General features: G+C 42.9%; 52 protein-coding genes and 2 pseudogenes (2 of these 54 running past the window's edge). 18 read left to right on the plus strand and 36 right to left on the minus strand.

Annotated elements, in window-relative coordinates; translation table 11 throughout:
* The 5 genes from BDD26_RS06240 to BDD26_RS19475 form a co-directional block, all read left to right on the plus strand.
* Positions 1-1,618: the 3' portion of an IgaA/UmoB family intracellular growth attenuator gene (locus BDD26_RS06240; RefSeq protein ID WP_244922673.1), read on the plus strand. Its footprint begins 452 nt before the window's first position; the window shows 1,618 of its 2,070 coding nt (coding positions 453-2,070); the start codon falls outside the window, past its left edge; the stop codon is at positions 1,616-1,618.
* A gap of 124 nt (positions 1,619-1,742) precedes the next feature.
* Positions 1,743-2,156: a ribosome-associated heat shock protein Hsp15 gene (gene hslR / locus BDD26_RS06245; RefSeq protein ID WP_038260041.1), complete on the plus strand. Its 414-nt coding sequence runs from the start codon at positions 1,743-1,745 to the stop codon at positions 2,154-2,156.
* A gap of 26 nt (positions 2,157-2,182) precedes the next feature.
* Entirely contained in the window at positions 2,183-3,055 is an 873-nt protein-coding gene (hslO, locus tag BDD26_RS06250) for an Hsp33 family molecular chaperone HslO (protein ID WP_115825858.1), read from the plus strand.
* Between the two features lie 208 nt (positions 3,056-3,263).
* The gene (pckA, locus tag BDD26_RS06255; RefSeq protein WP_115825859.1) at positions 3,264-4,883 is read left to right on the plus strand and encodes a phosphoenolpyruvate carboxykinase (ATP); all 1,620 of its coding nucleotides are present in this window, start codon (positions 3,264-3,266) and stop codon (positions 4,881-4,883) included.
* Between the two features lie 191 nt (positions 4,884-5,074).
* Positions 5,075-5,221 (plus strand): hypothetical protein, encoded by a 147-nt coding sequence (locus BDD26_RS19475; protein WP_170140380.1) that lies wholly within the window; start codon positions 5,075-5,077, stop codon positions 5,219-5,221.
* A 99-nt stretch (positions 5,222-5,320) separates the two neighbouring features.
* Here BDD26_RS19475 and BDD26_RS06260 read toward each other — a convergent pair.
* Positions 5,321-5,650 (minus strand): annotated as a pseudogene (locus tag BDD26_RS06260) (pirin family protein); the annotation flags it as partial.
* Between the two features lie 282 nt (positions 5,651-5,932).
* Between BDD26_RS06260 and BDD26_RS06265 the strand changes: the two are divergent.
* Complete coding sequence (locus BDD26_RS06265; RefSeq protein ID WP_115825860.1) at positions 5,933-6,709, plus strand: APH(3') family aminoglycoside O-phosphotransferase; 777 nt, start codon at positions 5,933-5,935, stop codon at positions 6,707-6,709.
* Here the strand turns inward: BDD26_RS06265 and BDD26_RS06270 are convergent.
* Genes BDD26_RS06270 through BDD26_RS06285 form a run of 4 tightly spaced genes read right to left on the minus strand, consistent with a single transcriptional unit; the run spans position 6,706 to position 12,535 of the window.
* A complete protein-coding gene (locus tag BDD26_RS06270; RefSeq protein WP_115825861.1) occupies positions 6,706-7,695 on the minus strand; it encodes a GNAT family N-acetyltransferase in 990 nt (329 codons plus the stop codon). The two genes, BDD26_RS06265 and BDD26_RS06270, sit on opposite strands and share 4 nt — an antisense overlap.
* A 12-nt stretch (positions 7,696-7,707) precedes the next feature.
* On the minus strand, positions 7,708-8,949 hold the full coding sequence (locus BDD26_RS06275; protein ID WP_244922674.1) for a phenylacetate--CoA ligase family protein: 1,242 nt from the start codon (positions 8,947-8,949) through the stop codon (positions 7,708-7,710).
* Between the two features lie 18 nt (positions 8,950-8,967).
* On the minus strand, positions 8,968-11,403 hold the full coding sequence (locus BDD26_RS06280) for an acyl-CoA reductase (protein ID WP_115825863.1): 2,436 nt from the start codon (positions 11,401-11,403) through the stop codon (positions 8,968-8,970).
* A gap of 1 nt (position 11,404) precedes the next feature.
* Positions 11,405-12,535, minus strand: a complete 1,131-nt coding sequence (locus tag BDD26_RS06285; protein ID WP_115825864.1) for a LuxE/PaaK family acyltransferase — start codon at positions 12,533-12,535, stop codon at positions 11,405-11,407.
* A 978-nt stretch (positions 12,536-13,513) separates the two neighbouring features.
* On the opposite strand from BDD26_RS06285, the gene BDD26_RS06290 reads away from it, so the two are divergent.
* Entirely contained in the window at positions 13,514-14,152 is a 639-nt protein-coding gene (locus BDD26_RS06290; protein WP_115825865.1) for a CatB-related O-acetyltransferase, read from the plus strand.
* Between the two features lie 128 nt (positions 14,153-14,280).
* Here BDD26_RS06290 and BDD26_RS06295 read toward each other — a convergent pair whose 3' ends face one another.
* Positions 14,281-15,531, minus strand: a complete 1,251-nt coding sequence (locus BDD26_RS06295) for a BaiN/RdsA family NAD(P)/FAD-dependent oxidoreductase (RefSeq protein WP_051502218.1) — start codon at positions 15,529-15,531, stop codon at positions 14,281-14,283.
* A 320-nt stretch (positions 15,532-15,851) separates the two neighbouring features.
* On the opposite strand from BDD26_RS06295, the gene pitA reads away from it, so the two are divergent.
* Positions 15,852-17,342 (plus strand): inorganic phosphate transporter PitA, encoded by a 1,491-nt coding sequence (gene pitA / locus BDD26_RS06300; RefSeq protein WP_038260049.1) that lies wholly within the window; start codon positions 15,852-15,854, stop codon positions 17,340-17,342.
* Between the two features lie 92 nt (positions 17,343-17,434).
* On the opposite strand, the gene uspB is transcribed toward pitA, so the two are convergent.
* Complete coding sequence (gene uspB / locus BDD26_RS06305; protein WP_038260052.1) at positions 17,435-17,761, minus strand: universal stress protein UspB; 327 nt, start codon at positions 17,759-17,761, stop codon at positions 17,435-17,437.
* Between the two features lie 343 nt (positions 17,762-18,104).
* Between uspB and uspA the strand changes: the two genes are divergently transcribed.
* On the plus strand, positions 18,105-18,536 hold the full coding sequence (gene uspA, locus BDD26_RS06310) for a universal stress protein UspA (RefSeq protein ID WP_038260054.1): 432 nt from the start codon (positions 18,105-18,107) through the stop codon (positions 18,534-18,536).
* 269 nt (positions 18,537-18,805) lie between these two features.
* Positions 18,806-20,149, plus strand: coding sequence for an NADP-specific glutamate dehydrogenase (gdhA, locus tag BDD26_RS06315; RefSeq protein ID WP_115825866.1), 1,344 nt, complete (start codon positions 18,806-18,808; stop codon positions 20,147-20,149).
* A 394-nt stretch (positions 20,150-20,543) separates the two neighbouring features.
* Here the strand turns inward: gdhA and rsmJ are convergent, their stop codons facing one another.
* Together rsmJ and prlC (BDD26_RS06325) are read right to left on the minus strand one after the other, a co-directional pair.
* The gene (rsmJ, locus tag BDD26_RS06320; protein ID WP_038265357.1) at positions 20,544-21,287 is read right to left on the minus strand and encodes a 16S rRNA (guanine(1516)-N(2))-methyltransferase RsmJ; all 744 of its coding nucleotides are present in this window, start codon (positions 21,285-21,287) and stop codon (positions 20,544-20,546) included.
* A gap of 17 nt (positions 21,288-21,304) precedes the next feature.
* Positions 21,305-23,347 carry an oligopeptidase A gene (prlC, locus tag BDD26_RS06325; protein ID WP_038265351.1) on the minus strand — a complete coding sequence of 681 codons (2,043 nt, stop codon included), beginning with the start codon at positions 23,345-23,347 and terminating at the stop codon, positions 21,305-21,307.
* Positions 23,348-23,718: 371 nt separating this feature from the next.
* Between prlC (BDD26_RS06325) and BDD26_RS20795 the strand changes: the two are divergent.
* Positions 23,719-23,987: pseudogene (locus BDD26_RS20795) on the plus strand (Fic family protein); the annotation flags it as partial.
* 11 nt (positions 23,988-23,998) lie between these two features.
* Complete coding sequence (locus BDD26_RS20800) at positions 23,999-24,187, plus strand: hypothetical protein (protein ID WP_425330449.1); 189 nt, start codon at positions 23,999-24,001, stop codon at positions 24,185-24,187.
* 133 nt (positions 24,188-24,320) lie between these two features.
* Here BDD26_RS20800 and prlC (BDD26_RS06335) read toward each other — a convergent pair whose 3' ends face one another.
* The 8 genes from prlC (BDD26_RS06335) to treB form a co-directional block, all read right to left on the minus strand.
* Complete coding sequence (gene prlC / locus BDD26_RS06335) at positions 24,321-26,363, minus strand: oligopeptidase A (protein WP_115825867.1); 2,043 nt, start codon at positions 26,361-26,363, stop codon at positions 24,321-24,323.
* Between the two features lie 328 nt (positions 26,364-26,691).
* Complete coding sequence (locus BDD26_RS06340) at positions 26,692-27,018, minus strand: lysozyme inhibitor LprI family protein (protein ID WP_115825868.1); 327 nt, start codon at positions 27,016-27,018, stop codon at positions 26,692-26,694.
* Positions 27,018-27,305 carry a hypothetical protein gene (locus BDD26_RS06345; protein ID WP_147299003.1) on the minus strand — a complete coding sequence of 96 codons (288 nt, stop codon included), beginning with the start codon at positions 27,303-27,305 and terminating at the stop codon, positions 27,018-27,020. Before BDD26_RS06345 ends, BDD26_RS06340 begins: the two co-directional genes overlap by 1 nt.
* A gap of 90 nt (positions 27,306-27,395) precedes the next feature.
* Positions 27,396-27,956, minus strand: coding sequence for a hypothetical protein (locus tag BDD26_RS06350; RefSeq protein WP_038265341.1), 561 nt, complete (start codon positions 27,954-27,956; stop codon positions 27,396-27,398).
* 539 nt (positions 27,957-28,495) lie between these two features.
* Entirely contained in the window at positions 28,496-28,972 is a 477-nt protein-coding gene (locus tag BDD26_RS06355; RefSeq protein WP_115825870.1) for a hypothetical protein, read from the minus strand.
* Between the two features lie 138 nt (positions 28,973-29,110).
* Entirely contained in the window at positions 29,111-30,427 is a 1,317-nt protein-coding gene (locus tag BDD26_RS06360) for a PI-PLC domain-containing protein (RefSeq protein ID WP_038262637.1), read from the minus strand.
* Between the two features lie 320 nt (positions 30,428-30,747).
* A complete protein-coding gene (gene treC / locus BDD26_RS06365; RefSeq protein WP_115825871.1) occupies positions 30,748-32,412 on the minus strand; it encodes an alpha,alpha-phosphotrehalase in 1,665 nt (554 codons plus the stop codon).
* 26 nt (positions 32,413-32,438) lie between these two features.
* Complete coding sequence (gene treB, locus BDD26_RS06370; protein WP_115825872.1) at positions 32,439-33,872, minus strand: PTS trehalose transporter subunit IIBC; 1,434 nt, start codon at positions 33,870-33,872, stop codon at positions 32,439-32,441.
* 996 nt (positions 33,873-34,868) lie between these two features.
* Here treB and BDD26_RS06375 point away from each other — a divergent pair.
* Together BDD26_RS06375 and BDD26_RS06380 are read left to right on the plus strand one after the other, a co-directional pair.
* Positions 34,869-36,158, plus strand: coding sequence for an alpha-xenorhabdolysin family binary toxin subunit A (locus BDD26_RS06375; RefSeq protein ID WP_280524511.1), 1,290 nt, complete (start codon positions 34,869-34,871; stop codon positions 36,156-36,158).
* 42 nt (positions 36,159-36,200) lie between these two features.
* On the plus strand, positions 36,201-37,253 hold the full coding sequence (locus tag BDD26_RS06380; protein ID WP_115825874.1) for an alpha-xenorhabdolysin family binary toxin subunit B: 1,053 nt from the start codon (positions 36,201-36,203) through the stop codon (positions 37,251-37,253).
* Between the two features lie 83 nt (positions 37,254-37,336).
* Here BDD26_RS06380 and BDD26_RS19480 read toward each other — a convergent pair whose 3' ends face one another.
* The 11 genes from BDD26_RS19480 to BDD26_RS06430 all read right to left on the minus strand — a co-directional run bounded on the left by BDD26_RS19480 (position 37,337) and on the right by BDD26_RS06430 (position 46,572).
* Complete coding sequence (locus BDD26_RS19480; RefSeq protein WP_170140381.1) at positions 37,337-37,513, minus strand: hypothetical protein; 177 nt, start codon at positions 37,511-37,513, stop codon at positions 37,337-37,339.
* Complete coding sequence (locus BDD26_RS06385) at positions 37,500-38,681, minus strand: M20 metallopeptidase family protein (protein WP_176551337.1); 1,182 nt, start codon at positions 38,679-38,681, stop codon at positions 37,500-37,502. Before BDD26_RS06385 ends, BDD26_RS19480 begins: the two co-directional genes overlap by 14 nt.
* A gap of 278 nt (positions 38,682-38,959) precedes the next feature.
* Positions 38,960-40,084 (minus strand): DgaE family pyridoxal phosphate-dependent ammonia lyase, encoded by a 1,125-nt coding sequence (locus BDD26_RS06390; RefSeq protein ID WP_038264753.1) that lies wholly within the window; start codon positions 40,082-40,084, stop codon positions 38,960-38,962.
* Positions 40,068-41,222: an amidohydrolase/deacetylase family metallohydrolase gene (locus BDD26_RS06395; RefSeq protein WP_115825875.1), complete on the minus strand. Its 1,155-nt coding sequence runs from the start codon at positions 41,220-41,222 to the stop codon at positions 40,068-40,070. Before BDD26_RS06395 ends, BDD26_RS06390 begins: the two co-directional genes overlap by 17 nt.
* A gap of 57 nt (positions 41,223-41,279) precedes the next feature.
* On the minus strand, positions 41,280-41,930 hold the full coding sequence (locus BDD26_RS06400; protein WP_115825876.1) for a DUF4310 family protein: 651 nt from the start codon (positions 41,928-41,930) through the stop codon (positions 41,280-41,282).
* Positions 41,931-41,932: 2 nt separating this feature from the next.
* Positions 41,933-42,724 (minus strand): DUF4311 domain-containing protein, encoded by a 792-nt coding sequence (locus BDD26_RS06405; protein ID WP_115825877.1) that lies wholly within the window; start codon positions 42,722-42,724, stop codon positions 41,933-41,935.
* 26 nt (positions 42,725-42,750) lie between these two features.
* Entirely contained in the window at positions 42,751-43,050 is a 300-nt protein-coding gene (locus tag BDD26_RS06410) for a DUF4312 family protein (protein WP_115825878.1), read from the minus strand.
* 2 nt (positions 43,051-43,052) lie between these two features.
* Positions 43,053-43,433 carry an SFCGS family glycine-rich protein gene (locus tag BDD26_RS06415; RefSeq protein ID WP_038264743.1) on the minus strand — a complete coding sequence of 127 codons (381 nt, stop codon included), beginning with the start codon at positions 43,431-43,433 and terminating at the stop codon, positions 43,053-43,055.
* A gap of 60 nt (positions 43,434-43,493) precedes the next feature.
* On the minus strand, positions 43,494-43,832 hold the full coding sequence (locus BDD26_RS06420) for a transcriptional antiterminator (RefSeq protein ID WP_038264740.1): 339 nt from the start codon (positions 43,830-43,832) through the stop codon (positions 43,494-43,496).
* Positions 43,833-44,087: 255 nt separating this feature from the next.
* A complete protein-coding gene (locus BDD26_RS06425) occupies positions 44,088-46,025 on the minus strand; it encodes a BglG family transcription antiterminator (RefSeq protein WP_232217469.1) in 1,938 nt (645 codons plus the stop codon).
* A gap of 4 nt (positions 46,026-46,029) precedes the next feature.
* Entirely contained in the window at positions 46,030-46,572 is a 543-nt protein-coding gene (locus BDD26_RS06430; RefSeq protein ID WP_115825879.1) for a dihydrofolate reductase family protein, read from the minus strand.
* A gap of 359 nt (positions 46,573-46,931) precedes the next feature.
* Between BDD26_RS06430 and BDD26_RS06435 the strand changes: the two genes are divergently transcribed.
* The 4 genes from BDD26_RS06435 to BDD26_RS06450 all read left to right on the plus strand — a co-directional run bounded on the left by BDD26_RS06435 (position 46,932) and on the right by BDD26_RS06450 (position 49,171).
* Positions 46,932-47,207: a PAAR domain-containing protein gene (locus tag BDD26_RS06435; RefSeq protein ID WP_038264734.1), complete on the plus strand. Its 276-nt coding sequence runs from the start codon at positions 46,932-46,934 to the stop codon at positions 47,205-47,207.
* A 421-nt stretch (positions 47,208-47,628) separates the two neighbouring features.
* Positions 47,629-47,772, plus strand: a complete 144-nt coding sequence (locus BDD26_RS19485) for a hypothetical protein (protein ID WP_156933333.1) — start codon at positions 47,629-47,631, stop codon at positions 47,770-47,772.
* Positions 47,773-48,395: 623 nt separating this feature from the next.
* Positions 48,396-48,674, plus strand: a complete 279-nt coding sequence (locus tag BDD26_RS06445) for a type II toxin-antitoxin system TacA family antitoxin (RefSeq protein WP_115825881.1) — start codon at positions 48,396-48,398, stop codon at positions 48,672-48,674.
* Positions 48,671-49,171 carry a GNAT family N-acetyltransferase gene (locus BDD26_RS06450; RefSeq protein ID WP_115825882.1) on the plus strand — a complete coding sequence of 167 codons (501 nt, stop codon included), beginning with the start codon at positions 48,671-48,673 and terminating at the stop codon, positions 49,169-49,171. Before BDD26_RS06445 ends, BDD26_RS06450 begins: the two co-directional genes overlap by 4 nt.
* Positions 49,172-49,309: 138 nt before the next feature.
* On the opposite strand, the gene paaX is transcribed toward BDD26_RS06450, so the two are convergent.
* The 8 genes from paaX to paaE all read right to left on the minus strand — a co-directional run.
* Positions 49,310-50,242, minus strand: coding sequence for a phenylacetic acid degradation operon negative regulatory protein PaaX (gene paaX / locus BDD26_RS06455; RefSeq protein ID WP_038264731.1), 933 nt, complete (start codon positions 50,240-50,242; stop codon positions 49,310-49,312).
* Positions 50,243-50,355: 113 nt separating this feature from the next.
* Entirely contained in the window at positions 50,356-51,699 is a 1,344-nt protein-coding gene (gene paaK / locus BDD26_RS06460; protein ID WP_038264729.1) for a phenylacetate--CoA ligase PaaK, read from the minus strand.
* A gap of 67 nt (positions 51,700-51,766) precedes the next feature.
* Positions 51,767-52,996, minus strand: coding sequence for a 3-oxoadipyl-CoA thiolase (gene pcaF / locus BDD26_RS06465; protein ID WP_115825883.1), 1,230 nt, complete (start codon positions 52,994-52,996; stop codon positions 51,767-51,769).
* Positions 52,993-53,496 carry a hydroxyphenylacetyl-CoA thioesterase PaaI gene (gene paaI, locus BDD26_RS06470; protein ID WP_115825884.1) on the minus strand — a complete coding sequence of 168 codons (504 nt, stop codon included), beginning with the start codon at positions 53,494-53,496 and terminating at the stop codon, positions 52,993-52,995. Before paaI ends, pcaF begins: the two co-directional genes overlap by 4 nt.
* A complete protein-coding gene (locus BDD26_RS06475; protein WP_115825885.1) occupies positions 53,489-55,183 on the minus strand; it encodes a 3-hydroxyacyl-CoA dehydrogenase in 1,695 nt (564 codons plus the stop codon). The genes paaI and BDD26_RS06475 overlap by 8 nt, the downstream gene beginning before the upstream one ends.
* A 2-nt stretch (positions 55,184-55,185) precedes the next feature.
* Entirely contained in the window at positions 55,186-55,989 is an 804-nt protein-coding gene (paaG, locus tag BDD26_RS06480; RefSeq protein ID WP_115825886.1) for a 2-(1,2-epoxy-1,2-dihydrophenyl)acetyl-CoA isomerase PaaG, read from the minus strand.
* A 4-nt stretch (positions 55,990-55,993) separates the two neighbouring features.
* The gene (gene paaF / locus BDD26_RS06485; protein WP_115825887.1) at positions 55,994-56,767 is read right to left on the minus strand and encodes a 2,3-dehydroadipyl-CoA hydratase PaaF; all 774 of its coding nucleotides are present in this window, start codon (positions 56,765-56,767) and stop codon (positions 55,994-55,996) included.
* Between the two features lie 56 nt (positions 56,768-56,823).
* Positions 56,824-57,671 carry the 3' portion of a 1,2-phenylacetyl-CoA epoxidase subunit PaaE gene (paaE, locus tag BDD26_RS06490; RefSeq protein ID WP_084766475.1) on the minus strand. The gene runs 313 nt beyond the window's last position, so only the last 848 of its 1,161 coding nucleotides appear in the window; the start codon falls outside the window, past its right edge; the stop codon is at positions 56,824-56,826.

Consider the following 57,671-nt stretch of genomic DNA (forward strand, 5'->3'; position numbering starts at 1 on the left):
TTATCAGCAGAATCTGAACACCCCAAATTTTAAGAAAACGGAACACGCTTCAATTCAGAAGAACGGTAATTCGAATGCCAATTTGCTGTATGTGCGTAAGGAAACGCCGGAAGAGTATCGTCTGCGTCGCTCAACAGGTATTCAGGAAGGGGTTCTGATGTGCATGGGGCTTTCCTTATGGTTTCTGGCTCTTTTTGTGCCTGTACCTCTATTGCCGTGGATAATGTTGATTTCTGCTCTGCTTATACTTGTCAGTTTTTGGCCACTTTTCAGGTGGCCATCTTCACGTAATTTATTGAATATAAATTGCTTTACCGGGATACTGAAACGCTGGGGTGTTTTCAGTGAGTTTGAGGCGGAACACAAAAAAAATATCTCATTGGGCGGAATTGACCTGATTTATCCCGCTCACTGGGAGCCGTATCTTGCTCATGAGCTTGATCAAAATACTGAAGTGGATATGTACCCCAGTTGCCATGTTGTACGACAGGGACGTTATCTCTCGTTGCATGAGGAGGAGAAATACTATCCTTACCAGCGTTATCGAAAGAACCAGATGTTGGTGGTATTTTCTGTTTTAGCTATGTTATTACTGTACTTTTATCAACCCGCCAGTTTATCTATGCGGCTGAGTTTCGCATGGCTGCATGGTAGTAATACCAAGGTTATTACCAACGTCAATGAACTGCTGAATATGCCACTCCAGGAAGGGGATGTACTGAGAGTTAAAGGCACAGGAATGTGTTACATGCCACCTATGTTGGATACTTTTCCCGGTCAGAATGGGTTCTCTTTTGCTCCATTTAACTGTTTTGGTGTCTATTGGAATAATGGCAGCTCATTACCCAGGCCGGAATCAGAAATTATTAATAAAGCATCAGCATTGCTCACAACGGTTAATGAGCAATTACGTCCACTGGAAAATAGCCGGAAATCTAATTCCAATCTGAATGAGGTGATTGCTAAATCGGGAATGATATTACTCGATAATTTTTCTCAAATCATTTTGAATACTCAGGCACTTTGTCAGAAGGACATGGACTGCAATCGTCTGAAAAATGCTCTGGTTAATCTGGGTAATGGCAAAGATTGGGATGATCTTTTGTATCGGGCAGAAAAAGGGAAATTGAAGGGGACCAAAGTATTATTACGCTCTGTGAGTGCTGATGCATTGGGAAAACTTGTTGATGTCACCACTGCCTCATTTATTTACCGGGAAATTGATAAAGTGAGTATTCTCCTGAACAGCCCTCCGCCGGGAGGCGTTTTGCTGATTAGTGATGAAGACCGTCCACTGGTTGAATATCCGCTTGCGCCGATCATTTTTTATGAATACACCGCATTGCAACAATGGAGTGAATTGCTACGGCTGGCGAATGTATTGACGCATATACCATTTGAAACCGAAGGTATTGTGACGGGTTTGTCTGAAGATGCAAACGGTACTCGTCATATCATGTTACACAGTGAACCTGATTCAATAACGCTGATTCGTTATCTGGGAAGTTGCCTCTTTTTGGCAGTAATTATGGCGACATTAATTGTTAATAGCATTTTAGTTATTAAGAAAAAACAAAAAAAACAGTCAGCGTCTTGTGCGGATCAAACAGTACTATGACAATTGTTTCAAACTGAAACAATTGCCGATGAATTAGTGATAATCACGCGGGCTATGTTACCCTGAATCTGTTTTTAGCCAGCTGCTTCTTATTATCAGAGAAAGACATCAGAGAGAAACAACCATGCCTCATTCAGACAATGATCAAGCTGTTCGCCTTGATAAGTGGCTGTGGGCTGCCCGTTTTTACAAGACCCGTTCCATCGCACGTGAAATGATTGATGGAGGAAAAGTCCATTATAATGGGCAGCGGAGTAAGCCGAGTAAACTGGTTGAGTTGAACGCAGTAATTAAATTGCGTCAGGGCAATGATGAGAAAACAGTGACAGTTTTGGCATTGAGCGGCCAAAGGCGCAGTGCCACAGAAGCCCAACAACTTTATCAGGAAACGGAAGAAAGCATCATTAACCGGGAAAAGACCGCTTTGGCCCGTAAAATGAACGCGTTGACAATGCCACATCCTGATCGCCGTCCAGACAAGAAAGAACGGCGTACCCTGATTAAATTTAAGAACACAAAATTTAATGAGTCGGAATAACCGTCTCAGTGAAATGAGAGAGATTTATGATTAAGCATGACCAATTACACCGCTTTTTATTTGAAAGCCATTCTGTCAGGGGAGAACTTGTTTCCGTAAGTGAGACTTACCAGCGAATGCTGGAAAATCACTATCTTCCTCAACCTGTACAGCAATTGTTGGGTGAGTTGTTGGTCGCCACCAGTCTGTTGACTGCCACATTGAAATTCAACGGGGATATCACAGTACAAATTCAAGGTGATGGGCCTGTTAAGCTGGCGGTCATTAACGGAAATAACCGACAGCAAATGCGTGGTACTGCGCGCATTGATGGTGATGTCAGTGCTGCAAGTCGTCTGCGTGATATGGTTGGTAATGGTTATATGGTCATTACGGTTACACCAACAGAAGGTGAGCGTTATCAAGGTGTAGTCGCACTGGAAGGAGAGACTCTGGCTGAATGTTTGGACGCTTACTTCAAACAGTCAGAACAGTTGCCGACCCGTCTGTTCATCCGAACTGGTATGCAGGATGGCAAAATGGCGGCTGGTGGCATGTTATTGCAGATCCTGCCCGGCGCGCAGGCAGGCAGTGATGACATGCTTGACCATCTGGTTCAACTGACTGCGACCATCAAAGGCGAAGAGTTGTTTACGCTGGATGTGAAAGAAATTCTGCATCGTCTTTACCATGAAGAAGATGTCACACTGTATGAACCTCAACAGGTAGAGTTCCGTTGTACCTGCTCTCACCAACGTTGTGCTGATACTCTGGTAACATTACCGGAAACGGATCTGCAAGATATTCTGCATCAAGATGGCAAAATTGACATGGAATGTGAATTCTGTGGTATGCACTATATTTTTGATGAGATAGCACTTAGCGAAATTAAAATAGCGAAAAAAGAACAGTTACATTAACTGTATTTATGATCTATTTTTAAAGGGCGTATAAATGCGCCCTTTTTATTATTTAAAAATTTTTATTTCGTGTTCTATTTCTCATATAAGCCTAAAAAAATAATATAATTTCAATTTTTTGATAACAATCGCTGTTAATTAGTCATATTTATTTATTATTTCTGGCAGAGATAGAGATGAAATCTAACTGATCAGGAGCAATAAATAAATGAGCGTTACAGGCATTACTGCGCAGGAACTTATGGTTTATGGTATTCGTGATGTTAGCGAAGTTATTTATAACCCAAGTTATGAATTGTTATTCTCTGAAGAAACGAAATCCTCTTTACAAGGATATGAGAAAGGAACATTGACCAATCTTGGTGCTGTCGCAGTAGATACCGGGATCTTCACAGGGCGTTCTCCGAAAGACAAATATATTGTGCGCGATGATGTGACTCGCGATACGGTATGGTGGGCAGATCAGGGAAAAGGTAAGAACGATAATAAACCGCTCAGTCAGGAAACTTGGTCTCATCTTAAAGGATTAGTCACTCAGCAGCTTTCAGGCAAACGTTTGTTTGTGGTTGATGCCTTCTGTGGGGCAAATGCGGATACTCGTCTGAAAGTGCGTTTTATTACAGAAGTGGCATGGCAGGCGCATTTTGTCAAAAACATGTTTATTCGCCCATCTGATGAAGAACTCATTAATTTTATTCCTGACTTTATTGTGATGAACGGTGCAAAATGTACCAACCCACAGTGGAAAGAGCAGGGACTGAATTCTGAGAACTTTGTTGCTTTTAACCTGACAGAACGGATGCAGCTGATCGGCGGTACTTGGTACGGTGGTGAAATGAAAAAAGGGATGTTCTCAATGATGAACTACCTGTTGCCACTGAAAGGTATTGCTTCCATGCACTGTTCTGCCAATGTGGGTGAAGATGGTGATGTTGCTGTTTTCTTCGGTCTTTCCGGCACGGGAAAAACCACGCTTTCTACTGATCCGAAACGTAAATTGATCGGTGATGATGAACATGGTTGGGATGACGACGGCGTGTTTAACTTTGAAGGTGGCTGTTATGCAAAAACCATCAACCTGTCGAAAGAAGCTGAGCCTGATATTTATCACGCCATTCGCCGTGATGCTCTACTGGAAAATGTCACCGTACTGGCAGATGGCACTGTTGATTTCAATGATGGTTCAAAAACAGAAAACACTCGCGTTTCTTATCCTATCTATCATATTGAAAATATTGTTAAATCTGTATCAAAAGCAGGTCATGCAACTAAAGTCATTTTCCTGACTGCTGATGCTTTCGGGGTATTGCCTCCTGTTTCCTGCCTGACACCGGAGCAGACTCAATATCATTTCCTGTCTGGATTTACCGCAAAACTGGCGGGAACAGAGCGTGGTGTAACAGAACCAACGCCGACTTTCTCTGCATGTTTTGGTGCGGCATTCCTGTCACTACACCCGACTCAGTATGCAGAAGTGCTGGTCAAGCGTATGCAGGCATCCGATGCGAGAGCCTATTTGGTTAACACTGGTTGGAATGGCACTGGCAAACGAATCTCTATCAAAGATACCCGTGCGATTATCGATGCGATCTTAAATGGCGATATTGAAGATGTGGATACCATTGAATTGCCAATTTTTGATTTGGCTGTACCAACAACATTGCCGGGTGTTGATACGGGGATCCTCGATCCTCGTAATACGTATGCAGATAAATCTGAGTGGGATGCCAAAGCCAAAGATTTGGCACAGCGTTTTATTGATAACTTCGACAAATATACAGATACCGCTGCTGGTGCAGCATTGGTAAAAGCAGGGCCGAAGTTGTAAGGGATTCAGATTATCTGAATTAAACAAGGTGGAATTATGGTTCCACCTTATATTATAGAGCCACTAAGCCAATAGAATTCCCTCGTTTTTCTGTGCTGTATTACCTGATATAAGTACTAAGATATACCCTGGGTATGTGAAGCGCTTTGTTAAAGAATATGCTCTGGAATATATAAATGATGGAGGCAGTTATGCGATACGAATGCAAGAACAAGCATGAAAAAGATAAAATCGATTTCGAAGCTATCCGTCAGAGTAACATTCAGATGATTCAAAAGTTTACTGCTGCTAAGAAAGAGGCCGAGGATAAAGGTAAAATCGTATTTAAGCCACTTTAAATCAATAGCCAGTTGAGTAAGACTTAGACTGCTGATAAACCCCGTTGAAAAAATAACGGGGTTTTTCGTTAGGGAGTCTTTTAATACTTGAAATTGCCATCAATTTGGTGGCAGATCGAACAATAAAATTTCACTCTGTTGGTTAGCGGTTATCTGAATGTCGGATTCATCCCAGATAGCGATACCATCGCTGGTAGTTGCTTGTGTACCGTTGATAGCGACTTCACTATGAACCACTTGAATCCATATTTTTCGTGATTTTTCTATGTGATATTCGTATTTTTCACCACTTTTCAGTACCCGTCGCCATAACGTCATATCCTGAAAGTTCTTCAATGAACCGTCACGGGCATCGGGCGAAAGCACTAACTGATGATTTTCTTCCGTATCAAAGCGGCGTTGTTCATAGCGTGGAGGCCGGCCATTTTCAGTGTTTTTTTGTAGTCTAGTTGAAGGAATTAAATATGAGAGATTTGATCTGAAGAATCAAATTTTTTGAATAATTAAAGCAGGATACTAAGAATAAAAAAAAGCCAGCATGAAGTTGCTGGCTATAAAAGTAAACACTGGAAGCAATGTGAGCAATGTCGTACTTTCACATGACCCTGAAGGTGGTGCACTGAAAGTAATAATAATGATAATCGTTCTCAATATCATTTGTAAAGCGTTTTTTTAATCAAACTTCGTTTTCCAATCTCAAAAGGAAGATACATGTTACCCAAGTTACCACAAGATATTGATTGCTTTATCGGCAATGCTACCTTAACCCCTGATGAAATCGGTGAATCCCCTGGCAGTGTCTATAGTTTTATTCGGGGTAACGACCGCTTTTTTCTCAAGTATTCTCCCGTCGTTTATGCAAATACGACTTATAGTGTCATGCGGGAGGTTTCAGTGCTGAATTGGCTTAATGGCCGCCTGAATGTGCCGGAAGTTGTGTGTGTTACGGAGAATTCAGAAGGCGAGTTTATGATCACACGTTGTATACCCGGAGAGCCGTTGTACACACGGATAAATGCTCAGCAACCTGTACTGGAACTGTTTCGTGAAGCTGTTTGTCAGATGCAGGCTGTACCCATAATCGATTGCCCGTTTGACTCCGGGGTTAATTTTCGTCTTCAGGAACTGGAATATTTGCTGAATAACGATTTGTGTGCTGACGAATATGACCTTGGGCAGTGGCCGGGAATAGAGACTCCACAAGATTTACTGGCACATCTTCGTGCTACGTTACCGAGTGAGGAAAGGGTATTTTCCCATGGAGATCTTTGTGACTGTAATATTTTCGTTGATGCACATGACGAACTGTACTTCCTTGATCTTGGCCGAGGCGGAATTGCAGATCGCTGTCTGGATATTGCTTTTGTTCATCGCAACTTACGTGAGGAGGTTTCGATAAGTGCAGCTACCGAATTTCTAGATACGCTTGGCGGTCTTGATAATTCAGCCAAGCGTGTGTTCTTCGAGCAATTAGATGAACTATTCTAACCTGGTATGCACTCACTTAGCTGATGTAAGAGAGAATGCTCCGTAGTTTTCCCCAATTCCATTTGGTAGAGGTTTTGTGTACTGATGTCAGAAAATTGATACGGTGCTGATTGATAACCTCGTAACCAGAGCAGAAACCACCCTGTATGTACATCAGGACATAGCCCGGCGAAGCGAAATCCACCTTTTTTTAGCTGTGGATAGAACTTCAATGCCTCTTCACACGCAGGAAGTCTCAAATAAATTAACTGGTTGGCAGGGTAATCTATGATTTCCGGTAAGAAGTCAGAATCAACTTCATACAATGTGATCTCCAAACGTCGTCCACTGATTTTAGAGCTAATGAGCCTGGAGGTAACTACATTAGAATTAAAAGGAGAGTGATCTCCTTGTTGTTCATCGGATGATGATTCACCAACGTATTGACCTATTTGATCGGCCCAGTCTCGCAAGGGATGCGGCCAGTTCAGTTTAGGCAATGGAAATGCTTTAAGTGGCAAAATACCTTGTACAATACTTTCAGGCTCTGGTAACCCGAATGGCGAATCAACATAGTCCAGCATCAGTGCTGTCGAACAAAAGCCCAGATTTTGTGCTAAATACTGGCTTTTCAGATGCGAACAGACTTGTTTTATCGTTAACAAACTATATTGCTGCTCTTTTGCATAGCGACACAAATAGCGACCCAAAGATTTAGCAATACCTTTGCCTTGAAAGCCCGGATACACAGCAATCAACGCTAATTCAGCCTGATCTTGCTGTATAACATTTTTAACAAGCGATGCATGACCAACCAGTTGTCCCTGATAAAAAGCCAGGGCTGAATGCCATTTTCCTGTTGTTTGATAATCGTCTATCAATCTGGGCAGATAGATATCAGGATAAACGTATGAATCACCGTAAACTTCACGGAATAATTTGCTGATATGTTTTCCGTCACCGGATTGATAGTTGCGGATCTGAATAGCAGAAGGAAAAATAGTCATAGATTTCAACCTTCAATTATAATTACGCAGATCCACAACTCGCTGCAATTTACCCGAACGTGGGTGGGTATACATTGCATCGATATCCGTTTGAACAATCTCCAGCATATTTTGGTGGAAGTGAGTGGTGCTCAGCCCGGGGAATGCTGTAAGTACGTTATGGAGTATTTTTTCAATATCGATTGGTTGCGGGCCAGCTACCAACAATTTGATTTTGTCTTTTGACGCCTCCTGAGACAGTACCAGTTGCCAGGCAAGTAACTCTGTTTGTGGTGATAGCTGGGTAGCTAAATCGTCAGGAAATAGTGAAAGATCACCAAACCTGATCCGATAACCTTGGTTCGCGCGTCCTTGTAGCACAAATTTACGATATGCCTGTTCTGTTTCACACCAGCAAGCCAAATCACCCGTAGGATAGCGGATCACCGGCATCAGTTGTCTTTGTAAGTTAGTCACAACTAACATACCACGGCGTCCCGGCTCCGTGATGGGTTTATGGGTGATCTCATCGATAATTTCTATAATGGTATCTTCGTCGAAAACCCGGTGTTCTCCCGGCTTACACTCTGGATCGGCAAAGCCGATTAAGCCTCCGTCAACACTGGCACAACCAACTGAGCCAAAACGTGCCTGAGGGAAAACCTGACGCATTGCCGTTATCTGTCCTTCAAACAGGCTTTCTCCGCCATACAGAATAGTTTCTACCATCGGTAATGTCTGGCCGTTGTCTTTCAGGTACTGGGCAAAGCGAATGAGCTGGACGGGTACTCCGGCCAGCACATTGATATTGTGGAGCTGAATGTTATGTGCCAGCAGCCCATCGTCAACCTTGCAAGTGAAAGGAAATTCCACGACAGGGAATGATGAGTTAGACAGAGCACCATGAATGAATAGTAAACTGGTGTAAAGGTCGCCGGCAAAAAATAGGTTGGCTACCCGATCACCCGGAGTCAATTGGCGGGCAACTGCCTTCCCAAAGGAATGAATAAATGCTTTCCACTCTTGTTGACCGAAAACTGATAGCCGACCATCACTGGTTGAACCACCAGTTTTAAACACATGTCCGCCTTCTAACGGAGCAGTAAGTACCGGCCAGGTTTGTAAATTATCTGAATGGGCCCAGTAACTACCTGGCTCGACCAGTGGCAAATCTTGCAGCGTCCAATTATCCGGGACGGATTCGTAAAGATTCCGGTAATAAACAGAATGCTCACGTACATGATTAAACAGATCAATTAACGTTATGCTTTTCATTATATTCGCTCCACCTAATCAGAATTTACGCAAGTCAATGAACAATGGCGCTTTTCCGCTATTGATATTCCGACGAAACTCTGTTGCCGGGGAAAATATAACTTCCAGATTCAGCATCCCTCCTTCAACCACTTCCGTTATTTTTATATTCTCTTCCAGACCCAGTAAGTGCTCGCGAACCGCGTCAACATCGGGGTTCTCAATCAAGAGCTGAATGCTGCTGATCCCTTCATCGTTATGATCGATGAGCCATTGTACCGGGGCCTCCAGTTGTTCAGATAATTCAGTCAGATTGATAAAAATACTGCCGATACGTATCAGGGAACCATGGCGTCCAACAAGCCGGAAACGCGGTGTTAACTGACCACAAGCACAAGGTTCAGCGATCCAATATCCGAGATCGCCCAAATCGTAGCGCTGAACAGATTGTGCCTCACGGTGTCGGGAAGTGAATATCAGACGACCAGTTTCCCCCTCAGATACTGGGTTATCATCATGAATATTAAGTATTTCTAACCACTGGTTATCAGCCATTAAATGAAAAATACCGTCTTCGCTGGCTGCACATCCATGACCTAATGGGCCTGCATCTACTGAGCCGTAGACCGCGGAACGTATCAGGGTAATTCCGAACTCATTCAGGAAAGCCCGCTGGTTGACATTCAGGTGTTCTCCACCTAAAAACAGCTTGCGTACACCACCGTATTCACGCAGCTTGTCGGCTTCACTCAGAAACAATCGATGTATTGTACTTGGCATGCCTACCAGAGTATTAATGCGTTGCTGCACAATTAAATCGGCTATTTCACTGAAATCATCGTCAGTCGGGCCACCCATCGGATATTGAGCTACACCCAGTTTCTCCAGGACAGTGAAGAAGCTCATCATTCCACCGTACAGTTTTCCGCCATACAATAGGCTCATGACCCGGTCTGTAGCAGGTTCAAGGCCACAGGCGAACAGTCCGTCGGCCGCTGATTGCATTTGTTTGTGATAATCAGAGTAACTGTAAGCGGCCAGTTTAGGTACTCCGCTGCTGCCTCCGCTGCGGAAGAATAGGCGGCCTTTTTCATTTGGGGTTGATGCCTGAAAATCTGCCTTATTCATAACTGGCAGGTTATCCAGCCCGTACGGGCGGGGTGGCGTCATATCAAGGTGGGCGGAACCAGCCAGTATATCTTCAGGCAGGCTGACAGAAACCCGCTTGGCAAGGCGTGCCAGTGCATAAACGCCATCGTGTGGTTCACCGCTATAACCCCTGTGCATCTGACCCACAGGGGCAATGCGGCTAACTCCGGCAGCAAACAGGGTATGGCTCATTTCTGCAATATGTTCCTGACGGGCAACCAGAGCACAGCTCTGAAGATGGTTACGCCAGGGATGCAGAATGGAACATAGCTGCTGACGAGGTGCCGGACGTAACTGCAATGTGCGGAACAGAGGAGAAGCTGCCAGTTCCTGCTCGTGCCGCCAGATTACCCGCCATCCATCAGCTTGCCAGAGCTTGCCACGTACTTGGGTGAATGCGAAATCGAGGCGCTGAAAAGCTACCTGAGTTGTAATTTCAGCCGATTCCTGAACGTCAGTCTGTAATACTGGATGTAATCCAGAACGACGTTCAAGAGCTGCTGCCATACGTTGTCCGATATCCTGCAAAACTGCCGGATCATCACTATCGACCAGCAAACATTGCGGGCTGGAACAGGCTTGTTGGTCATAACAGCAAATATCATCTGCCAGTGCATCTAATTGGGCATTATTCACGGCATCAGGGTTCAGCCAGGCAAAACTGATGCGATGTCCCCAATCAATCCAGCGGCAACCTGCCGGCAATTGGGTACGAATGGCTGATAGAGCAGAATCTCCACCCCAAGCGGAAACAGCATCGGCCTGACTCAGCAGTTCTCCCAATTGTGTAACAGGTAATGACAAAACCGCGACCCGGTCTGCCAGATTGCCGGAAATATCGTGAGCCAGAAATGCATCCAGAAGCTGTGTACTAAATCCGTTATCACTGCTACTGGGACGTAACCAGTTGATATTGCCGACTAACAAACTTTCCAGCACTGCCATAAAAGGAAGAAGTTGCGCATTGGAAGGTGTGATATGAACGATTAACCCCAGAGGTTTCCAGGCTTCGTAGCGATTCTGGTTATAATCGAATCTGCGCAGGGAAAAAGCATCCTGCCCCAGTTCTCGCTCCAGTTTAGTTTGTAAGGCTTCACGTTGACAGAAAGCGATAAGTGCCTCACGCGTTTTAGCATCAAAAAGGGGATGATCATCCATTGTGGCAAGATGATTGGCAAAGCGTTGGGCGCACTCAAGTACCTGTTCGGCAGTATGAGGTTGTGCGAGCAACGTTGGTAAACGTGCACGTAATTTTGCGATTTTTTGTTTTGCCAACGGGTTATGTTCAACAGCAAGTTGATCATTAATTATTTCAATGGAAGACATTTCAGGATCCCTTAATCAATTCAGAAGCGGCAATAGCGCAGCTACGACTTTTGCCAGTACCTGCACGGCCAAGCAGCTCAAACCAATCCGTGTTCAGTTCACAACCACAACTATCACCGGGATGAAGTACCGCCAGATCACTCATGACAATGCTGTGAGCCGGGCTGGAAGTGATATAAGGTGAGACGAAATGTAGAAAACCGGGTTCTCCATAAGGCTGCCGTGATATGTTGGCTGTATGGCGTATATAAACCCGCGAGTAGACTGGAACGTGAAAACGATGGTGAGAACATTCCATATAAGGCACAGGATGTTCAACTGAACCGTAACCATCGCGACAACGTATATCAGGGATACCCAGCTGTTCTACCAGGCGTTGATACAACTCCAGTTTAGGAATCGCTTTGTCAGCGTGTGTTTTCCAGCCGCCGCCGAGGGAGACCAGAGAATCTGGATGTAATTTCAGAGCGGGTAATCCCATCTCTTCCATTCTTTGCAGAGTAAACCACAGGAAAGCAGGAAAGCCAAAAATACGCACGGGCAGCCCTTCTTCGGCGAATTCCTGAAGAGCTCTGATTGTCCCGAAAGGATCGAATTCATTACTCTTACCGTTATGGCGCAAAGCGTAATAAGCCCGGTTTACAGGTGCATACTTACACAGAAACTGGTCGGTATAAGTTGTTCCTAGCGTAATGGAGCCGGCAGGTTCATAGCTGAGCAGCAGGTAGTTACACGGTTGTCTGGGGGTATTCCAATCATAATAATTGAAAATGCGATCCACCATGTCCTGAGCTGCTGTGATGCTCCTGTTATCGTAGTGCATACGGCTTTTTTGCCCGGTTGTACCTGAGGATGTCAATTCCAGCGCATCCTTTGCGCTATTGCTGACTATTAAGTTACGTTTAAAATAATTGGCAAATAGCGGTGGCAGACTTGACCAGTCTTCCAGCTCCGTTACAGCTTGTTTATCCAAACCATTATTTGTCAGCCACTGCTCATAACCCGGAGTATGTTCACAATGGTATAGCGTCAATTCACACATAGCATTATTAAATAATGCATCATACCCGTCACAAGCATGATAAGGGTGTGCTAAGGCACATAGTGCTTTAACATGGGTTAAATTTTGCATATTTAAGACTCATTCTTTTTGAACAAAACAATTTTGGGATTCATTTCCCAATAAAAATTATTAATTTTTATTGTTCATATTCTGGATGTAATAATTTTTAATAGGTTTATTTCATTATTTAATATCTCTAATATCAATAAACCATTCGATTTAATAATTAATCCCTGAGCCTTGGTTGCAGAGTGATGTTATATTGGAAGGCGCTGACAGCTGTAAAAATTATTTTAAAAACTATATTAAGTGGATAATTGACTAGGAAAATGTACTTTTCCCAGTTTTATAGTTTGCCGTTAGTCCTAAGTTGGCGCGCATTATTCCAAACTGAAATATAATAATCAATCGATTTTTCTAATGTTTTTCGTGTATTGAAGGATAATGTTATATCATTATTTAAGATACCTCTTTCATTAACTATTTATTTTTGTATCATCCAATAATTTAAATTAAATAAGATGTTCTTTTTCTGGATGGATATTAATTTAAATTTTGGTATTTATTCATAACCTAAATTAGCTATTAATATCCCCTTAATAATTATTTTTACTTCAGAAGTAACAATTTTCCAGCACCGTAAGCTTGGTATTAATATATTCGGCAATAACTAAACATCGTCATAACATACATAGAAATTCTCATTGATATATTATTTATTTAGTATCCCCGTCGTCTTTCAAGTTACAGTCAACAAAGAGGAAACTTGAAAGACGACGGGGATAAGTCCAGTTAACTTTCAACTTCCAGTCTTGTCAGGGCAGCTTAGGTGTAGGAAGATATGGCTACAAATACAGAGTTTCGTTATATGCTGCAACAAGAATTCATACTGAACAGGCAGTTAAATCAGCACTAAAAGATATTTGACAATGAATACTCCATTACTGAAACAACCTCGAATCACACAGAGTGATGTATTTTGAACGCGGATACATCACCATAGGCAGCGTTCTATGGTAATAATCAATTTTTAAGATGAGATTTACCATGCAGAAAAAACATTGGTCAACATATCAACTTTTACATGATGTTATAAGAAATCCAAATATACATATTAAAGGTACTCATAGTTATTACAGCGATTGCTGGGACAATGGTTTTGAAGAATCTGTTGTCCGTTATTTGCAAGGAGATGAAGGTAGCCGACATTGGATCTCCAAATGGGATATAGACAAGTTATACATTGGTGACTATGTGTGTATTGGTGCCGAAGTAGTTATTTTAATGGGAGGAAACCATACACATCGTTCTGATTGGTTTTGCCTTTATCCTTTTTTAGAATTTATTGATGAAGCCTATATTGGCAAAGGTGATACCTGTATTCATGATGGTGTGTGGATAGGAATGCGGGCAATGATCATGCCAGGAGTCACAATTGGTGAAGGAGCTATCATTGCAGCAAACAGCGTTGTCACTTGTGATATTCCACCCTATAGCATTGTGGCAGGAAGCCCTGCTAAACATATTAGATATCGTTTTGCGGAAGATGTTATTAATGAGCTTCTTGCTATAAAAGTTTATGATTGGCCACCAGCCAAATTTGAAGCTATGAAACGCTTTTTATGTGCTTCAGATATTGATGCGTTGAAAAAGGCGGCTATGTTATATGATATGTTGAACTCGTGACCTCAAATAATCGTATTATTTAGTTTAGGCAGTTGCCCATTGGCAACTGCCTTTATGTTTTCCTTCCCGGTGAAGCTGGCAAACCCGTCAGACTGAAAGAAGTCTAAGTTTCCCTACGACAATTTAGTTCATGTTATTACACTTGTTTTATATAAATTTTTACTGGAGTTAAACTTTATTGTCTCTGCACACATGATTAAAGCCTGCGCACAAGCCCATGCAGAACTCCATGCCCATTGGAAGTTATATCCGCCAAGCCAGCCGGTAACATCAACAACTTCACCAATAAAATACAATCCTTTGACTTTATGGGATTCCATTGTTTTCGATGACAGCTCATTGGTGTTCACACCGCCAAGAGTAACTTCCGCTGTACGATATCCTTCCGTGCCATTTGGTTGTACCTGCCAGCATTGCAGGGTTGTGATCAGCGCTTTTTTCTGTGTCAGGTTAAGTTGTTTCAGAGAGAGTTCCGGTAATTGATCAAGAGACTGCAAACATTCCACCAGACGTTTGGGCAGCAGTTTGGCAAGAGTATTTTTCAAACTTTGGTTAGGATGTGATTCTCGCTCATTGTTCAGGAAGGTATCCAGGTCTGTATCAGGAAGTAAGTTAATACTCACGTACTCACCGGGCTGCCAATAACTGGAGATCTGTAAAATCGCGGGGCCGGAGAGTCCGCGATGGGTAAACAGGACATTTTCTCTGAACACGGTGCCATCTTTTGCGGTGACAACCGAAGGAACTGCAACACCAGAGAGGGTTTGCAGCTGTTCCAGCAATGGTTTATGCAAGGTAAAAGGCACTAATGCCGCACGGGTGGGCAGGATATTAAGACCGAACTGTTCCGCGATGCGATAACCTAAAGGGGACGCTCCCAATCCGGGCATGGATAATCCACCAGATGCCACAACAAGTGAGTGTGTACTTACTTTCTTTCCCGATGCGATAACCTCAAATCCCTGTTCATATTTCTCGATTTGTGTCACTTCGCTGCGTAGCCGGATAGTCACCTGACCTGCTTCACACTCTTGCAAAAGCAGATCGACAATTTGTTGGGCAGAATCGTCACAAAAAAGCTGTCCCAACGTTTTTTCGTGATAGGCAATCCCATGACGTTGAACCAAATCAATAAAATCCCACTGTGTATAGCGAGCAAGTGCTGACTTACAAAAATGGGGATTGGCAGAAAGATAAGCCGCAGGTTCAGTATACATATTGGTGAAGTTACAGCGCCCGCCGCCGGACATCAAAATTTTGCGACCTGCTTTTTTACCGTTATCCAATACCAGAACGTTCAATCCTGCTTGCCCCGCTTGTGCAGCACAAAACAAGCCAGCCGCGCCGGCACCAACAATCACTACATCAAATTTTTCCATTCGTTTGTTGTCTCTATCTTGCCGAATTACTTTCTTGCCGGATCACTTTGCAGGAAATAAACTTCATTATGGAGGGACTATCTGCAAAATGCAGAGAAAAATCAGCATTTGTTTGAACTTGTATCGTGACAAGTCATTTTTCATCAAAAAAATATCAAAACATAGAAATTATGTAATGTGTTGATATATATTATGAAAATGATTTATTTGTTGTCGGTTTATTGTCATTAAATCAAAAAAAGGTCATATTTCTCTTTTCCCGCCAGCGTTTGTCACTGATAATGCGCCGCGTTCATGTCCTACTAACTGGCTTAACGTTTATGCTACATCTGTTTACTGGCCTGGATTTTTATACCGGCCTTATGTTAGTACTTGCTCTGTTGTTTGTGCTTTTCTATGAAGCCATCAATGGGTTTCATGATACCGCAAATGCAGTAGCAACTGTTATTTATACCCGCGCTATGCGTTCGCAATTTGCCGTTGTCATGGCAGGGGTTTTTAACTTTTTTGGTGTCCTCCTTGGTGGATTAAGTGTCGCTTACGCGATTGTGCATCTATTACCTACAGATCTTCTGCTGAATGTCAGCTCAAGCCACGGCTTGGCGATGGTTTTCTCCATGTTGCTGGCGGCAATCATCTGGAATCTGGGCACATGGTATTTCGGCATTCCGGCATCCAGCTCTCATACGTTGATTGGTTCCATTATCGGTATTGGCCTGACCAATGCGATAGTGACCAGCTCTTCTGTCGTTGAGGCGCTTAATATTCCGAAGATGATACAGATTTTCATGTCGTTGATTCTGTCTCCTCTGGTTGGTTTGGTGATTGCAGGAGCGATGGTCTTTTTACTGCGCCGATACTGGAGCGGAACTAAAAAGCGTCGTCGTATCCACATGACTCCGGCTGAACGTGAAAAACAGGATGGTAAACGTAAACCACCATTCTGGACACGGACTGCACTGATCCTTTCTGCTGTTGGTGTGAGTTTTTCTCATGGCGCAAATGATGGACAGAAGGGTATCGGTCTGATCATGCTGGTCTTGATTGGTGTCGCGCCTGCTGGCTTTGTTGTCAATATGAACTCAACAAGCTATGACATTGCCCGCACCCATGATGCAGTTGTTCATTTACACCAGTATTATGAACAACATGCTCTTGCGCTTTCTCATGCGATTGAGCTGACTCCGGCTGTATCTGCGGTTGAAGAACAACTGGACATGACTTTCCACTGTGATAGTTCACGTGCGTTGGTTGTGCTGAATAACACGGAAACGATGTTGGGAAGTATCCAGAACTTCAATCAGCTGACCCCAGACCAACGTAACAACATGCGTCGTATGCTGATGTGTATTGCTGATACTGCGGGAGCGGTAGCCAAACTGCCTGAAACCAGTATGGAAGATGCACGTTTCCTGCATAAGTTGCGTAAAGATCTGCTGGATACCGTTGAATATGCACCAATGTGGATCATTATCGCTGTGGCTTTTGCCCTGTCTCTGGGGACAATGGTTGGTTGGAAACGGGTTGCTGTCACTATTGGTGAGAAAATCGGTAAAAAAGGCATGACATATGCCCAGGGAGTTTCAGCTCAGGTTACAGCAGCAGTGTCGATTGGGGTTGCCAGTTATACGGGGATGCCAGTATCGACAACACAGGTTCTCTCTTCTGCGGTAGCAGGTACAATGCTGGTTGATGGTGGTGGTGTTCAAAGTAAGACTATCAAAAATATCATGCTGGCGTGGGTACTGACATTGCCTATTTCAATTGCACTGTCAGGCTGCCTGTATTGGATTGCTCTGCAACTGATCTAATCGTTTTTTAAAAAAAGGTTGAGTCACATAAGCGGCTCAACCCTTTTTATTGCACTTTTCATTTTCACATTCGTTTGCCTTTGCCATCACTATCAGACAATGACGATCAGACACAGTAAAACAATCCCACATAACACTCTCGTCAATATAAATTGTTTCCGCAGCCTTTCGCAGAAAAAGATAACATCAGTACTGTGATGGTTGAGGTAGCTTTGCGAATTGATGTAGTGTACCAGTCGAATATGTTTACCAAACTGACCATTAGCAGTAAAAAAGCCATTACCATCAATAGATTGGTATAGCATCGGATCTGCCTGGCGTAAAATAGATAATAATACGCGGAGCGAAGAGAGATAGCGTAATATATTGATCATGCAGATAATGCAAATTGCCCAAAAGAATGCAACCATACTGAACATATTTCCCCCTCCTTAGAGCGGCAATGAAATGCCAGATTAAGAATTCATCTCAAAAGATAGCAACATGAATAATCACTGTATTAAATTTTAGGAGGAAATAGAGTATTAGAAAAGTCGAACGACAGTGAAAAATGGGTTCAGAACAGGGAATGTAATGCTGATAAGGTATTTAATATTACTGTAGCTTTGTAAGCTGATATATGTATTTTCAAACAGTTAAAAAAATAAAGTAACAAGTTGTGATCACAACAACACTCAAAAGAGACCTCAAGCAGTTATAGTATAAATATAGAATCATGGCGTTTAATGCCGCCAATCCATTTTATGGAAGGAGTTCACTTATATGGCTTACAAACATATCCTTGTTGCAGTTGATCTATCTCCAGAAAGCAGGATTTTGGTGGATAAAGCGGTTTCATTAGCAAAACCATACAATGCCAAAGTTTCCTTGATCCATGTTGATGTCAACTACTCTGATCTTTATACCGGTCTAATTGACGTGAATCTTGGTGATATGCAAGAGCGTATTGCTGATGAAACCCGTAATTCTCTGAAAGAGTTATCTGCCAATTCAAGCTATGAAATTCAGGAAACGCTGAGTGGCAGCGGTGATTTAGGGCAAGTCCTTGTTGATGCTATCAAGCAATATGATATGGATTTAGTTGTGTGCGGTCATCATCAGGATTTTTGGAGCAAGCTAATGTCTTCCGCACGTCAGCTTATTAACACAGTTCATGTTGATATGCTGATTGTTCCATTACGTGATGAAGATTAATCTTCGGTTAAAATTGGATTCTGTGAAATCGTCCGCTTGTGCAGGCGATTTTTTTGCTTAAGAAAAGATGATGACTCGTTTAATGACACTTTTTTAGAAATTCAATGAATTATTTTTAACAAAACTTATAAAAATAGTTATTGAAATTCAATCATGAAATGGTGGTATATTCAGAAAGCAAACGGTAGTTACCTCACATTTTCGACAAAAAATAAAAAGGAAAATGGCTGAGGGAGCATCACATCTGAATGATATAAAGGAAACTATAAATGAATGTTTCATCATCTTTAGTCTCATTTCTCGAATCAATCCAGTGTCACAATCCACATCAACCAGAATATTTACAAGCAGTCAGGGAAGTGATGACATCACTTTGGCCTTTTCTTGAAAGATATCCGCAATATCGTGAGCAAGGTTTGCTGGAGCGTCTGGTTGAACCGGAAAGAGTTATTCAATTCCGCGTTAGTTGGGTTGATGATCAGGGAAGAGTTCAGGTGAATCGTGCATGGCGAGTGCAGTTTAACTCTGCCATTGGGCCATTTAAAGGAGGGATGCGTTTTCATCCTTCCGTTAATCTTTCAATCCTTAAATTTTTGGGTTTTGAGCAGACGTTGAAAAACGCTCTGACAACGTTGCCAATGGGGGGCGGAAAAGGAGGTTCTGATTTCGATCCGAAAGGAAAAAGTCAGGGTGAAATCATGCGGTTTTGTCAGGCATTGATGACAGAATTGTACCGCCATCTGGGGCCTGATACTGATGTACCTGCTGGTGATATTGGTGTTGGTGGTCGGGAAGTTGCCTTTATGGCAGGGATGATGAAGAAATTATCCAACAATACAGCTTGCGTTTTCACGGGTAAGGAACTTTCTTTTGGTGGCAGTTTAATCCGCCCTGAAGCAACGGGTTATGGCCTGGTTTATTTCACTCATGCCATGCTTAAACGTCATGGTATGGAGCTGGATGGGATGCGGGTATCTGTTTCTGGCGCAGGAAATGTTGCTCAATACACTATCGAAAAATGTATGGAGCAGGGTGCTAAAGTGGTTACGGTATCCGATTCTGGCGGTTCTGTACTGGATGAAGAAGGTTTCACTCCAGAGAAGCTGGCTCATCTCGAAGAGATTAAAAATAAGCGTTATGGTCGTGTCGAAGATTATGCCAAAGAGCGTGGTTTGACTTTCCTTAAAGGTCAAAATCCGTGGTCGGTGCCTGTCGATATTGCTCTGCCTTGCGCTACCCAGAATGAACTGGATCTGGAAGATGCGAAGTTACTGATTAAGAATGGTGTAAAAGCGGTTGCAGAAGGGGCAAACATGCCAGCAACTATTGCAGCGACGGATGCTTTCCTTGAGGCGGGCGTTTTGTTTGCACCGGGTAAAGCGGCCAATGCGGGAGGTGTGGCAACTTCTGGTCTGGAAATGGCGCAGAACGCAGCACGTCTGAGCTGGAAAGCAGAGAAAGTGGATGTCCGCTTATATCACATTATGCTCGATATTCACCAGGCCTGCGTAGAATATGGTGGAGAAAGCAAGCAAACCAATTACGTACAGGGAGCGAATATAGCTGGCTTTGTTAAAGTCGCTGATGCAATGCTGGCGCAGGGTGTATTGTAATCCAGTGAGCTTTTCAGCGAACAATAAGTGATTTTTTTGATGAATAAACCCCATATTGTCATGGGGCTTATTTTTTTAAGTTAATGCCTGAAGTAAAAATACGGTAGCACTGGCAAACCAATATCCATTAAAAATAGAATAATAGCCGCTGATACTGATGACTTGGATTCGCCTAAGTAAGTGCAACTTCTCAGAAAGGCGGTCAGTTGCTATAGCAGGCATCTTGCTCGCCAAAGGAAAATGCACTATGACCTATTTAGTAAATCGATTAGATATTCACTGAGTTGGTTACTGACAAAGTGCTGTTTTTTATTCAGCACTTTGTTTTAACCTACTGTTTTTCAAATATCTGTTTGGGGACTATTGCATGATATTTCGTGTTGGCATTACATAATCAACAAGGATAAATATCAAAACGGTGATTTTTAGTAGTAATCGCCGCGGATGCGTTAACCCCGGCCAACGGCTCTGCGTAATCCGGTCGTTTCACCACAACACGGCGTTTTGCCAGTGCACGGGCAGGTGCCAATAATGCATCGGCATCTTCATCTGCACCTACCAGAGACTGGAATACACGCATCTCTTTTTTGACCAGTGCGCTTTTTTGTCGGTGTGGATACATCGGATCAAGATAAACCACATCAGGCTGTGGAGTGATATCCGTCAATGCGGTAATGCTTGAGGTGTGGATCAGTGTCATGCGCTCTTTCAGCCAGCCACCAATCTCTTCATCCTGATATCCACGCTGTAGCCCGTCCTCTAATAAAGCCGCGACGACAGGATGGCGTTCCAGCATTCTGACATGACAACCAATTGCCGCCAGTACAAAGGCATCACGCCCTAATCCTGCTGTTGCATCGACTACTGTGGGTAAATAGTCTTTCTTGATACCAACTGCCTTGGCGACAGCTTCACCACGACCACCACCAAACCGGCGGCGATGAGCCATCGTACCGGCAACGAAATCTACATAAATCCCGCCCAATTTAGGTTCATCGCGCTTACGCAGTTCCAGCCGTTCCGGGGTCAGTACCAACGCCATAGTGGAATCTTCATCGTGTATCAGACCCCAACGTTCAGCTAATTGAGATAAGGCGCTGTTATCAGCGCCCTGTTCGCAAATCAAACAAATATTCACGCGAATTCCCACACAAATTATCCAGTGATACCGGCACTTTTCAGCATTGCATCCAGTTTTGGTTCGCGACCACGGAAGCGAACAAACAGCGTCATTGGATCTTCTGAACCGCCACGGGACAGGATATTGTCAAGGAACGACTGACCTGTTGTACGATTGAAAATCCCTTCTTCAGAGAAGCGGGAATAAGCATCTGCTGCGAGCACATCAGCCCATAGATAGCTGTAATAACCTGCTGCATAACCACCATTGAAAATATGGCTGAAAGAGTTAGGAAAACGGTTCCACTCTGGTGACGGAACGACAGAGACCTGTTTCTTAACGGATTGTAAGGTTGGCAGGATTTGCGCCCCTTTTGCCGGGTCATATTCAGAGTACAGGCGAAAATCAAACAGACCAAACTCCAACTGTCGCAGGAGAAACATTGCGGCCTGATAGTTCTTCGCTGCCAGCATATTATCCAGCATCTCTTTTGGCAGAGGCTCTTTAGTCTCATAGTGACCGGAGATAAACGCCAGTGCTTCCGGTTCCCAGCACCAGTTTTCCATAAACTGACTTGGCTGCTCAACCGCATCCCACGGCACACCATTGATACCAGAAACATCCAGCGTTTCAATTTCTGTCAGCATATGGTGCAAGCCATGACCAAACTCATGGAACAGGGTTATCACTTCATCGTGAGTAAACAGAGCAGGTTTATCACCAACCGGTTTATTGAAATTACAGGTCAGATAAGCAACAGGTTTCTGTATTTCACCGGTAGCGTGGCGCATTCTGCCAGCACAGTCGTCCATCCATGCGCCGCCACGTTTATGCTCACGGGCGTAGAGATCCAGATAGAAACTGCCACGCAATGTCTGCTTTTCATCATACAGTTCGAAGAAGCGAACATCAGGATGCCAGGTTTCTACATCGTGTCGCTCTTTGGCTGTGATGCCATAAATGCGATGGACAATTTCAAACAACCCTTCAATTACCTGTTGTTCAGGGAAATAAGGACGCAGTTGTTCATCGTCAATGGAGAATTCGTGTTGTTTCTGTTTTTCGCTGTAATACGTCAGATCCCATGCTTCCAGCTTATCAACACCGTAATGTGAACGGGCAAAGTTAGTCAGCTCTTCCAGTTCCTTTTTGCCTTGACCATGAGCACGATGAGCCAGGCCATTCAGGAAATCGAGTACTTGCTGAGGTGTTTTAGCCATTTTGGTGGCAAGGGAGTGTTCGGTGTAGTTTTTGAAACCTAGCAATTGGGCGAGTTCATGACGTAATGCCAACATTTCCGCCATAATGGCATTATTGTCCCATTTCCCGGCATCAGGCCCTTGATCGGATGCGCGGGTAGTGTAGGCGTAATACATTTCCTGACGCAGCTCACGGTTATCAGCATAAGTTATGACAGGAAGATAGCTTGGAATATCCAGCGTCAGCAGCCAGCCTTCCTGATTTTTGGCTTCTGCGGCGGCTTTGGCAGCAGCTTTGGCGCTTTCAGGTAAACCAGCCAGATCATTTTCATCGGTAATGAGCTTCGTCCATCCCATTGTGGCATCCAGCACATTATTGCCGAATTGGGAGCCGAGTTCTGATAGACGGGCGGTGATTTCACCGTAGCGTTTTTGTTTCTCTTCCGGCAGACCAATGCCTGTTAACTCAAAATCACGCAATGTATCTTCAATAGATTTGCGCTGTGGTTGAGACAGAGATTCAAAAGAATGGCTTTCTTTGAGTGACTTATAAGCCTGATATAGTCCTTTATGCTGCCCAAGCCAGGTACTGAATTCGGAAAGCAGGGGCAGGCTTTGCTCATAGGCTTCGCGAAGCTCCGGGCTATTTTTGACGGAGTTGAGATGTCCGACAGGTGACCACATACGGGAAAGCTTGTCTGATGCTTCAGAGAGTGGTTGGCACAGGTTATCCCAGGTGAAAATTGAATTCTCGGTTAAAATCTTCTCAATTACCTGACGGTAGTTCGCCAGCGTTTCTTTTACAGCAGGAACGACATGTTTAGGTTCAATCTCAGCGAACTTAGGCAATACCGAAGATGTCAGTAACGGATTAGTCATAATGAGAGCCTTTCTTGTATGTGGATATAAGCTGTGATCAGCCTTTATCCCATTATGGATTATTGACGATAGATGGGGATAAAATAGCGTGAGTTCAATGCTGACGCTGTATTTTAAGTCTGGCCCTTTTGGTGTATACGAAGATAATCTGTAGTTTTAAAGCTCTTTTATATTATTAGCACGTTTTAATTAACACTTTTATTGTTTAAATTTCCATCAAATTTTATTGCTTTCTACTTCCAGTTGAGATATCAATACTGATGTTTTGAGATATCTGTCAGATATTTTATTTTTAATTGGTTGATATAAAATTAATTTTTGTTTTATTTTTGAGATGTTGTCACTTAACTAGTTGAGATAGGTTAAACCACATGGCTCAATTTAGTCATTTTGAACTAGAGTTACTTAACCCAAATTTTGACTCACCTCTCGTTGATATAATCACAGAACTAGAATTACTCAGACATCTGCGGTTAGAAACAAATGTGCACCCAATATATTTGTACAGTTGAAAGCGGTTTTCCACATGCTGGAAAGTCTGGGATCTGCAAGAATTGAGGGAAACCACACAACTTTAGCAGACTATGTTGAAAACAAAGTTGAAGGTACTCAAAGCTCGACAGATCAATTGGCACAATTAAAGCAGGAGACTTGCGCCCCGTTTTACCAAACATGAAATCAGCTCAAATCACTTATCAGATAGGTAAGTTGATTGAATGTAAACTACTCCAACCAATAGAGGATGGTGCACGTACTTATACAGCCAGTTTTTCTAACTCTTATCTGATTCGTGGTGTGATCAATGCATTACGAAAAGAAGGACTTATCCCGGATTTGTGATGACAGTGGTGACTAACAAGCCTGTCATGGTTCTGTTTTACTGGTATTTTGTTTGCCCGGCGAAGCTGGCAAATAAAATAAGGCGCGGGTATCAGCGCCTTATTCGTACAATTTAACAAATTAACACAAATGATTATTCAGTGATGCCAAGTCTTTTCAGCAGTGCATCCAGTGATGGTTTACGGCCCCGGAAACGGATGAACAGCGTCATTGGATCCATTGAACCACCAAGAGTCAGATAATCATCAAGGAATGACTGACCGGTTGTGCGGTTGAAAATTCCTTCCTCAGAGAAGCGGGAGTAAGCGTCCGCAGCCAGCACATCTGCCCACATGTAGCTGTAGTAGCCTGCTGCATAGCTACCGTTAAAAATATGGCTGAAAGAGTTCGGGAAGCGATCATCATCCTGTGATGGAACCACAGAAACATGCTCTTCCACTGACTGATATATTGGCAGAATCTGTGCGCCTTTGGCCGGGTCATATTCAACGTGCAGGCGGAAATCAAACAGACCAAACTTCAACTGACGCAACACGAGCATAGCAGACTGAAAATTCTTCGCTGCCAGCATATTATTCAGCATTTCTTTCGGCAGAGGCTCTTTGGTTTCATAATGACCAGAGATAAATTCCAATGCCTCTGGCTCCCAACACCAGTTCTCCATAAACTGACTTGGACATTCCACAGCATCCCACGGTACACCGTTAGTGCCGGCAACATCCAGGGTTTCAACCAGGGTTAACATGGAGTGCAAACCGTGTCCGAATTCATGGAACAGCGTTTTCACTTCAGAGTGTGTGAACAGAGCGGGTTTATCACCTACAGGCCCATTGAAGTTGCAGTTAATAAAAACGACAGGTGTCTGCAACTCACCGGAAGCAAGGCGCATTCTGTCAACATAGCTGCTCTTCCATGCTCCGCCTCTTTTATTTGCACGGGCATAGAGATCCAGATAGCAGCTACCACGCAATATCCCTTTGTCATCATACAGGTCGAAGAAACGGACATCAGGATGCCAGGTTTCCACATTTTCACGCGGTTTGGCGGTAATACCATAAATGCGGCGGACAACTTCAAACAAACCATCAAGTGCACGTTGTTCAGGGAAATAAGCACGTAGCTGTTCTTCATCAAAGGAGAAATCATGCTGTTTCTGTTTTTCGCTATAGTACTTCACATCCCAGTCTTCCAGATCATCAATCCAATAGTGAGAGAAGGCAAAATCACAAAGTTCTTCCATCTCCCTTTCACCCTGACAATGAGCACGGTTGACCAGATCGTTTAAGAAATCCAGAACTTCTTTTGGTGTCTTCGCCATTTTGGTAGCGAGAGAGTTTTCGGCATAGTTCTTGAAGCCTAACAGCAGAGCGAGCTCATGACGCAGAGCGAGAATTTCCTCCATAATCGGGGTATTGTCCCATCTGCAGGCATTTGGCCCTAGCTCAGAAGCGCGAGTTATATAGGCAATATATATTTCTTCACGCAGATCACGGTCATCAGCATAGCTCATGACAGAATTATAAATGGGGGGATCCAGTGTCAGTAACCAGCCATCCAACCCTTTCGCTTTGGCGGCGGCTTTGGCCGCGTTTTGGGTGCTTTCAGGCAAACCCGACAAATCGCATTCGTCGGTGATGAGCTTAGTCCACCCCATGGTGGCATCCAGTACATTATTGCCAAACTGGGAACTCAGTTCAGATAAACGGGCTGTGATCTCACCGTAACGTTTTTGTTTCTCTTCCGGCAAGGCAACACCGGATAATGTAAAATCCAGCAGCTTATCTTCAATGGTTTTGCGCTGCGATTGGGATAGCTCCCTGAATGCCGGATTTTCTTTCAGTGACTTATACGCCTGATATAATCCTTTGTGCTGTCCCATCCAAGTATCGAACTCGGCAACCATGCGGAGGCACTGCTCGTAAGCTACCCGGAATTCCGGGCTATTCTTGACGGCATTGAGGTGTTTGACCGGAGACCAGACACGTCCAAATTGATTTTTCGCTTCAGAGATTGGTTGGCACAAATTATCCCAGGTAAATGGAGTATTTTCGGCCAGAACTTTCTCAATCACCTGACGATAGTTGGCTAACCTTTCCTTTACAGCTGGTACAACATGTTCTGCTTTAATAGAAGCAAATTTGGGTAGTCCAGAAGATTCTAGTAATGGATTAGTCATAATTAGCGCCTTATTAGTATATTTGGGGATACCGCTATCCCAAAGGGTTGGTGTTGAAAGACGGGAATAAGATATCGTGGGCTCGCTGCAAATACCGCCATTTTATGTGAATAATTACTATTTTTTTATATCAGTGATCTGTGAAATGGCGCGATAACATCAGTGATAGGTGCAACGTCAAATAATAGGAAAGAAAAAACCAGCAAATGTTATTGCTGGTTTCATAATCATAATAAGCAGTTAAATAAGTCTATTTCATGTTGGTTATGTCAAAAAATAGCAGGAATTGAAAATGGTAAATTCTTATCTTAATTTCTTGAACGATTAATTAAATCGGTTTTTCTATTGAGTTATAAAGCGTATCTAATTGATTAATACGTTGACGATAACTCTCCCTCAGACATGATATATTTGCCTTACATTGCTGACGTTGTTTCAGCCATGCTTTCTGATCATCGTACATCTCTCCTGATATCCCCATAGCAAATAACCCTCGCAGAAAGTGGTATTTCACACTCATTTCGACATCCAGATCATTCAGCTTCGGGCTGGCGCAAATCGCCTTCTCATCTGACGCTCTGGCTTTCGCACAGTCAAAACTGGCAGCAAAACTAAGTGGTGACAGAATATACAATAGTAACAGTATATATCGCATTATTTCCCCTTATAAGGACGGCAAATAAATTCTGCGATTTTTTTAGCATCTGACCATTTTTTTATATATTTCAACGCTGATTTATCTGTAACTTGTTTAGTAATCTGTTGTTGCAGATATATTTTCTGTTTTTGGGATAATTGTTCGGTTGGCATTTGTGCTCGTGCAAGAGCGGGTAATAATAGACCGATATTTCCCAAGTAAGTTAAGTATCTTGAGTAAAACATAATGGCATATTCCTCGTTTGAGATTAAAAAAGTATGGCATAGCTTTTGTACAAATGCCATGAAGCAGGATCATGAATATATTGCTAGTGCATGAATTCCCAGCCATTAAACTAGTGTCTTTTTATATATAGTCAGTGGTTATTCACTTTATTAATCATTTATTTCCATACTGATCTGCGTTCCATCACGACTTACATACCCATTCTGACATTTTGATTCACTGCCGTCACAAATAAATTTAATAGGAATCTGGCAATCTATATCCACATTCACAGGAGCAAAATAGGTACGCCAGCCTGTCATCATATCAATGTATGCTGTGCGCAATTCTACATCGCAGTATTTTGACTGATTATACATAATAGACCATGTAACCCATTTATCCCATGAATGGCAATGAGCAAGAAAATTATTATTATCTTCTAAGCTAAAATTTATTTCTTGTTGAGGGGCTAAGTTTATGTCATCTGATGGGCCGGCATTATACATACATTGGAATCCTGTACGTGTAATGGTTACTTTGGCAGTTTTGCTATTATTTCTGAAATGCGCGTTATAATATGCGGAAAAAACAGATGGTTTATTGATGGTTTTGTTATTTTCTATTTTATGATCATTTTGCACTATGCTGTCTTTAGTGAAAGCATTACTCGCAAAAAGTATCATACTCAAAGATAAACTGTATGCTATATATTTTCTAAGTGGTTTCATGTTTATTCCCTCTATTTAAGTTAAACAAAAATTACCTAATTGATTTCAAAATACAGTGTGACAACAAGAGAATGTCGGTCAACAAAGCTGTAATTTGAAAGGTTGCTATATGGTATATTTTATTTTTAAGTATAGCAGGAGTTAATGAAAGTAAAGCTGGATGTAGAATTTTATTTGTACCGGAAAGATATGTTATTTTCTTACCGTTTTTATTTATAAGTATTTTTTCTTGTTAATATTATACCTCACTTTTTATTTGGCGAGGTATAATATTTAAATTATATTATAAACAATATATTATGATAAAATGAAATACATAAATAATATTGTTATGTTGAAATTAAGTATATTTTTATAAGGATTGCGTTTAATTTCCTTTTCTATTTTTTTGCTGATGATGGAGCATCACTGATGAGTACCCGCCAATCCTGATGTGTAAGTTCAGGATCTGGAGACCAACGTTGTGTTTCATCACTTGGCTATTCTGGCAGCAAGACTAAGTAGTGACAGGATATGCAATAGTAACAGCATACGTTGTATTATTTCCCCTTATTGGGAAGAACTACAGGCTCCTGCCCGGTTTGTAATTTGGGTAGATTAGTATTCTGGTACTTAAATGAATGCGCTTTACCCATTGCATCTAATTTGCAGGAGAACCGAATATCCTTCCAGCCATCATCTGTTCTATACATACCAGTACCGACTAATTCTGAAGAAGATTCCAGTCTTATGCTATTGGGTGAGACATCACCAAGGAAAACTTTATCGGCATCTTTGTGTTGCTGTTTAATGATGGGTAAAGCAAAAGGACGGCAAATAAATTCTGCGACTTTTTTAGCATCTGACCATTTTTTTATATCTTTCAACGCTGATTTATCTGTAACTTGTTTACTAATCTGTTGTTCCAGGTAATTCTTCAGGTCTGGGGATAATTGTTGGGCTGATGCTTGTGCTGCAAGAGCGGGTAATAGCAGACTAAAAATCCCCAAGTAAGTCAGGTATCTTGAGTAAAACATAATGGCATACTCCTCGTTTGAGACTCAAAAAAGTATGGCATAAGTTTTGTACAAACGCTATGAAGTAGAGTATGAATATATTACCATTTTATAAATATGTAGTTAATTATCAAAGAAATTAATTCCTATAAATTGTTTCTACTTTAACCACCAATTGATAGCTACGCATAATGTTGCTGCTATTTGATCTTTTACATTATCGATAAGAATGATATTCGGATATGCTTTTTTTGTTATACGTGGATAAACATCATAGACTAATTCATCATTTGCGATATCTCCCAAATCCCTAATGCTATAAGAACATGTTGCTATTTGTTCAATATCTTGGGTAAGAATCCAGGATAACTCAAAATAGTGTGTTGGAGAATATTTTTCCATTTTTGCAAATTGATCTGAAGCCATTTGAAACACAGTATTTTTATTAGAGTATTTGTGATACATATTCAGTTCATTAAGGTAGTAGAATCCTTTGTTATGATATTCTTGCAAGTCAACGTTGGTTTTCTTATTTTCTACAAAGATTAAAACTGCTGAATGAGTTCCATTATCTGTTAATTCATCAAATGTTAAGTCTAAAATTTTACGGTTATTATCATGAAAATACAAATTATTAATCTGAGAGAGTTTTTTAAATAAGTTATCCCATTGTTCTTGATAAAAAGGATGATCTTTTTCCCAAAAACCTACATCTAGATCAAGAGAGTGATCAAGCCTGATTATGACTAATTCGCTGTTCATCCGTGTAAAATAGTTAATTGAACTAATCATAGAATCAATTGATTCACCATTTGCCCCTTCCCACACGAATAGAATTTCTCTATAGTGACCTGTAAAAAAGTTGCCATCTTTGAGAACAGGTCTGATATCAAAATATCTTATGCCAAATCGTAATTGCTCAAATATATCGTTTGATTGTGTTAATGTATTGCATTCACGAACGAATGTTGTACTCGATGTCATTACACTCATTCCTGCATCGTGGGAACCGGGAATACAGAGTTTACTTATTGGATAATTTCCTAATATATTCCGATAGTCCCGCATCCAGCTCCAGCCATCTATATAAGGCCCGATGTAGCTATCTACATCACCAATAAGCATAAAATGGATTATTTGATCAGTTCTCCAGCCAAGGCTAAATATAGTACCTTTATTAAGCGTCGTTGTTTCTAAATTTTCTAAGTAAAACTCTAGATCTAATTGTCCAAAATTATAGTCATACTTTCCACTTATCATAAAGGTACTTTTATTAGCATCCATTATTTGATATCTTATGTCAAAGTTACAATTTTCGATATCATTTCCGGTAAAAACAATAGCAAAAAGTTTAACACTTAACGGATCTATTGATTCAGGGAAATTACTAATATTAAAATCTTTAGAGGTACTGGATATTTTTTTCCAGACTGAATTTGTACTATTACAGAATAATAGTTTGGCAATTTCAACCATAATAATCGCTCCTTTTAAAAAACAATTTTTTAGTTTCTTTCGGAATACAGTGCGACAATAGGAGAATATCAGTCAACGAAGCTGTAATTTGAAAGATGATGAGTATATGTTTTATTTTTAAGTATAGCAGGAGTTAATGAAAGTAAAGCTGGATGTGGAATTTTTTTGTGCAGGAGATATCTGTTGTTTTTTTACTGTTTTTATTTATAAGTTTTTTTTCTGTTTAATAATATGCCTCACTTTTTATTTTGTGAGGCATATTGTTCTGGTTATCATATAAACAATATATTATGATGAAATGAAATACATAAATAATATTGTTATGTTGAAATTAAGTATATTGCTTCATAAGGATTGAGCTTAATTTCTTTCTCTATTTTTTTTCCTGATGATGGATAATTACTGATGAGTACCCGCCAATCCTGATGTGTGAGTTCAGGATCTGGAGACCAATGCTGTGTTTCGTCACTTAGATTGGCGATAACCAGCAGAGTTTGATCCTGCCAACGACGCAGATAACACCACAGTGAAGGGTGATCGGGTAAAATATCCAGATAATCACCATAAGTTAGGATGGGTTGTGTTTTTCTTAACTTAATCAAATCCTGGTAGCAGTAAAATACAGAATCTTTGTCCAGTAATACTGCTTCTGCATTGATTTCACGATAATTATCGCAAGTAGCGATCCACGGAGTACCAGAAGTAAAACCGGCGTTGCTGGAATCGTCCCATTGCATCGGAGTTCGGCTATTGTCACGGGATTTCTGTGCCAGAATTGCCAGAATCTCTTCTGGCTGTACGCCTTTTTCAATACGCTCTTGATACATATTCAGGCTTTCAATATCCCGATAGTCTTCGATACGCTTAAAGTGAGGATTTGTCATACCTAGCTCTTCACCCTGATAAATATAGGGTGTTCCCTGCATGCCGTGCAGCACCATCGCTAACATTTTGGCAGATGTTTTATGGTGTTGGTTTTCATCACCAAACCGGGAAACAATGCGGGGTTGATCGTGGTTACACCAAAAAAGTGCGTTCCAGGCTTTTTGATGCATGCCTTGTTGCCATGTTGAAAAAATCCTTTTCAGCTCAATATAATCAGGCTTAGCGAGAGTCCATTTCTCACCATCAGGATAATCAACTTTCAGATGATGAAAATTAAACGTCATGGAGAGTTCTTTACCATCCAATGCGCTATAGTGGACACAGTGTTCAAGGCGTGTGGAGGACATCTCTCCGACAGTCATTAATCCTTTAGGTTGGAAAACATCGTGGCTCATCTCCTGCAAAAATTCATGTATCCGCGGGCCATCAGTATAAAAACGGCGGCCATCACCATGCTCATCATTAGGATAGTCCTGTTGTTTTGAGACGAGATTAACCACATCCAATCTTAGCCCATCGACGCCACGGTCGGCCCAGAACTCACAGACTTTCTTCAGCTCGGTTCGAACGGGTTCATGTTCCCAGTTCAAATCAGCTTGTTCTACAGCAAACAGATGAAGGTAATACTGTTGGCTATCTGGATGCCATTGCCAGGCGTTACCACCGAATTTGGATTTCCAGTTATTGGGAAGGGGATCCTTGGCACTTTCCCGCCAGATATAAAACTGGCGATAAGGGCTATGAATATCCTGTGCCGCCTTAAACCACGGATGCTCGGTTGAAGTGTGGTTAAAGACCATATCTAAAATGATGCGAATGCCACGGCGATGTGCATTTTCCACCAAATTATCAAAGTCTCCCATTGTTCCATAATCAGGATTAATGGCGCAGTAATCGGCAACATCATAGCCATTGTCTACCTGTGGAGATGGATAAATTGGTGTGATCCAGATAGCGCCTACACCGAGGCGCTGTAAATAATCCAGACGTTGGGTGATCCCATTAATATCCCCCGTACCACTTCCTGTACTATCCTGAAAACTTTTTGGGTAAATCTGGTAGATAGTACTGTCTAACCACCACGGTTGTTGTTCAGTCATAACAATTCCTATTAACCTGTATCCTATTAACTTGCTGCTTCATTAGCCAAGGCGACTTTGCGTTCATTTCTGCGATACATCAGAACGGTAAGCACCATTGGTACAACAATAACGATAAGCATGGCGATAAGGTAGATTACCCAGAACTGGGGTTTGATGGACAGAATACCCGGTATTCCTCCCACACCGATGCCATAGGAGGTAACATGATTGAGTCCACACACCAGACCCGCCAGGCTGGTTCCAATCATTGCACAGAACATGGGATAGCGGTATTTCAGGTTAATACCATACATGGCAGGTTCGGTAACGCCGAGATAGGCTGAAATTGCTGCCGGAACTGAAATCTCCCGCTCTTTTTCTTTTTTACTTGCCCAGATAATCCCGATAACCGCAGAGCCTTGAGCAATATTGGACAGAGCAATGATTGGCCAGATAGGTGTTCCGCCTGTGCTTTGGATCATTTGCAGGTCAATGGCCAATGTAGTCTGATGTACACCGGTAATAACCAGTGGAGCATAGAAGAAGCCAAACAAAGCGGCACCAATCGGAGCAAAACTTCCGGTCATCAGCCCTTTGACACACCATGCAACACCATCACCGATTACACGCCCAATTGGGCCAATTAGCACATGGGCAAGGAAAACTGCCAGCAACAGGGAAACGACCGGAACAATCACCAGATAAAGATAATCCGGCACCAGTTTCTTCAAGCGTGTTTCAATCCATCCCAACGTCAGGCCAGCCATCAGGGAAGGTATGACCTGAGACTGATAACCCACTTTGGAGATGGTAAACCAGCCAAAATTCCAGACATCAGGCACCTGTTGCCCAAGTAAGTAGGCATTCATTAATTGTGGGGAGACCAGTGTGATCCCCAGAACAATGCCCAGAATGGGGGTTCCGCCCATTTTTTTAACGGCAGACCAGCAAATACCGACAGGCAGATAGAAAAATATGGCTTCACCAATCAGCCAGAGGAAATCATAGATGGTTTGCCAGATTGGATACATCTGAGCGAGGGATTTTTCTTCACTGAATGGAATTCCCCCGATCAAGTTGCGCAGGCCTAATATCAGACCGCCACTGATAAGGGCAGGCAGTAACGGGAAGAAGATCTCAGCAAAATGTGAAATTGCATTTTCATACCATTTCATATTTTGTCGCGCGGCCTGTTTGACCTCTTCTTTATTGGCCGACTGCTTTCCGGTGGCGGCGAGCAGGGCTTTATAATAGATATCTACATTCGTCCCGATGACTACCTGAAACTGGCCGGCATTGGTGAAACAACCTTTTACCATAGGTAATTCTTCAATAGCTTTGGCGTCGGCTTTTTCTGGCGCATTAAGAACAAATCTGAGTCTGGTGATACAATGGCTTACGGAGGCAATATTCTCTTGCCCCCCGATTAGCCGAATAAGATTATCAATATCCTTTTGATTTATTTGTTTTTTCTTCATGCCTTTTCTCCTTCATATGGCAGGAGTAGTGAATTGAATAATGTAAATTGGTGCTAACAGAATGATTACTTTTATGATGAAATAATTCATAGAATGAAGTAATAATCCCCCCATCCTAGTCAGATTTCAGAATTTTGAATATGAAAAGATACGTTGTTTGAGTTTTAGATCACACTTTATTCTATTAGTGTGAAAGTATAATGTTTTTTATATTACTTAAATTTATTGTTTTAATGGTTTTAATTTCCTGAGTAACTAATAGATTGGGGTAATGAATTATGCTTGTATTATGCTTGTTGTCTATTAATGCCAAAGTGAAAATGAATTTTATAGCTTTGTTAATACGTCTTCCCATTTAATTGAAAAAATGTAGTTATTCCTCTGCCTGGTATCGTTCTGATTGTAAATTTATTACTGTCAATTTTATTTTCAAATCTCATCGAATAGAAAGAAATTAGTATTACCGTTATCAACAACAAGCTCATTCTTCCCAGGCGAGTTTACTCATATTCCAAATTTTACCTAAATCATTTTTTCATCAGGCTGATAGGCCGTTCATATCATCAGTCTTTGCAAAACCAGATCAGTAACGTTTAAATTTATTCCCGATGATGCCAGGATTAGATTTTGAACACCGTGGATAAAGAACGGAAATATCCAGAGCAACTTACTTCAGGCTAAAAGAGATGGTTTGATTCTATCCAATGAACTTGTCGAAGAAATAAGCGAAATCATCCATAATGGTTTATGAAGTTTATTATTTTAGTTAGTAAAGTGGTAAATAAACAATATTTTAATTTTATTAAAATACTTTCTTAGGTGAAATAAATAAAATATATAATATAAATTTAAATAAATATTCACATTAAAATATCATGTTTTTACATTTTGGTAATACGATTTTACATATTTAACTCATATTAAAATAAAATAGTTTTCAGATGGAAAAATAAAAAGTTTAATTAATATAAATCAATAACACTAATGGAAAACGATATGAGTTTAAATCAATCTTTAGCGGAAAATATAATACCTGCATCAGAAGTTCCTGCAATCACCTTAAAATTATTAACCGGTCAGATAGAAGGAGCGGCTCGTTCTGGGGGGATTTTCACTAAACAAGATCTCATTAATATAAAATTATACGTTAAGCATGGATTGGCACTTCCTACTAATTCGAAGCAAGTAATGGAATATATCGGTTATAAAGATATTGATATCGATGGTTTGAAACCAGACGATATTACCACCTTATTTAAAGACATTCACGATCATGCGAATAGCTGGAATGATGTGGAAAGTCAAGTTAAACAGCAAAGTATCGACTTGGAAAATGCTGGTAAACAAATTACCGGAACTGGAGGAGAAATAATCAGTGTTATTAAAGAAATGCCGATTCTTGACAGAGTCAAGACAGAATTAGGCAATATAGACGAATTAGGCAAGTTATACGATTCAAGAAAGTCAGACAAATTCAATAAGGAGCACAATGAGAAATTAGCTAAAATAAAAGCGAAATTAGCTGAAATACTTTATACCCAGGATGATAAAGACATCGCTGTCGAATTGGGTAATTTTCTTGAAAGAATGAAAAACGATATTATAAAACAGCAAGAGAATACCCTGCGAGTTAAAAATGCAGTAACCGACTTTAAAATTACACTGTTTGGTGGAACATTATCAAATGGCAAACCTGGACAAGCGTTACAATCACAAGTCGATAGGAAGAAAAAACTGATGGATGATAATCATCTTTCTACTACTATCAAAGAGTTGCAAGACGAAATTGATGAGAAAAATAAACAGATTGAACAACTCCAAAAAGACTATAATAGATATGTTGCTCAGTCATTTTCTGGAATTCCACTGGGAATCATTGGTCTGGCGATTACTGGCGGTATTTTTGGTGACAAAGCAGAAAAAGCCCGTAAACGGAAAAATGAATTGATCGATGAAGTCAAAGATTTGCAAAATCAAGTGAAAAATAAGAGTGCCTTGCAAACGGCCATTCAAGAAGTATCCCTGAATTTTATGAGTATTTGTACATGTATGCAGGATGCAGAAGTTGCCCTGGGTCATTTGGAATTCGTATGGAACACAATGTTAACACAAATTAAGATTTCAAAAAATCAGTTTGCTGAGATTGATAATGCAATGAAACTGACCTCTTTTGTATTGACGTTTAAGGATGTTATTAGTCCTTGGGAAAAAGTTAAAGGTTGTGCTGAGATATTAATAGAAACTTTCGATGCGGCATTAGCTGAATATCAAAAACTCTATAGCTAATATCTGCTTAAATTAATTTATAAAATAAAAAGGAATAATAGAATGTCTGAGAATATTATCTCACAACCAGAAATTTTGTATCCAGAAATCAATATTAAAGCTCTGAATCAGACAGTAAATACTATTTGGCGTTTGGCGCAACAACAAACATCAGGTATTGAAATTATTGATGAAAAAGCCAAACAAGTTGGCCTTTATAGCCGCGACCTCAATGAAATGATACGCGATTCTCTATCACAATTAACGCCAATACTACGCCAGTTCACTGTGGAAAGTATTTTCAGTACTATCCGTGAAATCGATGAAGCTTTGTCGGACTCCAATCTGGGCGATGGTGATCGCAAAGCTTTATTGGAAGAACGCGAGCAATTGATCCTAAAATTATCGAAAGATGCCGAGTATGTGATTGATAAATTCAGCAAGAGAACCAGTCAATTGGCTGAAAAAATTGACGATATTAGTAATATTGTGATTGCAGAACGTTTGAAAGATATTTTGAAGCAAACGGAAGCACAAGCAGCAAAATTACAGAGTGATATCGAGAAGAAAGCCGAAAAAAGAAAGAAATTGGATGCTGAACGGGATAAAATTATCGAAAGTCAGGATGTCATTCGCGCAAATAATATTGCCGATATGTTTAAGGATTTTATCCCAAGCGCCAGTGATATTGATAGTTTAGATTTCACAGATCCTAAAAAAGAAGCCATCAAACAGGCTATTAAACAAAGTGCTGAGATTATCAGAAAAATATTGGGTAAAATTTCTGAAGGACTGAAATATAGCGATTTGGCGGATGCCAGAATGAAACTCAGTGATCAAGTCGATCAGGTAATAAAAGAATCTAAGGTGCTGAAAACTACATTATGGAAAACAGAGCAGCAGCTTTCTGGTTTAAAAGATATGATGCAAATTGAGACAGAACGCACCACTATGCTTTCCGAGGCGGTTAAACTGGAGCAAGCGTGGAGTTCATTTACCAATCAATTACACAAATTATCAGGTAAGGAAATTAATCAGGTCAATATAACGGATCTGATAAAGGGACAATTAGACTTCTTGGATAATTTGGCATCGCAATATAATAAGCTAAAATAAATATATTGGTAATAAAAAGGCAAGGGAATATTCTTCCCGGCCTTTTTATTCAAAATATTATCATGGTGAAATACTTTAATGTTTTAATCAGTCTGTTTATTCAAATAATCAAGCATCTGTTCCAACGGATACATCGCTTGTATTACCATTTCATTACGCATTTGCGCTCCCTGTGACAGTAGATTCTGGGCATCTGCCGTTGTTGTGAAGAAAGGATCCTTCCGGCTTTCAGGTGATCCAGCATGATTAATGAGTAACAAGATGAATAAAAATCTGTGTTCCAACCAGCAGACAATCATCGTCAACAAAATAAGGGTTAGAGTGTGGAAAGTTATTTATTCCTTTCGTTTTATTTCCGCTGCCAAGCATGAACATAGCACCTGTGCGATTTTGGGTGGCATTAATCATGTAGCTGAAATCATCACTGCCTGTCGTTGGTCGGCTGTTAGTTTCGATATTTCTTTGTGGCAGGAATTTGCTGGCCGCTTCTATGATTCGCTGGTAAGCATGAGGATGGTTTTCTACCGCGGGATAGGTGACGTAAGCCATTGTGGCTTTGAATCCCCCCGCTTCGCTGCGGGCAATAATTTCTTGAATACTGTTTTTCAGAATCTGGTCGGTCTCTTTATCCATTGCCCGGATAGTTCCCTGAGCCTGAACATGATCGGCAACGGCGTTGGGAATTGTGCCGCCAGTAATCATACCGCAATTGAATACCGCAGGGCTGAAAGGACTGGTTTTTTTGGCAACGATATAGTCCAGATAATCAATGATGCGGCATGCTTCTCGAATGGCATCCAGCCCTCTCTGTGGTGTAGCGCCGTGAGCAGAAACACCGTATACATCCAGTGTCCATGTTGAACCCCATGATGTTACCACACCGCTATTGAGACTGATTGTTCCGGTCTCCACAGCAGCATCGTTGTGCAGAGCATAGACTTCACTAACTCCGTCCATACATCCCAGTTCAACCATTTTATTCGCACCCGGAACACGCATATCTTCTTCAGCCATTTGAAAGATAAAGCGTACGTTGGCATTCATTTCATTCTGATGCTGTGACAGATAATTGGCTGCGGTCAGGGCTACTGTCATATGGATGTCATGACCACAATTATGTGCGCAACCCTCATGGATAGAGCTATGCTCATTATTAGTCATATCGGGCATAGCGAGCGCATCCATATCAGCACGAAATGCAATTAAAGGTTTAGCCGGATCAATAATTAAGTCAGCAATAAAACCGGTATAGCCTGCATAATTTTTAATGGCATAACCAAAACTTGTCATTAAATCATGGCAATATTTTGCAGTTTTAAATTCCCGGCCAGAGAGTTCGGGGATTTTATGTAAATCTTGTCGGGTTTTTTTACTGAACTTTTCTAATGAAAATAATTTTTCACTGACATTGTATTTATTTATAGCCATTATATTCCCCATTATGCCGAAATTAATTTGAGCAATGAAAGACGCATTGAGAAAGTAGTCAGTAGAAACTATCATGAAAACTATGATCACTTGCCATAATATTTTTCTTCAGATCCTTTTCCTTACTTATCAGTCGTCGGAGAATAATAAGACGATTCAATTATGAATATATATTAAATATTTAGGTAATTGAAATCTGAAATATATACCCGTCGTTTTCCAGGTTGCCGCTTTACTGGTTGCAACTTGGAATCCAAAAGATAATGTGCTTTTGGGTGTTAAAATATTTGTCGTTCCTGTATTACAACCCGTCTGATTTCCGCAACAATTGTATCGAGTTGTTCTGTCGAAACACTACGGATATCTGCCTCGACTTTACCTTCATTGGCTTTATATTCCCGAAAATAGATCGCAGTATTGCCTTGCCGGAGTTGTGCCAGAATTTCAAATGTATTTTTATTAATCCTTTGTTCGTCAAAAGTAATCTCAGCCCGTGCTATATCGCGACCAGCGCTGTCCCGGACGATTTTGGCGGATATGCCGGGAATGTGATTAAGTTTTTCAACAAACGGTTCTAATCTTGCGACCATCTCAGTACCGGTTTCTTTTTTGGCTTTAAGGTACTGTTCGATAGCTAATGTCAGGCCAAGAATGCCCTCTTTGCCGATTTTCATGGCACGCCCGATACCGTGGCTTTGCTGTTTAACCCACTCAACATAAGGTTGTCTGCCAATCACCAATCCGCTGGTAGGGCCTTCAATCGCTTTGGCTCCGCTGTAGATCACCAAATCCGCACCTTGCTGGTAATAAAGGGTTAAATCTTCCTCGGCGGCGGCATCCACAATTAAAGGCAGGTCGTGCTGATGTGCGATATCAGCCGCCTGTGCGGCAGTCAGCATACTTTTCTGGACAGCATGGTGTGATTTGATATAGAGGATAGCCGCAGTTTGGGAGGTGATTTTAGCGGCTAGCTGAACAGGAGTGCATTCGTTGGCGAAACCTGCTTCGATGACTCTGCCGCCACCCAATGTCATCATCGTCTCAACAGGAGCGCCAAAGTTTACGTTGTGCCCTTTGGCAATGATGATGTCACGGGGAATGGGTTTCTCTGAACTGTGCAGGTTAAATAACAGGTCATTGTCATCTTTGGTTATCACCGCTGCCACAGATTGGGCGATCCCCGCTGAAGCGCAGGAGACGATAACTGCGTTTTCTACACCAAGTAAATTGGCAATATATGCTCCTGTTTTATTTATCAGGTCATCCATCTCAAAATAATGGTGGAGTCCTGTGGCGACCTGTTCAATCACGTCAGGACGCGGTGTTGAAACTCCGAGTGCGGTCATCCGTCCGGCAGCATTGATGACCTGCCGCAGTTGATATTTTTCATACAGAGATGTCATTGTGAGTGCTCCTGTCGGTCACTATCGGATCTGCCACCACGATATCTGTGCCAGAAATGATAGCGGCAATGGGAATAAATTGTTGAGTGCCGACTCTGACTTCTCCCTCGGCATCCACAAGCTCAATATGTTGATTTTTCAGCTCAAAAATCGTGATGTCACCGTCAAAACCATGTTCCAGTCGGCCTTTGCGTGACAAACGCAGGAAATTTGCTGCATTGATCGTGACACTGTTAAGGACTTGTTCTGGGGAAACTCCCATACTGAGGAATTTATTCATTACGGTAGCGAGGCTATAAACCGGCCCGTCTATCCGGTTTCGTTGGTAAATATCGGAACTGATCATATGGGGATAGGCTGCGGAGCGTATGGCCTGTTCCGCAATCCTGAAGCTGAAACTTTCTGTACCATGCCCTACATCTAAAATGACCCCGCGCTCTATTGCCCGTTGAATGGCGGCTTTCAGATGACCTTCGTTATCAAGGATGCGGTTCGGTTTGCTGTTAAAGCAGTGGGTGATGATATCGCCTTTGGTCAGTTGATCAGCAATTTCCTCCAGATTGGGCGGAGGATTGCCGATATGTACCATCAATGGCAATCCGTTCTTTTGCTGCATCATTTTTGCCTTGAGCAAGGGCTGGAGGCCATTTTCGCCTACCACACTTTTGCTCATACGGGCTTTCAGGCCAATGACAAATCCGGCGTGGCGTTTGACGGCATCTTGCAGGCTGTTATCGTCAATCTGGGTTAAATCTGCCAGTTCGTTCTGGTTCCTGATGCCAGTGCGGGCAATGTTCAGGAAAGCATAAACATGGGTTTTCGCCTTACGGGCAGCATGATAAAAAGGGTCGATATCATCAGCGCCAGCGCTACCTGCATCGACAACCGTTGTGACACCTTTGGTTACGCCGATTAAATCCGGGTCATCGAAATAAAGGGGGGATTTGGGGTAACAATGCGTATGGGCATCAATCCAGCCTGCGCTGATGTGGTAATGACCGCACAAATCAATCTCTTTACTGGCATTCAATCCCGTTGCCACAGCCGGGCCGATATCGATGACCCTGCCATCATTGACGATGATATCAGTGATATCCCCATTGATAAGTTTTCCTTGTCTGATAATTAAGTCATACATGATAGCGACTCTTTAGGTTGATGATTCTTTACGCTAATAGCTCTTTACACAGAATCTTTACGTAGAAAGAGGGAAGAAATAACCGAGTACCATCGCACCCAAAATAGCGCCACCTGCAACCGGTTTTTTCCATAAATAAAAGAGTAGTGCACCAACCAGCGAACCGATACCAATAGGAATAGCAGCCGCCATCGCAGCCAGAATAATTAAAGGGCCGAGAAAACGGCCGGAGGCATTGCCTGCGCCCATCATGACATCTGCCCCAAAGGTGGAGTTTCCCTGATTGACCGTGAATTTTCGGGCAAGAATAATGATCAGGCCGACAGCAATACCCAGTAACATGCCAGTGAGCAATGCAGCCCAGAAATTGGTAATCAGAAAATCAAAACCCCCTGCCAGCAGCAGCGCAGGAACGCCCAGACCGATACCTGTTTGCAGGGCGCCACCGATATCCAGGACCCCAACTAATGAACCTTCAATAATCCGGGCAAACAGGAAACTGGCACCGAATGCAGCCACCGCGCCGTAAGCCCCGGTATCAATGCCGGAGCGCAGCATCGCGACGAATGCCACTTCGTTGAATGCACCGAATCCATACACCACGTACATATGTGTACCGGCAAAAATTCCGGCTGACAGCAGACCAACAAACAGCGGGAATGTCCATTCGGCATACCAGAAATCGCTTTTGTTCAGTTCCGTATTCATGATTATTTTCCACTCAGTAATTGATGGATATGTTGCAGCCAGTTCGGAGTTTCCAGCGTGAAAGCGGTCAGTAGTTTCAGATCGAATTCACGGAAGAATCCGCTGAGGACAAACAGTAAAACGACGGCGACCAGCATGGTTCGGGTTACTTTATTCCAGCCGTTGTCATCGACGCCTTTCCCAAGCAGGATACCGAGAACCAGACCGGGAATGGCATTCCCCATAATCAATTGTGCGCAGCCGCCAAACAAGGTAGCCCAGAAACCGGAGCGGCGGCCGGCATCCATAGCTGCCAGCCAGAACAGTACAGGCATTACGGTATTGACCAGTAAATTAGCCGCAGGCACCAGCACATGGGTGGCGGTAGTTTGTAAAGCTGCCGGAACAGCAGAAGCGGTGGTGTTCAGGAAAGCCACTAACAGTGCACCGACGATCCCACAGGCAATAGCCATTTTTTTGGGGTTGTGCAGAGTTTCTGCCACATTACGGTTTTTGATCATCAGGGCAGCGGCTCCCCAATTGGGGATAATGCGATGATCGACATCTTGAGTGAACGCTCCGGCAGCAACGGAGGAAGCCCAGGCGTTAAAGAAGAAACCAAGTCCAAAAGAGAAGTGGGATGCAGGATCACCTTCGCATGAATTTAATTCTCCTAGTGTGCGGAAAGCGCCCATTCCCTGTACTGTCGGAGCATGGAACATGCGGGCTGCTCCGGCACCGAGGCCAAAACCGCACAGGCCACCGATCAGGAGTGACATACCGAGTATTTCGAGAAATGACGCTGTAGCTCCCATAAGATTTTCTCCATATCAATCAGTCACTACGATAATTGACTGAAATGAATGGCTTGCACATCCAACAAAGTGACATTGACGAAAACATCCAGTACAACGGAATAGCGTTCACGTTGACGAGGCAGGAAAAAGAACAGGAACTTCTCTGTTGTCACTGTGCTGGTGGCTCTGATAATGGCAACATCCTTCGGTTCAATGCGCAGGATCAGGTGGGATGTCCCTTTCAATACCGTGCGTTGTACAGCACTCAGCGCATCAGCAACGGCTTTTTGTTTGGTATCACCGGCACCGCTGACCCTAACCGACGTTTCGAGCACCGACTTCATGATTACCTCTGTTTTTGGCTGTTTGATTTCGTGGATAAAAAAGCCCGCACAAGACGCTCGCCCAGCTCAGCTTTATCCATAAAACCAAATCCAAGCACGGTACAGCCTTCGTGGATGGCGGTTTCGCCTTCTTCAATGGAACGCATACCGTGGCGAATCTTATAGCCATATTTGTTCTGTGCCGTGATTGCGCCGGCACCTCCACTCCCACAGAAAGAGATACCGATATCTCCGTGTTCACTGTGCATTACATCACCCAGTTTCATATCTGCGGCTATGCCGGAAATGACTATTGCTTTGCCGCCAGCGGCTTCAACACCGGCAGCCACATTTTGTCCTTTACCTAAACGATCACCAATTACTACAATAACTTGTTTTTTCATGATGTTATCTCCGAAATACTCTCTCCAAAATGCAATTCCCGAAAACCTTGTTTCTGACAGTTAAGGATTGGAACGTGCAATTTCAAAGTGCACAGACAGCAGATAAATCTCTTCGGCGGCTAATCCGGTCAGGGATTCAACGACTTGAGCAGCCAATGTGATGGATTCTGGAGAAATTTCATCAAACAGAGAATAATCCACTTCTGGCAAGGGTTCTCCTGTTTTGGCTCTCATGACCATCGATTTGACATGAAATTCCAACATCTGTTGCTGAACTTCGGTGGTATAAGTCCCCGCCTCTTCCAGCCATTGACCAATAAGCCTCAGTAATTTTTGGCTGACAACTTCCGGGTCATTAGTCTCTTTTGCCATGTTGAAACGCACAGGGAGATTATTCATAACTGGTTCCCCATCAAATCGACCATTAGGCTAACGTAGTGTTTTTTACAGAGATGACTTTATCGATTTTATTTTCGGCTTTGGAGTTGGCTGATTTCCGTTTCAAAGTGGAAATTAACTGAAAATAGTTAGCCACTGTGGGATCTTGGGGCATATTTGAATAAAAACAGGGAGAGAGAATTTTCTCAACCTGCGAGTCTGGTCACATTATAACTTTAGGTTTCTGTTGATGTTTGATAATCGACTCATATTCATTCAGCGAGAGCGGGTAAGGCTGTCTTTAGCTATCATTTGAAAATCAAGGAAATTTCTGCTGCGCAGTAATCTTTTGGTCGCTTTTTCCCTGACGAATGTAACAAACAGATCATAAATCGCCATGGCTTCTTCATAGTCATCTTTGCTGATAGCAAGCAGGAAAATAACATTTGCCTGCTCTTTTGTTTCCTTGTTCCATTCAATGCCTTTAGGGGCAAGGATGGTGACGACAACCGTTTTTAGTGCCAATAACCCTAATGAGTGCGGCAGCGCAATATTTTCACCTAATAACGTGGAGATAATCGACTCCCGTTCGGTCAATGAAGCGCAGAAATTTTCTTCCACATAGCCGTCTGCCTGTAATTTACGGCAAATCTTTTTAAACAAGTCCTTCTGAGTCATTTCATCTTTGATAATCATGAAATAACGTTCATCAAAAAAACGCTCAAGAATGTAAGGATAGGTCTGATCCTGCATGACCAGTCGCCGGATCTGCTCCAGTTGATAGGAAGTCGGAAATGCGGAGATTTTGGTGACAGGTTTATTTTTTTCATGCAGGCGCAGAGTTGTGATAACGAAGTTCTCTTCCACATACTCTAATAAATCGTATTCGTGAGGCGGCAATACTCGTTGGATACTGAGTTGGGGGAATTCACGGGCAATTTGGGCCTCGATCATCCGTTGGGTAGCATTACCAGCATCGGTGACGATCAGCACATGGTTAGCCCGGCCATAATGACGCTCAAGGCCAACACCGATATGTACAGCCAGATAGCCCAGTTCATCTTCACCAACGACACAAGGAAATTGATCTTCTATACGGCTCAGAGCGCTGACGACCACATCATAAGCGAACGGATAATATTGTTTGATCTCGGCTAACAGCGGGTTTTTCGTATTGATTTTATTCTGTAACCGGCTGATTAATACCGCTAAATGAGTAGCAAGATCGTGTCTTAACTTGCTGTCATGACGTAAGTCATAGTTATAGGATTGACTGATGTAGTTAAGGATATCTCCCACCCATTGATGGCTATCAGTGATTTGACTGGTGAGAGTATTCTGTTTTGGAATTCGCTGAGCAGCGATCTGCCTGCCGAGATAGAATACTTCTGCGGCAGGCATGCCATTGTTCCAAAAGAGACTCAATGCTTTTGAAATTTCATGTACTGCATTCTGGATCGCGTTATCCAGCTCACTGACTGAGCCGGAGGGCAGTCGGTAGCTGTGACTCATTCTGAGAATAGAAACCGCACAGTTGAATATCAGATATTGTCGCCCTTCACTGGTCAGACGGATATCATATCGGGTCAGACTGTTTTGCAGGGTTTTTTCGATACGGGGCAGATCGATATTGGTCAGAATATCCGGTCTGAACTGGCTGAGAGAGGGTTCAAATGCCAGTAAAAAACGGTGGATCAAGGTATCTGTCAGGCAGGCACGAATTAATCTTTCATCGCCACTCAATTTAGTACCCAAATGAGGAATGCTTTCTGGTTGCAGGGGATACTTGTTTAAGATCTGACGTATAACGCCCATATCATGTTGCAGTGTGCTACGGCTGACAGACCATTCTTCCGCAATATCATCCAGTTTGATAGGTGCTGAACCCATTAACAGTTTCAAGAGCAAAGCATCAATGCGATCGTCGGCTGTGCGTGGGATCGTTCTGATTGTCTGTTTTTGTTGGATCAGGGAAGCAAATAGCGAAGGATCGTCAATACGAAGAGCATAACCAATTTTACGTTTATAAAAGATCTGTGCCCCATAATCGTGCAGAATATCATTTAATTCTGTTATATCTGTACGGATAGTCCGGCTGGAAACGCCAAAGCGTTTTGCTAATTCAGCCTGTGGCAATATTGCTGCCTGAACTGCCTCAAAGATATAGACAAGGCGGGAATAGGGGAACAGGGCCACGGCGATACCTTTTTGCAAATAATCATGCTGTTGACTTGATATCCATGATGGTTTCGATTGCGCCACTGTTCAATAATCGTTGTTTATTAGGTACTGCCTGAATCGAACGGCTGACTGGCAGAACGCGAATGCCTGAGCCTAAAAACACGGGAACCGTAGTAATAAACAGTTGTTGTAATTCTCCTGCATCTGCAAAAAATGCAGCCGTTTTTCCTCCACCAATGACCCAGACATCTTTACCCTTAGCCGCCGCTTTTGCTTTGGCAGCAATTTGATTGGCTGAATCATGAGTGACAACAGCATTAATTTCTGCCGGAATGGGCAAATTTCTGGCGGAGAGAATAAAAGAGGGAATATTCTGATACGGCCAGTGACCAGAAGTGTTTTTCATAATCCATTCATAAGTCCCTGCACCTATAATTGCCGCGCCAATGCTTTGATAAAATTTCTCGTAGGGAGTGGCTTCATCGCTGAGGGTAAATGTCTCTAACCAACCTAATTCATGGTTTTCTGTAGCAATATAACCATCCATTGTGGCGGCAACATAATAAACGAGCTTTGACATATCTTTCCTCATTTTTAATTTTCAGGATTTATGAATGTTTGAGAAACTCAATAGGTGTTAAGATAAATTTCTGTTAAATTAATTAATAACTCTATCAGGAGAATCAGAAACCGATTAGCTTTTTTAAGTAATATTTTAGAAATGCATGTTTAAAATTGATGTTTGTCACATAACTTACTGAAATAAAGAGTTTGTCTATATTTTTTATGTATTAATTGTCACAAATACTGAGGATTTCGAGTAAAACAAGATGAATAAATTGATTTTGAATCATGAATAATGATTTCTTTAATCGCTCCGTATTTATAGATAATATATTGATTAATCAAATCACATTAAATTCACTTTAAGGATGAATGATGGCTATTGGATACTTTTTAGTTGTTGGGGATCAGACAACATGTGGTGGTGCTATCTTAACAGGCAGCAGTCAGGTCACTTTCTATGGTAAGCAATCTGCCCTTGAAGGTTCATCGGTCAGTTGTGGCAGATATGGCGGCACTTACCAGATTATTGGTGGTGTCGGGAGTTTTCTCAATCATCAGCAAAAAATGGCCGGCACGCTGGATAGCCGAAGCAGTTGCCCTTGTCAGGCAGGTTTGATTCATTCCATTCCTGATTCTTACTCTAATTAATGTGTGTTAATCAACATCAACAGGCCATGCCATTGCGAATATTACCGATGGCATTTAAATAAAACGGTAATAAATAATTCCTATTGTTGATAATTATACTCTGAAAGATGAAAAGCATAATTAAAAAATAAGTAGAAGGGTTTAGTCAATATCCCAATATTAAATCTGATATAAAGGATAGAATTGATGGTATGGTAGTTACTGCGAATGACGGAACTCATTTGCATTTTTTAGCTTATCGCCAATTAATTACAAGTGCTATCAATATAGTCAGGAGTAATAAAATAGCAAATACAGAAGTTATTGCATGGAGAACTGAAGAATCTGAATCTCCTGGCCCAAATTTTACCAAGCTGTTTTCGTTGTAAGGACAAGATTTTTATAAGTTATCAGATTGTTACCTTAAATAAGGGAATGATATATGAAATATTTAATTGGTTTTATCATAGTATTATTACCTTTTTGGGCTTATCCAAAGCAAGACAAATTGGATTTTAAAGCTTGGGAAGAATCAGGAGGGTGGGGGTTTATAATCGTAAACCAGATAGTTATTTTAATCCGTTGACAATTAAGAGATATAAAGAAAATGACATCCTTGCATTTAGCTATATTATTAAAGTCTTAAACACACAAAATGTAAACAATGACTTTTGTCTGATTGGTTATAAGTTTAATAAGAAAAATGGAAGTAATGAATTTGAACGAGTTATTATTTATTGGGAAACTGCTAATCGTTTAATTAATTGGAAGCTTCCTGATGGAAACTATGATGACAAGTTTAAATCTATTTTATAAAGTAAACCCTTTATTGATATCAGTGATTCAGTTGTTCCATATAAAGAAGCAGAGGGAGCACAAGCTTGATGGGCTAAAGAAGGTGTTATTCAATTGATAGATGATTGTGAATTACACGGGCAAAAAATCACAATAAAACCTTCTGAGATAGTTGATATTAAATAATAGTGAAACTGCTCACAGGCTGTGGGCAGATTTTATTCAAATTGTAAGTAAAGTATACAATTATTGAAATATAAAAAATTGTAGACAGATTGAGTGATAATAAAGAATGGTTCTAAACTTCAAGGGCTATTGGAGTTTGCAAAATAAACAACTGTAATGACTTTGACATTACTGTTCAGGGTGATATTCTTAATCGAAAAATGCTCAATACTCATGCCGAGGTGAACCATGCAAACAGTAAAACGCGATACATTGAATATTCGCATAAAACCAGAAATACGGAACCTGATAGACAAGGCGGCAGCTATTCAGGGGAAGAATCGAACAGATTTTGTGCTGGAAGCTGCCCGTCGCATGGCAGAGGAAACTCTGCTTGAACAAGCAGTTATTTCTGTCAGTCCAGAGGCATATGCCGAATTTTTGGCGCGTTTAGATATGCCTCCACAACCTAATTCACAGCTGAGAAAAACCATGCAAATGGAAAATCCTTGGGATAAGGAACTATGATAGTTTCAGAACCAGGGCTTCTGACCAGCAGCCATCAGCTTGAGGAATTTGACTCTGGTGTTGTTACACTTGATCAGTGGTTAAAAAACCGTGCTTTAAAAAATAATTTAACTGGAGCATCAAAAACTTATGTTGTGTGTAATGAGAGTCGGGTGCTAGCTTATTATTCTTTGGCGGCCAGTGCTATTGTAATTAATACAGCACCTGGTCATTTTAAGCGGAATATGCCTAACCCAATACCTGTTGTAGTGTTAGGGCGTTTGGCTGTTGATCGACGATTGCAGAGAAAAGGGATAGGGCGTGCATTGGTGAAAGATGCTGCCTTAAGGGTAATACAAGCAGCCGATCTTATCGGTATTCGTGGCATGATTATTCATGCACTTTCCGATGAAGCAAAATCATTTTATGAAACTACTGGATTTGAACCATCTCCCTTAGACCCAATGTTACTGATGGCCACACTTACAGATTTGAAAAGAGCTTGTACAACAAATTAGCAGGCGGGTTTCAGAGGCCAAAAGCTGTTAGCAGGGGTTATTTAAATCAAATACTACCCCTTGAGGAACCTGCGAAGCCTGGTTTAACCACTAGGCTTCTGCCATTTCAGACCCCATATTTTTTATCACCGACGGCACTTAAGATCCGCTGCGTAATCCACCAAAACGACGATAATATGCGGCGGCAGGTTGGGGCAGTTTACCTATGGTGGTTTCACATTGTTCACTGATGTACCGTGTTGCGGCAGGACCAATGCGTTGGTAGATGTTGATACATAAATGACGGGCGATTTGTCCTTCCCACTGTGCAGGCAGCAGGGCATCCGGTAATAGTGGATCGCGTAGTACAACACGGCGGTAAAAGTGGATGAGCAAAAGGCGTAGTTGGAAACAGCGTTCTGGTGTCAGTTCATCTGTGTTGCAGTCCTGCAATAGTTTCATCAAAGGACGGAATGAGATGATAAATTCATGGTAGTGCTGAGCGACCTGATCCAGTGACCAACTGGCGGATACCCGCTCTTTCAGGCTCTGTTCTGAACGAGGATAAGGATAATCCGCCCGGAAGTAGATAACAGAGTCACTGGCGTTGAGTTCTCCGAGCAGGGCCGGAATATCACTTTGTGAGCTGCCAGGGGCAGCCATTAATGTACTGTTGAGTTGACCAAATCCAAGCCAGCTCAACTCTTTTTTCAGGCGGGTGCGTTCTTCTTTGTTGCTTTCTTCCAGTAACAGCAAATCCCATTTGCCATCCCATGCAGATTGTTCGCTGAGATAAATTTTACTCTCCGCATGGCGAAATTGGTTCATGCCGCGTTCTGTGATGTGGTAATAGCTACGACGACCTATTTTCTCCACTTCCAGCCAACCCTCTTTTTGCAAACGAAAGACCGATGTTCGCACAAAGCGGTCACTGAATCCCATCGGCTCCAGCAGAAGGCTGAGACTGCCTAGCCAGACTTCACCACCCCGGTGACTGAGGGCATCGCCATACAAGGAAATGATCAGCGATGTTCCGCTAATCGGTTGGGCATCAAGAGCATATTGAATAAAATCGTCGAGTTTGTGTGTCATATTTTGCTATTTTTGAACCAAAACTGTGTCATGACATTAGCATAACTGAGGGGTGTATTTGGAGAAACTACCACCGCTTTCCATAAAATTAGTTAGTCAACAGTGGTAGAAAATTATCTATGCCGACGGTTATCAATCACCCGAACAGCTTTGCCTTCTGAGCGGGGAATGTCTCCGCAGTTGACGATGCTGATTTCTGTATTGATACCGACCATAGATTTAATGTGGTGATGCAGTTGGTGGCAAATGCCACAGCGTTGTTGGAAACTGAGTTGATTAGGTTCTTTCAGTTCGACCTTAACGGTCAGGTTGTCATAATTACCTACGCAGTTCACTTCCAATTGATAGTGTGGTGACAGTTCCCTGAAACGTACAATTTGTTCTTCTATCTGTGAGGGGAAGACATTAATACCACGGATAATAAGCATATCGTCGGAGCGTCCGGTGATCCTGTCCAGACGGCGCATATTGCGGGCGGTTCCTGGTAATAAACGTGTCAGGTCACGGGTACGGTAGCGGATCACAGGCATGGCTTCTCTGGTCAGCGTTGTGAAAACCAGTTCGCCATTCTCTCCGTCCGGCAGTACATTCAGGTTGTCCGGATCAATCACTTCTGGATAGAAGTGATCTTCCCAAATGGTGGAACCATCTGCGTATTCCACTGATTCCATCGCGATACCCGGCCCCATGACTTCGGACAGGCCGTAAATATCCAGTGCTTTGATACCCATGCGTGTCTCTATTTCCTGACGTAGCCCTTCCGTCCACGGTTCGGCTCCGAAAATACCAACCCGCAGGGAACATTGTCTGGCATCGCCTCCCATTTGACGCTCCAGTTCGTCCAGTAGTGTCAGACCGTAGGAAGGTGTCATCATGATGATGTCAGGTTTGAAATCCTGGATCAGTTGTGCTTGTTTTTCCGTTTGTCCTCCAGACATGGGGATCACGGCTGCACCCAGACGCTCAGCACCGTAATGTGCACCTAATCCCCCTGTAAACAGGCCGTAACCGTAAGCAACGTGTACTTTATCTTTGGCTGTTCCCCCAGCGAAACGCAGACTACGGGCGACCAAGTCTGCCCAGTTATCAATGTCCTGTTGGGTATAGCCCACGACGGTCGGACGGCCTGTAGTACCGGATGACGCATGAATACGCACAATTTTTTCCATTGGCACGGCAAAGGTATCAAAAGGGTAGTTATCCCTTAGATCCTGCTTGGTGGTGTAAGGGAATTTTTTGATGTCATCAAGTTGTCTGAAATCACTGGGATGAATGCCGGAGTCATCAAATTTGTGCTGATACATTGGTACGTTGTTATAGGCGTGATGCAGCGTCCATTTTATTTGCTCAAATTGCCGTGTCTGAATTTCATCGCATGAAGCAAATTCAAGAGGATCGAAATGTGCATTGGTGTGTGGAGTAAAGCGTGAGTTGGAATTTTGTATGTTGTTGTTCATCATTTCCCGCCATTTTGTTGATTTGGTTGTAACAGGCTGTTTTTATAGTTATATGCAGGTGTTGCTTTTATGAAATATGTTCGATGATCATGGCGATACCTTGTCCCACTCCAACACACATGGTGCATAAGGCATAACGGCCCGCCCGCCGTTCCAGTTCAAGAGTGGCTGTCAGCGCAAGGCGGGCACCACTCATGCCCAACGGATGCCCTAGCGCAATTGCGCCGCCATTCGGGTTGACATGCTCTGCATCATCCGGTAATCCCCATTGACGAATAACGGCCAGTGACTGGGCTGCAAAGGCTTCATTCAGTTCAATCACGTCCATTTGGTTCAGGCTCAGGCCTGCAAGTGTCAGTACTTTTTCAGTGGCAGGCAGTGGCCCTATCCCCATAATGCGCGGTTCAACACCACTGGTGGCGGTTGCGACAATACGTGCCCGGGGTGTCAGCCCATGTTGTTGAACTGCTGTTTCTGAAGCGATGATCAGAGCGGCGGCTCCGTCATTGATGCCGGAGGCATTGCCGGCAGTGACAGTGCCGTTAGCTCGGAATGGGGTTTTGAGCTTTTGCAACTGTTCGAATGTGGTGTCAGGCCGCGGATGTTCATCCTGTGAAAATAAAGCGGTTTCCCCTTTTTTGCGGGTATCAGGCAGAGTAACAGGAGTGATCTCTTCGGCCAGAATACCGCGTTGCTGAGCTTTAGCTGTACGTTGCTGGCTACGCAGAGCGAAAGCGTCCTGAGCATCCCGGCTGATTTTAAATTGGGCTGCAACGTTCTCTGCGGTTTCCGGCATTGAATCTGTACCAAATTGTTGTTGTATGCGTGGATTAATGAAACGCCAGCCAATCGTGGTATCGAATATCTGCGCTTGACGGCTGAACGCACTTTCTGCTTTGCCCATCACTAATGGTGCCCGGGTCATGGATTCAACACCACCAGCCAGTATCAGATGGGCTTCGCCAGCTTTGATACTGCGGGCCGCAAAAGTCAGTGCCTCCAGACCAGAACCGCACAATCGATTGAGGGTTGTTCCGGGGACGGAATGTGGCAGTCCAGCCAGTAATACCGCCATGCGTGCGACGTTACGGTTATCTTCGCCAGCCTGATTTGCACAGCCGAGGATGACGTCATCAATACCCTGCCAATCTAATCCTTGCTGATCTAATGTGGGATAACGTGCCATCAATGCTTGTAATGGCAGAGCGGCCAGATCATCAGCCCGCAGACTGGCAAGGGCACCACCATAACGCCCGATAGGGGTACGTACTCCATCGCAAATAAATGCATGATTCATGATTTTTCTCTCCGATGCGCTTTAGGAAGAGAGGCTTGGGAAGGAAGAACTTTTGAGGGTTCTGCTAAAACTGAATGACCAGAGCGATGAGCGTGACCACGGAAGAAGGCCACTGTTTTGCCATTCTGATTGGTAACTTTGACGTCATATAACCCAGACGTTTTTCCCTGATGTTGTACCGAAGCGATAGCCGTGAGTTGGTCACCGTTAAAGACCGGACGAGTGAAATCGATACTGCATGCGGAAGCCACAGCAGCAAGTCCTTCACTGTTACAGGCATAGGCGAAAGCCGTGTCAGCCAGAGTGAATATGATGCCGCCATGACAGGTTTTATGGCCGTTGAGCATGGCAGGCTCAACGGCCATGCTTAATTGAGCGATTCCGATATCGATATAATCGATGTGTATACCCATATGGTTGGCGCAAGCATCCTTGGTATACATGGTCTCAATGTAGTGCCGGGCGAGTTGTTTAGCAGAGTTGCTCGTTTTATTAGGCATGATTTTGCTTCTTATATTGATGTTCATGTTGCCGGGCAGACGGGGGCGGCGGTGAGATATGTGGCAGTGAGACATAACCCGCAGCCAGTTGGCGCAGCAAAGATGACGGACGATAACGGGGTTCACCGTAGAATTGTTGTAAGTTTTCCAATGTATTGAAAATGTGCTGCCAGCCAAGCTGGCTCCCCCATGTCAAAGGGCCAATGGGATAATTCACGCCATAACACATTGCCAGATCGATATCTTCGGCGTTGGCGATACCTTTATTAAGAGTATCCAATGCTTCGTTGCACAGCATCGCTACAGTACGCATGGTCAGCAGAGCCGGATAATCCGGCAGTAAGATCACCTGCTTGCTGAGGGCGTGCAGAAAGCTGATCACTTTTGCGGTCTGTTGCTGAGTATTCTGGCAGGCGGCACTGATCGTCATTATCGGAGCAGCCTGATGATTGGCTGATAGATCAAACTGCACTACCGGCATCCCAGTTTCATCAGTAAGTTGTGAGCTCATTTTCCCTGTTGCCAGCATAAATATAACGTCATCAATCTGTAATGCTGGTGATGGCAGCTGAATATTTTCGCTTTTTTCAGCAGCAATTTTATTTGGGTGTAATAATCCGTGTTGCTGTAACAGCGCGGTAAAGTGCGGCAGGGCAGACCAATTACCGGTTATTTTAATTTGTTCAGGTGATATTAGTGCTGTCGGCGATGTTTCTGTCATTATCTCCGTAATGGAGGGAATAAATTGTTGTTGTGCTTTGTCAGCGTAACCCTTGCCCGCGTAAACATAAAATCCCCGGCCACTTTTACGCCCCAGATGACTGGCTTCCACCAGCTCTTTTTGTCGTAGTGATGGCTGAAAACGTGTATCACCGTAGAAAGCCTGGAACAGGGATTCGGTCACAGCGTAATTAACGTCATGGCCAATTAAATCGGTAAGCTGCAATGGCCCCATCGCAAAGCCGCCGGAGTTTTTCATAACAGCATCCAGTGTTGCGGGAGAAGCAATTTGTTCTTCCAGTGCACGCAGGGTTTCCGCATAAAAAGGGCGTGCGATACGGTTGACGATAAAACCGGGTGTGGAACGACAAATGACAGGCTGTTTTTGCCAGTCGATCACGAGACGTTTAAGGGTTGCTATTGTCTGTGGGGAAGTTTCTAACCCCTGTACAATTTCTACCAGTTTCATCAATGGTGCAGGGTTGAAAAAATGCAGTCCTGCCATACGCTGAGGCGCTTCCAGCACGCGGGCAATTGCAGTAATTGACAACGATGAGGTGTTACTGGCAAAAATGGTTTGTTCTGAACAGAGGGGTTCCAGTTGGCGGAACAGATCCTGTTTAGCTTCCAGCTTTTCGATAATCGCTTCAATGACCAGTGCGCTTGGTTCCAGTGAATGTAATGAATCTACCAGAGTGATACGTTGCAACAGTGCCTGGGTTTTGCCTGCATCTGCCTTGCCTGCTTCGACACGTTGATGCAGGCGGGTGCGGAGTGTATCCAGCGCACATTGTGCCGCTTCACTATTTACATCAAATAGCAGGACAGTATGTCCTGCCTGAGCTGCTACCTGAGCAATGCCGATACCCATCGTGCCTGCCCCAATCACAGCGATTGGGCCTTCTGGTATTGATTCATTGAGTATTGAATTATTAAATATTGGACGATGATGTACAGGCGTATTCATGATTATCTCCCTTTGAATTGTGGTTCGCGTTTTTCTATGAATGCGTTAACGCCTTCCTGGAAGTCTTCAGTGTGTCCACACTGGCGCTGTAGATCGCGTTCGAGATTAAGTTGTTCATCTAACGTATTGCTTGCCGCTGCGTAAGTGGATTTCTTAATACACGCAAGAGAGAATGTTGGTTGGGTTGCCAGGCGTTGCGCGATTTCCCAGGCTTTCTCCTCTAACTCATTAGGCTCGAAAACTTGCCAAATCATTCCCCATTCCAGTGCCTGTTCAGCGGTGATTTTGTCTCCTAACAAAGCCATTCCCATGGCACGGGCATGGCCAATATGATGAGGCAGGAACCAGCTACCGCCTGCATCCGGTGTCAGACCAATACGACAGAAAGCCTGAATAAAGCTGGTGTCGCGGGCTGCGATCACAATGTCACAGGCCAAAGCGACAGAGAGACCGGCTCCTGCGGCTACACCATGTACAGCACAAACCACAGGCTTGGGTAAGGAAGTCAGACGGCGGATCAGCGGATTGTAGAAAGTTTCAATGGAATAACCGAGATCAGGAGTGCCACCTACATTGATAACAGCGTTGCGATCGTTTAAATCCTGCCCCGCACAAAAGCCACGTCCGGCTCCTGAGAGCAGCACACAGCGTACCGATTCATCCTGTTCAGCGATCTTTAGTGCTTCACTGAGTTGCCGGTGCATTTCCTCGTTAAAACTGTTTATACATTTGGGACGGTTGAGTTTAATGCTAAGGACACCTGCTTTAACTTCAGTGAGGATCGTGGTTTTATTTTCATTTTCCATCTAACTAGTACCCTTTAAATGTTGGATTACGTTTTTCAAGGAAGGCCGAAATACCTTCCTGACGGTCGGCTGTACCTGCCAAAGCGATAAAGTGTTGGCGCTCGGCAGACAGCCCCTGTGACAGGCTGGTTTCGTGTGCAGTCCTGAGCGCAGCCTTAGCCGCCCGCAATGCCAGTGGCGAAAATTCACTGATGCGGTTTGCTATCTGTTGTGCACGCTTCAACGTCAGGTTATCGATACAGACTTCACTCACTAACCCCGCTTGCAGTGCCTGATGAGCATCAATAGCTTCACCTGTTAATATCATCTGGCTGGCAAGGGCCTTGCCAACACTGCGAATAAGTCTCTGTGTACCTCCCGCGCCCGGCATTAATCCCAGAGTGATTTCCGGCAGGCCGAAGCGGGCACTCTCACCGCAGATCACCAGATCACAGGCCAGTGCAAGTTCACAACCCGCGCCGAGCGCATAGCCATTAACAGCGGCTATTATCGGTTTGCTGATATTGTTCAGACGTTGCCAGAGTTGAGGACGACGATCAGTTATTGCGGTAGCAACGGTCTGCTGCTGTAGTTCTTTGAGATCGGCACCCGCCGCGAAACAGCGCTGTGAGCCGGTAATGATAATAGCGCCGATGCCGGCATCGGTATCTGCCTGCTCCAGATGCTGTACAAGCTGTTCCAGACAGTCATTACTGAGAGCGTTGCGCACTTCCGGACGGTTGAGAGTCAGTGTGCGTACCTGCTGTTGCTGCTGACATAAAATCCATTCTTGGTTCATGGTGGCTCCTGATTTATGACCATTTTTTCTTGAAAATTTCTTATTGATGAGAAATCTTAGACGTCAAAATCAACAACGACACCGTCGCCTTTCGGCCACGACTGACAGCTTAAAATATAGCCGGAAGCCAGTTGGTCCGGCTCCAGGCTGTAGTTCACTCCCATCTCCACTTCACCGGATTTGAGCCGGCATTTACAGGTGGCGCAAACCCCGCCTTTACAGGCGTAGGGTAAATCTGCTCCCTGACGCAGGGCTGCATCAAGAATGCTGTTATCCTCAGCGTTCATGACAATATTCAAGATGCGGCCATCCAGATGAATTTCGACACGGGTTTCATTGCGTTCGATCAGATTGTCTGGACGGGAAGTGGAGTAAAGGGGACGATTCCCCGTGTTGAAACGTTCACTATGAATGTGTTCAGACGGCATGCCCGCCTGCTCAAGTGCTATTTTGGCATCATCCAGCATAGCTTCTGGCCCACAAAGAAAGGCGTGGTCAAACTGTGCAAATGTGAGCAGGGTTTTGCCGATACGTAAGAGACTTTCTGCATTGATACGACCGTTGAACAGCGGGCTGTCAGTAGTTTCCTGACTGAACAGGTATATCATCTGAAAACGTTGCAGATAGCGGTTCTTGAGATCAGACAGTGCTTCTTTGAACATCACCGAGCGACTGGTACGATTACCATAAATCAGAGTAAAAGCACTCTCTGGCTCCAGTGCCAGAGTGCTTTTGATAATCGACAGGATAGGCGTAATCCCGGAACCCGCTGCAATAGCCAGATAATTTCTCCGCGTATCAGGATCAGGACGATGACCGAAATTACCTTGTGGCTGCATGACGTCTAATTCATCGCCAACGTTCAATTGTTGGTTGATAAAGGTGGAAAAGCGCCCCTGATAAA

Source organism: Xenorhabdus cabanillasii, from assembly GCF_003386665.1.
Lineage (GTDB): Bacteria > Pseudomonadota > Gammaproteobacteria > Enterobacterales > Enterobacteriaceae > Xenorhabdus > Xenorhabdus cabanillasii.

Bases quoted from the DNA above. Each gene is read 5' to 3' on its own strand.
- pitA (WP_038260049.1), top strand. From the start codon at position 15,852: ATGCTACATCTGTTTACTGGCCTGGATTTTTATACCGGCCTTATGTTA.
- BDD26_RS06375 (WP_280524511.1), top strand. From the start codon at position 34,869: ATGAGTTTAAATCAATCTTTAGCGGAAAATATAATACCTGCATCAGAA.
- BDD26_RS06385 (WP_176551337.1), bottom strand. From the start codon at position 38,681: ATGGCTATAAATAAATACAATGTCAGTGAAAAATTATTTTCATTAGAA.
- BDD26_RS06295 (WP_051502218.1), bottom strand. From the start codon at position 15,531: ATGGAAAAATTTGATGTAGTGATTGTTGGTGCCGGCGCGGCTGGCTTG.
- uspB (WP_038260052.1), bottom strand. From the start codon at position 17,761: ATGTTCAGTATGGTTGCATTCTTTTGGGCAATTTGCATTATCTGCATG.
- hslO (WP_115825858.1), top strand. From the start codon at position 2,183: ATGATTAAGCATGACCAATTACACCGCTTTTTATTTGAAAGCCATTCT.
- prlC (WP_115825867.1), bottom strand. From the start codon at position 26,363: ATGACTAATCCATTACTAGAATCTTCTGGACTACCCAAATTTGCTTCT.
- BDD26_RS19475 (WP_170140380.1), top strand. From the start codon at position 5,075: ATGCGATACGAATGCAAGAACAAGCATGAAAAAGATAAAATCGATTTC.
- uspA (WP_038260054.1), top strand. From the start codon at position 18,105: ATGGCTTACAAACATATCCTTGTTGCAGTTGATCTATCTCCAGAAAGC.
- BDD26_RS06390 (WP_038264753.1), bottom strand. From the start codon at position 40,084: ATGACATCTCTGTATGAAAAATATCAACTGCGGCAGGTCATCAATGCT.
- BDD26_RS06400 (WP_115825876.1), bottom strand. From the start codon at position 41,930: ATGAATACGGAACTGAACAAAAGCGATTTCTGGTATGCCGAATGGACA.
- BDD26_RS06270 (WP_115825861.1), bottom strand. From the start codon at position 7,695: ATGACTATTTTTCCTTCTGCTATTCAGATCCGCAACTATCAATCCGGT.
- BDD26_RS06265 (WP_115825860.1), top strand. From the start codon at position 5,933: ATGTTACCCAAGTTACCACAAGATATTGATTGCTTTATCGGCAATGCT.
- BDD26_RS06450 (WP_115825882.1), top strand. From the start codon at position 48,671: ATGATAGTTTCAGAACCAGGGCTTCTGACCAGCAGCCATCAGCTTGAG.
- paaK (WP_038264729.1), bottom strand. From the start codon at position 51,699: ATGAACAACAACATACAAAATTCCAACTCACGCTTTACTCCACACACC.
- BDD26_RS06285 (WP_115825864.1), bottom strand. From the start codon at position 12,535: ATGCAAAATTTAACCCATGTTAAAGCACTATGTGCCTTAGCACACCCT.
- BDD26_RS06405 (WP_115825877.1), bottom strand. From the start codon at position 42,724: ATGGGAGCTACAGCGTCATTTCTCGAAATACTCGGTATGTCACTCCTG.
- gdhA (WP_115825866.1), top strand. From the start codon at position 18,806: ATGAATGTTTCATCATCTTTAGTCTCATTTCTCGAATCAATCCAGTGT.
- BDD26_RS06380 (WP_115825874.1), top strand. From the start codon at position 36,201: ATGTCTGAGAATATTATCTCACAACCAGAAATTTTGTATCCAGAAATC.
- BDD26_RS06410 (WP_115825878.1), bottom strand. From the start codon at position 43,050: ATGAAGTCGGTGCTCGAAACGTCGGTTAGGGTCAGCGGTGCCGGTGAT.
- paaF (WP_115825887.1), bottom strand. From the start codon at position 56,767: ATGAACCAAGAATGGATTTTATGTCAGCAGCAACAGCAGGTACGCACA.
- BDD26_RS06345 (WP_147299003.1), bottom strand. From the start codon at position 27,305: ATGGCATTTGTACAAAAGCTATGCCATACTTTTTTAATCTCAAACGAG.
- BDD26_RS06435 (WP_038264734.1), top strand. From the start codon at position 46,932: ATGGCTATTGGATACTTTTTAGTTGTTGGGGATCAGACAACATGTGGT.
- BDD26_RS06360 (WP_038262637.1), bottom strand. From the start codon at position 30,427: ATGGTTGAAATTGCCAAACTATTATTCTGTAATAGTACAAATTCAGTC.
- BDD26_RS06340 (WP_115825868.1), bottom strand. From the start codon at position 27,018: ATGCGATATATACTGTTACTATTGTATATTCTGTCACCACTTAGTTTT.
- treC (WP_115825871.1), bottom strand. From the start codon at position 32,412: ATGACTGAACAACAACCGTGGTGGTTAGACAGTACTATCTACCAGATT.
- BDD26_RS06420 (WP_038264740.1), bottom strand. From the start codon at position 43,832: ATGAATAATCTCCCTGTGCGTTTCAACATGGCAAAAGAGACTAATGAC.
- paaG (WP_115825886.1), bottom strand. From the start codon at position 55,989: ATGGAAAATGAAAATAAAACCACGATCCTCACTGAAGTTAAAGCAGGT.
- paaI (WP_115825884.1), bottom strand. From the start codon at position 53,496: ATGCCTAATAAAACGAGCAACTCTGCTAAACAACTCGCCCGGCACTAC.
- BDD26_RS06445 (WP_115825881.1), top strand. From the start codon at position 48,396: ATGCAAACAGTAAAACGCGATACATTGAATATTCGCATAAAACCAGAA.
- BDD26_RS06290 (WP_115825865.1), top strand. From the start codon at position 13,514: ATGCAGAAAAAACATTGGTCAACATATCAACTTTTACATGATGTTATA.
- paaX (WP_038264731.1), bottom strand. From the start codon at position 50,242: ATGACACACAAACTCGACGATTTTATTCAATATGCTCTTGATGCCCAA.
- pckA (WP_115825859.1), top strand. From the start codon at position 3,264: ATGAGCGTTACAGGCATTACTGCGCAGGAACTTATGGTTTATGGTATT.
- BDD26_RS06275 (WP_244922674.1), bottom strand. From the start codon at position 8,949: ATGAAAAGCATAACGTTAATTGATCTGTTTAATCATGTACGTGAGCAT.
- BDD26_RS06280 (WP_115825863.1), bottom strand. From the start codon at position 11,403: ATGTCTTCCATTGAAATAATTAATGATCAACTTGCTGTTGAACATAAC.
- BDD26_RS06430 (WP_115825879.1), bottom strand. From the start codon at position 46,572: ATGTCAAAGCTCGTTTATTATGTTGCCGCCACAATGGATGGTTATATT.
- BDD26_RS06395 (WP_115825875.1), bottom strand. From the start codon at position 41,222: ATGTATGACTTAATTATCAGACAAGGAAAACTTATCAATGGGGATATC.
- BDD26_RS06475 (WP_115825885.1), bottom strand. From the start codon at position 55,183: ATGAATACGCCTGTACATCATCGTCCAATATTTAATAATTCAATACTC.
- BDD26_RS19485 (WP_156933333.1), top strand. From the start codon at position 47,629: ATGAAATATTTAATTGGTTTTATCATAGTATTATTACCTTTTTGGGCT.
- hslR (WP_038260041.1), top strand. From the start codon at position 1,743: ATGCCTCATTCAGACAATGATCAAGCTGTTCGCCTTGATAAGTGGCTG.
- pcaF (WP_115825883.1), bottom strand. From the start codon at position 52,996: ATGAATCATGCATTTATTTGCGATGGAGTACGTACCCCTATCGGGCGT.
- prlC (WP_038265351.1), bottom strand. From the start codon at position 23,347: ATGACTAATCCGTTACTGACATCTTCGGTATTGCCTAAGTTCGCTGAG.
- BDD26_RS06350 (WP_038265341.1), bottom strand. From the start codon at position 27,956: ATGAAACCACTTAGAAAATATATAGCATACAGTTTATCTTTGAGTATG.
- BDD26_RS06355 (WP_115825870.1), bottom strand. From the start codon at position 28,972: ATGTTTTACTCAAGATACCTGACTTACTTGGGGATTTTTAGTCTGCTA.
- BDD26_RS06415 (WP_038264743.1), bottom strand. From the start codon at position 43,433: ATGAAAAAACAAGTTATTGTAGTAATTGGTGATCGTTTAGGTAAAGGA.
- treB (WP_115825872.1), bottom strand. From the start codon at position 33,872: ATGAAGAAAAAACAAATAAATCAAAAGGATATTGATAATCTTATTCGG.